Consider the following 57,671-nt stretch of genomic DNA (forward strand, 5'->3'; position numbering starts at 1 on the left):
CATCAATCCACCGTCCCATGGTGCGCTCCCAAAAATCAAAAGCGCAGCATGCCTGAATTAAAACGACAATTGAGGTGGAACGGCTGAGCCCTTACATGTTAACCGCCAAAGCGACGACCGAAGAACTCGCCCCGCTACTCACCGCGGGGGCCAACTTTGTCGCCAGCAAACCATTTGATCCGATGCTATTGCCTGAACTACTCAACCATTTCTGGAACGAGTTTCATGCCGGAGTTTAATCAAGACGCTTTTGCGGCAGGTCTGACTCAATTACGACAACGCTTTCAAATTGAACTCCCACAGCGCCTCGCCTTAATTGATGCCGCTTGGAAAAACTGCCATCAACACACCGCCAACGCCGAACTACTCGACGAATTGCATCGTCTCGCAGGCGCCGCCGGCTCACTGGGCTTTGCTCAAATCAGTCATCTCACTCGTGAATTAGAACAAACACTCAAGCACGAACTGGTCCCCATTGACAGCTACCTTCAGCAATGCTTGCAGCACAATACTTGGTAACGACCTGATTCGGCGTACCAGCCCCATTGGCAACGCCGCTCAACTAAATACACGCATGACTTAAGTAATTTTACAGTTAGTTCACATTCTGCCCGCCTAAGTAAACTTTAATAGAGTTAATAACCACTACGGTTCAATTCTAAAGGAGCAGATTATGGAACTCATTACTCGCCACGAGCACAGCACACAAACTGTGATTACGTTTAACACCACCAGCCTCGATGCCAGCAATGCGGACGCCTTCCGGAAACAAATCCGGCCTGCTCTAGAGTCTTCGGGAAGAATTGCACTCGATATGTCCGCGCTCTGTTTTGTCGATAGCTCTGGATTAGGCGCCCTCTTATCTTGTTTACGTTTTTGCACTGAGCAAGGCGGTCGTTTTGCGCTGTATGGCCTGCAACGTCCCGTTTCAGCACTGTTTGAACTGATGCGGATGCATCGCGTCTTTCAAGTATTTAACTCGCTCAATGAAATTGAAGGAGTTCAATCATGAAAGCGCTCATTTTAGCGGCAGGTAAAGGCACACGTTTGATGCCGCTAAGCCGAGACCGCCCAAAGCCAATGCTGCCGATTCTTGATCGCCCCGTGTTGGAATGCCTGATCGAACAGTTAGCAAAACATGGCATCGATCAAATCGTGATTAACACCAGCTATTTAGCAACCGAAATTGAAAGCTATTTTATGAGTGGGCGACGTTTTGGGGTCGAGCTTGCATTTAGCTATGAAGGGTTTGAAGCCGACGGGCAACTACACGATGCTCCGCTAGGATCGGCAGGAACAATTCGCCAAATTCAGCAACATTCTGGCTTTTTTGACGATACGTTTTTAGTGCTCTGTGGCGATGCCTTGATTGATTTAGATTTAACGGCGCTGGTTGCCGCACACCACCAAGCTGGTGCACTCGCCACGTTGGCACTGACGCGTGTTGCACCAGAGAAATGCTCGCAATATGGTGTCGCGCTATTAGATGATACTGGCCGTATTATGGCCTTCCAAGAAAAACCACCGCTCGGTGAGGCCCAAAGCGACTTAGTCAATACAGGGGTGTATGTGTTTGAACCCGATATTTTAAAATACATACCGAGCAATACCCCATATGATTTAGGAAGTGATGTCTTCCCGTTTCTGGCTCGTGAAGGTCTCGCTTTGTACGGTGTTGAAATACCATTTAACTGGGTCGATATTGGTCGAGTCTCAGACTATTACGCCGTACAAATGGAGGCCATTCGTGGCCACATTCCCGTGGTTTCTCGTCCTGGCCAAGAGATTGCACCCAATATATTTGTCGGTGCCAATACCCGCTTTGATCCAAGACGTTGTCATGTAAAAGGTCCGATTGTAATTGCAGATAGCGTCACAATTGAAGATGGCGTCACACTGATTGGTCCACTTTGGATTGGCCGCGGCGCTTATATTGAACGCGGCGCTCATATCGAACGCAGCTTAGTCTTTGACTACACCCGCGTAGGCAGTCAAGCCTCACTGATTGAAATGTTGGCCAGTGGTCGATGGTGCGCCTGCAAAGATGGTCTAACAATCGACCCGATTGCCAGCGATATCCCTTGGGTTCTGGCCGATAGTCGCACTAAGTTAGCGCCGATTTACCATCGAGAGCAGCATTTCTTGGTACGGCTCGAGCAGTTTGAGCCGCTTTCCATCGGCAATCCAACACCATGACGCAAAACGTAGCCAGTGCAGGCATTGGCATCAAACCGCTCGTGAGTTTGCGTCAGCACCCTCGAATTGCGGTTTGGGCGGTGATCATAACCTTGCTGGCTGCACTACCCATGGTGTGGATAAAAGGGGAATCTTATTACGAAGCCGAATCGGTCATTCAAATCGCTCCCCGTTACATGAAAACACTCAAAGACGACAATGAGCTCGACTTCCAATCCAACTCGCAATATCGGCAATTTGTTCAACAACAAAGCACCACCATCCAGCGCTATGACATTCTGCGTGATGGTTTACGCCTCGCGAATCAAGCGCACTTAGCGAGTAGCCCCAAGGCCAACCAACTGCAATTAGATTACGCCATCGGTGGCGCAAAGACCGCAGCAAAACCAGCACCAAATCCAGTGACCAGCATCTGGCAGCGACCCAATGAGAGCGAGCGTCAAGCCGTAGAACGGCTGCGTAATCTATTACAAGTCTCCGCAGTTTCAGATACCTATATGGTACGAATTGGCCTATCGGGCAAAAACAAAGCCGAGCTCGCTCCCATCATTAATGCCGTAGTGAGTATTTATTTAGAGCGGGTTCGAGATGAACAAGTCTTCGGCAAAGACGAGCGAATTGCACAATTACAAAAACGCCAAGATCATCTACTCAAACAGATTGATGAAAAAGCGGAGCGACGCAACACGATTGCGGGCGATTTAGGCATTGCGACCTTCTCCGAAGAGGCAGGCAACCCCTACGATAAAGCCATCGAGCGATTGCGCGAAGCCCTCGCCGACGCCAAAATCAAACGCTTTACTGCTGCGGCAAATGAAAAAGCCTTTCTAGCCCATGGCGATACCGATCCAGGCGTTCGATCCATTTTAGAGAGTGTCTCCGTCGACCCCGGCCTTAACAGTCTCAAAGCCAGTTTGAACAATCGGCGAGCGACCTTAGTGTCGGGCATGGCGGGATTAACTCCGCAGCATCCAGGCTATCAACAAAATAAAATAGAACTTGCTGAAATTGATGCTGAAATTCGTCAGCAAACAGAAAAAATAACAACCGAAGTACGTCGTAATCTTCAAAGTCGATTTAGCACTGCAGCCACCCAAACCGCACAATTAGAGACGGATTTACAGCGCGAGCTCACCGAGCAAGAAAAATCCCGTGGTCACTTCGCAACGCTATTTAAAGAAGCGCAAAATTTATCCGCCGATGTGACACAAATTCGCAAAGAACTCGATGCCATCCAAGAACGCTTAAATTTCTTTGCCGCAGAAACCAGCGCCTTGGGCTTTGTGCGTTTAGTCAGCGCAGCAATGACGCCAGAAACGCCGTTGGGGGTAGGTAAAACGAAATTACTGCTCATGGCAATCATCGCTGCGATTGCGGCGGGTCTGTTATTGCCGATTGTTTACGATTTAATGGATCGACGCATTCATACCCCGAATGATGTGGTGAATAGCTTTGGATTTCCCCCTATGGGCTGGCTGATTCACGCTAAAGATAATGACAGTCGTTTGTTCCGCGCCGATCAACTGCGCCGTTTGGCCAGCGCCTTGATTCGTGAACAAGATCGCACCCAATTACGCATCTTTGGATTTACCGCTTTGCAACCTCAAGGGGGAACTTCAACGACCGTATTCGATTTACAGCAAGCCTTTGCAGAGATGGGATTACCAGCGATCGCTGTTGAAGCCAATGCATTTAGTCGTGACCCTCGCTTCGCGACGGCGCCGCAACATGATCTGGCCGATGGCCTACCGACGAAACTCAATCTAAATACGCCACAATTGTATTTGTGCGGCAACGATAGGCATATTCACGCCATTGACCGCCTAGAGGAAACCCTCGCGTATTTAGCCCAAGAATATCGATTTGTATTGGTGGATTTGCCACCGCTTCTGGTCAGTGGCGATGCCGAACTCGCGCTCAGATCAACGCCAGCAGTGATTGCGATTGTCGAAGCCGAGGCGCAAAGCCGTGGCGAAGTCGCCCGTGCGGCACGTGTATTACAAAGTATTGATCCAGCATCGATTGGCGTCATAGTGAATCAAGTCCGGCCACTTGATGGTGGTGGTTACGTCAATGACTTGATGGAAGAATTCATCAGCGGGCAAAAGAAACAACCGGCCGGATTTGTGATTCAAATCGCGAGCACGATGAAAATTTTGCTGAAATCGGCACTACACCTGCCACGCGACCTTCAACAACAGATCAAAGCCTTATTGCGGAGCAAATCATGATATTGACTGACATTGTGAGCCGAATTTATGTGCTCAATCTTCCCGAACGAAAAGATCGAAAAAAAGAAATTGAACACGCGCTAAAACAAATAGGTATCCACTGGCAAGCCAATCAAGTCATATGCTGGCCAGCTATACGTCCAAGTAGTAACAATAACTTCCCTAGTGTGGGGGCTTATGGTTGTTTTTTAAGCCACGTTGCCGCACTGCAAGATGCTTGTCATGCGGAACATGGCTGGGCACTGATTCTGGAGGATGACGCAGTCTTTGCAAGTGATTTCAACACGCAGTTGCCAGAGCTTGCCAAAGTTCTATCCAGTGAACAGGCCGACTTGATTTACCTAGGGCACTGCCATGTGGCCAGTGAAACAGCCGCTCCAGCAGGACTCAACATCAGTACGGCCGCAGTGATCGGCGCACAGGGTTATCTGGTTCGGATCGCTTATTTAGCCACGCTCCTACCTTATCTTGAAGCATGCATCAGCCGCCCTGCAGGGCATCCACTGGGTGGGCGGTTACATTACGATGGCGCGCTAAGTTTATTTCGGCAGTTCAATCCCAGTTGTCGCACTTGGATCGCCCAGCCAAGCTGGATTGAACAACGCTTTTCGCGCAGCGACATTCAAGCCCACTGGTGGTATGACCGCTGGCCCTTACTTCGCCAATGTGCCGCATGGGCGCGTAAATTCAAACAGGCACGGCGGCATGCTGCGACTCTGAATTAGGCAATGTACACCCTCGCAAACTCCGACAGACCGGACCGTGCGATGAAATCGCCGGCGTTTTTTTATATCACCCACCATCGCACGACGACGGCCGTGCTCTGCAAAAAAACCTAGCCTAAGATTGTTTACACTCCTGCCATCATTAGACTGCACCATCAGGTTTTAATCAGTTTATCAACCTCACTTGGCAACCCACCATGTCAACTGCATTTCATCGCGTGGCACTCGAAAGCATGATCGCTCGCGCACTGTATCTCATCAGTCGCCTGGCTTTGCCACCGTTAGTGCTCAGTTACGTCGGTTTAGCTGAGTATGGCTTGTGGTCGATTGCGTTTGTTTTAGTGGGTTATTTAGGGATCTCCGTTTCCGGACTAGCAACAGTCTATGTCCGAGAAATCGCCTTGGCGCATGATCGCGACGATGCGCTGTATGCCAGCAAAATGCTCAGCACGGGCGTTGCTCTGGCGATGCTCGTAGGGGGAATATTTTGTACTTTAGTGGCTATTTTTATGCCAATGCTATTGAGCTGGTTCAAAATTACGCCGCAGTTGCATGCCCTCGCGGCAAACCTACTGCTGCTGACCTGTCTCATCTTTTTAGCTGACTTGACCTTGGGGGCATGGGGCTACGTTTTAAATGGTCTGAAACTCATCCATGAGCAACAACGCATCTGGGTGGCCAGTTTTATATTGGAGTGGTGCGTTGCGGCCGCCCTATTGGTTTTGGGGCAAGGAATTAATGCTTTACTTTGGGCTTTCTCATTACGCTATGCTTTGTCGATTTCACTCTCTTGGTGGCGCGTCAAAAAGGCCTGGCCGGCACTTTCTTTACGCCCCAAGTACATCTCAAAACAGCATTTGCAACCATTTTTAAATTTAGGTCTGCGTGCTCAACTTAGCGATTCATGGGCGCTTTTATTGCATTCAGCAGACCGAGTCATTGTCGGCTTAAATTTTGGCGCCGCCTATGCCGGTTTAATGGATCTAGGCAGCAAATTACCCGCCACAGCAACCTCAATCACCTCCGGTATAAGTCAAGCACTCATGCCACATGCGGCAAGTTTGGATGACGCAGCTTTAAGCCGCTTATATCAACAAGCGCAACGTTTAGCGGTATTTTCTCTGCTAGGTTTAATGCCACTCTTAGTCGCAATGGCCCCTGCGCTCAACTTGGCCTGGCTAGGACCTCGTCCTGAACTGGCGCAGATTGTCACGGTTTTGTTGTGGGTCACTCCCGCATGGCACCTACATATTCAAACAGGGCCAGCCTCAAGCGCACTGCGTGGAAAAGATCAAATCGGCCTTGAGTTCTTCTACCATGGCTTACGAACCTTGGTATTTTTAGTCTGTTTACAGGCGAGCAATTTAATTGAGTTCCTGCGCATCCTCTGCATCGGGCAAAGTCTGGCGGCATTGATTTACTTAACACTGGCCAGCAAAACATTACAGTTTGCACCAAGGCAATTATTCAGCGAGATTATCAAGCCTTTAGCTCTGAACTATATATTGGCCTACAGCTTTGTCTGGCTATGGCCATGGCAACTAAGTAGTCGGAGTAGCGCATTCGCAGAGATGCTCGTGGCGAGCTGCCTATTTATCGGTTTACAGCTAGGGCTCTTGTGGTGGTTTATTTTGCATCCAGATGAACAAAAATGGCTTAAACGTAAACTACGCTTCACTCGCCCCCACGAGACTTATCATGCTTAGATTTGCATGTATTGCCATAGTCGCTTTATTTATCAATGGCTGCAGCAGCATACCTGAAGCTATATCAATGAATAGCCAAGTATTTCAACCGGCACAAAAATCAGAGCAGATCGATTACGCCAGCCCAGAATTATTGGCAGAACTGGACGCACCACGTGAAAACATTTATCGGCTCGCAGAAGGCGATCAATTACAAATCACCGTGTGGAATCATCCTGAATTATCGGGCAAACAACTATTAGGTCCCGATGGACAACTGAGTTTACCGCTTGCAGGCACGCTACGCTTAGCAGGAGAAACACGAGAGTCAGCAGCTGGACGGATTGATAGCGCCTTACAAGCTTACCTAAAAAAACCGGCGGTTTTTGTGGGTATCGAACAGTACGCAGGGAATCGAGTGACCGTTTTAGGGCGAGTACAAAATCCGGGAGTGCAGCAGTTTGATCGTCCACCTTCGTTACTTGAAACCTTGGCGCGCGCTGGCTCACTACCGGTGATTGATAAACAGGCTACATTAACCCGAGTTGCAATCTTTCGAGGACGTGACCGAATTATCTGGGTCGATCTAAAAAAACTACTCAATCGAGGCCAGCTTGCTTATAACGTCACACTGCAAGCGAACGACTTAGTTTATATCCCCGACTCATCCGACACGATGGTGTATGTGCTTGGCGCAGTCCATAAACCAGGAGCCTACCGACTGACACCAGACATGTCTTTGATGGATGCTTTATCCCAAGCAGGCGGCCCCAACGATGATGCCGCGCCGGAAAAAATTGCGATCTATCGCCCGAGCAAACAGGCGGCAGAAAAAACACCACTACTCACCTTAATGACGCGCGAAAAAATGGTGAATTTTGCAATCGAAGAAGGCGATGTCATTTTTATTCCCAAGAGCGGGGTCGCAGAAGCTGGTTATGTAATACGGCAATTATTCCCAGGATTGTCGATACTGACTTTAGGCTTGAGTGCCTTATAAAAAATGAGGATTTCACCATGTACGGTATTGTGAATAAGGCACTTGAAGAAATGGTTTGCACCCGATTTGGCAAACCAACATGGGACAAAATTCTGCGCCAAGCGGGACTAGTCGATGAGTTCTTCTTATCCAATGAGGGCTACCCCGATGATATAACCTACCGTCTGGTTGCTGCCAGCTGTGAAGTCACTCAGTTAGAAGCGGCGCCTTTATTACAAGATTTTGGTCGTCACTGGGTACTTGAAACAGGTCGTCGAAGCTATGGCGGTTTATTAGAGGCCGGCGGTAGTAATCTCACTGAATTTCTATTAAATCTGCCTAATTTTCATGCACGAGTTAGTTTAATTTATCCACAACTCAAGCCACCTGAATTTGTAAGCGAAGCGCTAGCGCCCAAAAAAATACAACTAAAATATTATTCACATCGTCCTGGTTTGGCGAACTTTGTAATCGGTCTACTCGATGGCTTGGGTATTTTATTTTCAACCCCTGTTCAAGTTGAGCAAACTAAAACCAGACAATCCCAAGAAGACTACGATGAATTCATCGTTTGCTGGTGAGACACTATGCCTTATGAAACGAAGCTACCAAATGGTGCGATCAATACCATTTTTCCATTTCATTTTGTGCTCAATGCCGAGCTATGCATCGTCGGACTGGGTCCGTCAGTTCCGCTTATTTTACCGCAAATTGATATTGGTTTACCTATTGAGCACTGTCTACAACTGAAGCGACCTCATCCTCCTTTTACAGGAGAATTAATACGCAACAATCAGCATTCCTTATTTGTTTTTCGCTGTAATGACTCTGGTCTACTGCTACGAGGGCAATTTATTTGTGCCAATGAAGTCGCAGAGCAATTTATTTTTGTAGGCTCACCGTGGCTATCTGATGTAGCCCAACTCCAACAACATCGATTGTCACTCAGTAATTTTGCAGTCCATGACGCCACGGCTGATTTATTACAAGCCATTCAAGATGAAAAGACCGCACTTGAAGAGACTCGTTACCTTGCTCAAAAACTCAAAAAACAACGTGCAGTACTGCAAAGTATTTTAAACACCGCCGCCGACGCCATCATTACGATTAATCAGCAAGGCCTCATTGAAAGCTTTAATCCAGCAGCAGAACAAATGTTTGCTTGGCAAAGTGACGCCATCATCGGCCAAAGTGTACTAAATTTAGCGCAAGAGCCTCACGCGAGCTTCTCCGCAGAGTTAATTAGCGACTTCCTCAAAGAGGCTGAACTCAGCGTCATGGGCAAACGCCGTGAAGTCAGTGCAAAACGCAGTGATGGCAGCGAATTCCCAGCGGAACTCTCCCTCAGCGTCACCCGCTACGATGACGAACTCCACTTTACGGGGATTGTTCGTGACGTTACCTTGCGCAACTCACAACAAGCAGCGCTCGCGGCGGCCCGAGAACGTGAATTAAAAATGGGCCATGACATTCAGCAATCTTTGCTCTTTGGCGCCCCCATCAAAGTGCCTGGCATGGAAATTTCTGCATTTACTCAACCATCACAAGGCGTTGATGGTGATTTTTTTGATTTTTTCCCCATTGAACCAGGTTGCTTTGATGTATTAACTGGCGATGTGATGGGCAAAGGCATCGCCGCCGCAATGATCGGCGCAGCACTAAAAAATCAATACACTCGAATCATGGCCGAAACGCTCTGGCCTTCATTGCAAAAAGGCCTTTACCCTACTTGTGAAACGATCATCAACCAACTACACACCCGAATTACACCCGAATTGCGGCGACTAGAATCATTTGTCACTCTTATCTATGCGCGGATTGATGTGCATAAAAATACCTTACACTTCATCAATGCAGGGCATCCAGAAGGCTTGTTATTTCATGATGATGGACGTGTAGAAATGCTCTCTGGCGACAATCTACCAATAGGGATCGATCCCAACGAACACTACGACACCGTCGTTTATGAGTTTAAACCTGGCGACTTACTGCTGCTATTTTCCGACGGCGTCACTGAAGCTAGGAATATCAACTCTGAACTGATAGGTACCGACCCCATTATTGAACTAGTTCGGCCACTTTTTCAGGCTCAACTTCCTGCCGCAATCGTCTTGCAACGACTAAGACAAATTGTCGATTTATTTGAAAACTCACACCAGCGCTCGGATGATTTCACCGCAATTAGCTTATATCGACACCCAATCAGCGCACTGCATAGCCAAGAATTTCCACGAAATATGCAAGTATTGGCTGAAATTCGCCACTGGCTCAGCAAGCGTGTTCATCTCACCCCAACTCAGCACGACAAACTCAACTTGGCGGCAATTGAAGTGGCGACGAATATTATTCGTCATGTCAGCTCGCCCTTAGCTGACACCTCTTTTGTGCTGCACTTATTACAATTACCCACCACACTCACACTTGAATTTTACTATGTTGGTGCACCATTTGACCCCACTCAAGCTGAAGCGCCCGACTTTAGCGGCCAGAAAGAAGGTGGCTTTGGCTTATTTATTATTCAAAACTGCGTCGATCAAGTCGATTATTTAATTCCTGCCGAACAAGTCAACCTGATTCGCTTACAACTAAAAGATCTCAGCAATCAAACTCTTCCATTACTATACTCGTAAAATAAAACCCGCTTAATGGGAGTATTTATGCTGATTGCGATTGTGGAAGACGATGTGATTCAAGCCGATTTATTAGCACTCAGCCTGCAAAGCGGGGGGCACCAGACACAAATTTTCCATACCAGCTTGGGGTTTTTTGAGGCGATTAAAACCATTCAGTTTGATCTATTTTTACTCGATTGGAATTTATCGGACTACTCGGGCGGGATGATCATCAAATGGGTGAGAGAAAATATAGGTTGGCAAACACCCATCATGGTCGCCACAGCCATCGAAGATGAGAGCAACATCGTTATGGCGTTAAAAACTGGTGCTGATGATTACCTGATCAAACCCATCAAACCTTTGGAATTATTAGCCCGAATTGACGTATTGTTGCGTCGCTTTAAATCAATCGCCCCTCAAGTTTTACATCTTGGTAATTATGAGATTGATACTAGTCAACGCCTTATCCGTAATACTGGCCTAGAAATTGAATTGACTCAAAAAGAATATGATTTGGCTTTATTCTTATTTCAACACCCCGGCAAATTATTTTCCAGAATGAATTTACTCGAGCAAATTTGGGGACTGAAAGTTGAAATTGACACTCGCACCGTAGATACACATATCAGCCGTTTGCGCCGAAAGCTAGCCTTAGATGGCACACATCAATGGCAGCTAACGTCAGTATATGGTTACGGGTACCGCTTAGAAAGCGCCACTTTAAGCGCCCCAACCAGCCACGTATGTTAATCATATTGCCACTCCATCAAGCTACGACGCATACAAACCAAGTCTTTGTTGGACACACCTTTAAAAGAAATACCCAGCCGAGTGTAAGCACTTTGGTTCGAACAAACCACACTGCAAATATTCATTAACGCAACATCAAATTGCAACTGTCCAATACGAATTTTAACATTCACCAATTTCTCAGTATTGAGCAACAATTGAGCATCCATTGTAGACAGGTGGCATGCCATGCCACCCTCACTCAAGTCGACCAAACGGCCGACCATATTCAAATCAGCAAATTCAATTGAAAGTGGTACTTCAAAATGCGGATGCACTCTGTACGTATCTCGACCAATACTTTTAACCATGGCCAAAGGCCATGAAACAGTGAATTCACGCGCCGAATGCGACTGAACAATAAACGCACTAAATGCGACTAGTTTTCCTTCCCAGCCGGAGATAAAAGTCAGCTCTTCAGTGGGCTCAAAGCGATGCTCATCCGCAATTTGGCAGCGAATTAGCGCCTCATTTTCATCGAATTTGAAAAAGGTAACTAATTCAGCATAATCGGCACCACGGATCATCAGCCGCAACGGCATTGGGCTATCAGGCAGATGCTGACTGATGTATTGTAAGATCGCAGCTATTTGTTGAGGTTTTTGAATTAAATCGTCATGTTCGCGCCATAATTTGGACGTTTCGAGCGGTTTTTTTTCGGTTTTGCGACCTAATTTAAACATATCAAACATGCTCACCCCTCTTCACGGAAGGCAGTATTCTCGCCGGAATACCCACCGCCACCGCACCGCACGGAACATCTTGCAATACCACCGCATTGGCACCAATTTTGGCGTCGTTACCAATCTTTATGGCGCCTAAAATCTTTGCACCGGCTCCCACTTCAACACGGTCACCCAAAGTCGGCGCACCGCTTTGTCCTTCATGGCGCAAACCCAAAGTGACACCATGCCGCAAAATCACATCATTCCCAATAATCGTATCACCACTGATAATCACGCCGCCAAAATGATCAATCCTCAGCCGCCGCCCGATTCGGGTCTCGCAAGGTAGATCAATGCCAGTTAATATTTGGCCACCAACTTTTAGAAATTTGTAGATCAAAGAAAGTAGCTTTCTTAATATTGCAAAACGCACGGTATAACGCCAATTTCCAAAACGATAAATCACCATTACCCATAACCCTTGTCGCCATGGATCGCGCTGATACGTTTGCCAATCTTCCCGAATGAGTTCAAACATACGACTCCCGTTTTACCATGGCAATGGGGGTGATACTCGCCCTCCCGCGGTATCCCTCCACGCCTGCGCTAACAATCCGCGTAAAGCACGTGACTCCTCACACTTGTCGTATGCACAAGGAACTGACCTCGCTTGATTTCGCAGTATTCGCATGCCATGCCAAACTCGCTCTAACTGACAAGCCCCCCAAGCGACTAAGCCGCCGTGATGCTTGCGGTAATACAACATCGCACTACGCATCCGCCATAAAGACAATTGACTACCATGAGAATTAAAATGTTTACCTTCAACGCGCGCCGATGAAACACCACCAATGTGTACAGCACAGCATTCCGGCTGATACCAAACTTCAAACCCTGCCGCCTTAATTCGCCGACATAAGTCTACTTCTTCAAAATACAAAAAAAATCGCTCATCAAACACGCCGACCTGCGCCAAGACCTTCGCACTCAGTACAACAAAAGCACCGGGCACCCAATCAACAACACTCGCAAGATTCGGATCGGCCCAGGTCCGATCTACTCGACCAAAAAACCGTGATCGTGGAAAGCGATTTGATAAACCACTAATGACTAAAAAATCATTTAACACAGAAGGAAAACATCGTGCAGATGGTTGATCTTGACCATTTTCAGCCAACAGACGACCGCCAAGCATGCCAATACGTGGCTGATCTTGTAAACAGGTAAGAGCACGAGCCAGTGAGCCAACTTCAGGCCGTGCATCGGGATTGACCAAAGCCAGATATTGCCCTTTGGCATGTTTAAACGCTAAATTATTCCCCGCTGCAAATCCCAAATTCACTTCACTGCGCAAAAGCTGAATTTGCTCATCAAACTGCCGGACTTGTACCGCACTGCCATCTCGACTGGCGTTATCCACCACGATAATTTCGTAAGAAATACCGGTACATGCTTGCTGAATACTCGCTAAGCACGCTGATATTTCAGGCTCGTTGTTATACGCCACGACAATCACACTCAAAACAGGCTTTAGTCTTATGCTCATCATGTTTTCTCCTGCTCAATATGGCGCACCGAGCGCTGCCACAACGCTCCAGAACGACTGCCACGGAAGATGTTTGGCAACTGCATGATTTTCCAAACTATATACATGGGCGCAGCGGACAATGCAGCGCGTCGCATTGCACGTGGCAATTCAAGTAGTGCCATTCCAATATGAGCCATTAAGACAAACAGCCCGATCAAGCCGCAGTACAGCGGCCAACCTCCAGCAATACAAGCAAGTAATAGCAGCAGCATATGTTGAATTAAAGGGAGTAGCGTCAACTCTTGCAAAATAGGCCATAAATGGGTTTCCCCTCGGCAAATTCTTAGCATCAAAGGTAAGACATTGCGTCGTATCATCGCCAATCGCCCCCCTTCCCAGCGCTGCCGCTGCAGTTTGGCGTGATCTCCCTGCGGCATTTCGCCATACACGGCAACATCCTCTAGCCACGCTAATTTGCAATGTGCCGCCGCCAAGGACAATTGATACTCCAAATCCTCCACAATCGACCCAGCCTGATACGGCACACGCTGCAAGGTGGTATTTGCCAAGGCAAATCCATTTCCCAACAAGCCAACACCTTCGCCCAATGCCGCCCGCCCCCGAGGGCGAATCACATTAAACGCATGCAAGGCCCAATGTCGTAAAGGTGCATTAGCATCATCACTTGCACAGTCAGGCTCATATCTCGTTTGAATCCCATCAGGATTTTCTGCCATTTTGCAACGTAATACCGCCAAAAAATTGGCATCCAACCTGCTGTCGGCATCAACAATTAGATACCAAGGAACATCCGGCAAGAAAGCAAAAGCGGCAGCTAAGGCACAACCCTTACCCCGACCGCCTTCATCTCGCTCGAAAACCATTGCACCGCAAGCGCGAGCGACTTCTGCCGTGTTATCCGTACAATGATCCGCAATCACTAGCACATTACAATTCCCATCGCTCTGTGCTTGTTCAACCAGGCGAGGCAGTGTCTGCGGTAAATTCGCCGCCTCATTATGAGCCGGCACCAGCAACAAAATTTGCACATTCAAAGGCGCAAGTCGTGGCGAAGCACTCCGCCGGCGAGCAGCCCAAGTCCAACGCGCGAGTGACCAGCTGCCAGGTAGCGTGACTAAAGCGGCTACCGCCGCAACGCCTTGCATCAACTCAAACCACATGATGATGCTCCTCGCCATAAAAAAACTGTACTCGAGCGGCGCGCAAAGCTGAACTTTCAGGCGCCAATACATGCTCGCGAAGACGCATCTCATCGATCCATGGTAATTGGCTATTTTCTTGTTTTATACGCTCAATCCAATCATCCAAACTACAAATCACTTTGGCCGGAGCACCACCGACGACGCTATTGGCGGGCACATCTCGGGCCACCACCGAATTGGCGGCGACAATTGCATTCGGACCAATCGAAACACCGGGTAAGATAATTGCCTGATGACCGATAAACACATTGTCATGAATATCGATTTTGCCAACGTGATCCAAATTTAAGTCAAATGCTTGATTCACCATATTGACGGAACCGTCATGTCCAAACAGGGTACAACCTGATAAATGAACGTTATTGCCCAAGCGCACATAGGCAGGATCAGTCATCGTGACATTCATATTGATGACACAACTATGCCCCATACCATGCAGGCCACCCCATCGCCTTAAAAACACAGCCCATTCTTGACCAAATGGCTTACAAATACGACGGTATAGCCCTACAAACCTTCTATGCTGGTGGGCCTGATTAAATACCCACGAAGAGATTGTTTTTTTGATGAAGTTACGCATGATGCCCTCCACAATGCTCAGCAAAACACTGCGCTAACAAATCTAAGTTTTTCTCCAAACAAAAGTGTTTGGCCAGCGTGATCCGTGCTTGTTGTTTAAAGCGATCACATAAATGAGCGTCGTTTGCTAAGCTCCGAATGGCGTCACTTAATGCGTAAGCATCGCCGGGGGCGACCAAATAACCATTGACACCGTGTTCAATCAACTCGGGAATGCCTGCAATCCGCGTACTAATACATGGCAAACCAGAAGCCATTGCCTCCATCAATACCACTGGAATACCTTCAGCAAAACTAGGTAACACAAAGAGATCGGCTTGGCCGTACAGTTGGCACACCGCCTCTTTACTCATGGCACCAGTCAGCTCAACCTGTAAACCTAAATTCAATTGAGTAAGCTGCTGCTGAAGCTGTGCCTCACTGGGGCCTGCGCCACATAGCACCACGCGAAATGACTGCCCCTCACTGCGTAAGATATCAATCGCATTGAGCAGCACCATTTGCCCTTTAGCAGGACTTAATCGCCCCACGCACAAGATGGTAAATACACTCGTTGGCGTCCTTTGCGACGGGGCATAATCGGCATTAATACCCAGACGCACCACCTGAATTTTTGACCAGAATTCTGGAGCACTAAATTGCATTAACTGACTGCGCGCAAATTGACTAATGCACACAATCCAATCCGCAGCGGCAACTTTAGCGGCCAATTGCTGGCCTGCGGCATCATGAAACTCATCAGGACCATGAATGGTGTAAGACAAAGAGCAAGCGCTAATACGTTTGCAAAGCAGGCCCACCATAGAGGCTTCATTGCCAAAATGGACATGCAAATGTGTAATCGATTGCCGTCGCATCCAGCACGCCAATAGCATCGCCTCTAGCCAATAAGCCAAACCTAAAGCACGACCGCGTAAACCGGGTCGCGCCAACTGCCAAGCTAAACGCAATGAAGCAAAAACTGCAAACAAGCCAAACCGCCACACCACTTGCCACAAGTCAAATAACATGGTCAAACGTGACCATTTTTTGAGCACCAACGTATTTAATTGCTCCTGTTGCTCCAACAAATCTAGCTTTTCAGGATCGCGGCAATCCGCGTTCACGCTAACCGTAGCAACCCGCCAACCACGAGCACGTAAACCCAAAACTTCCCGTAAAATAAATGTATGCGATGCTGCTGGATAGGCGCTAACCAAATAAGCCAAAGCAGTAGGATGATGCATCATGCTGCGCTCTCCGCGAGAAAACCTCGCTGTGACTCTATTAAAAGTCAGAACGCCACGATGCTTGTGTCAAGAATGCAAAATCTCTTACCTGAGTTGGTTCAGAGAAAACAATCCACGTTGAAAAAGGCATTCAAAGGTATTGATGCCGACCCCGAATTGACTCCAATTCGGGGCATAAAAGGTGATCGCCATGAAATAATTGGCAAGATTCGTAGGATGTATTTTCGCGATCAGCTATCGCAGCACGCATCATCCAGCGCCAGCTCTGGCACGACATCCGAGCTTGGATTCGTAAGCCCGCTTCGAAACCTGAACGGCAAGAAACTGAGCAGCACAGTCTGGCAAACTTACTCGGTCATCAAACCGGCACTAACCCGTGCGAACAGTGCGGCGTGGCCGCCTTTCCAATTGAGTGCGCTGATTTAATGCATACACTCATGGGTTGATTCTGACAGCAGTAAAGCTTGGCCGATATTGTGTCGCCGTTGCGAGCTAAAGCTTGCTAGACAATACCGCCGTACATACCCAGATATCTCAATCCATCAGTCAAATGGCGAGTGTGCGCAACTTAATATTGCGCACACTCTTAAGCACAGCAATCATAGGCGCATCAAGCGATGTCGCCCTAGTAAAGGCCGAACTCAAATGCAAATTGACAACTCAGTAGCCGTAGCAAGTTTTCAGTGCAGCAAAATCATAAAATTTACTCGTTGGGCTGATTTTGGCGCTGTCACATGCCGCTTTAAAGTCGGTTTCTTTTTCGTTGTACAGCATTTTAACCAGTACTTTTCCTGCGCCATTTTGGTAAACATCCCATTGCATATTGGCGGCCATCGGCGAGATGGCTTCACCGCGCCATGGATTGTTTGCATAGCTAAAGGTCTGCGCTAGAGGGGTTTGCTGTACCGCATTTTTTAGCCCGATTCGAGTGGCCAATGGAATGATGATTTCAGCGTGAGCAAAGCGGATTTTTGCTGCATTATTCGAGCGATGGCTAACCACCTCATCGACTTCTTTAAACACATCATCGACTAAAATTTGCGCCATTTTGCTGGTGATATCGCCTTTTTCGGTAATGCTTGGGCCTTTGTCGTAAAAATCCGATGCGTCATTTAAAGCCGCAAAATACCGCGCCTGCGCTGCGGGTAGATAAGGAATAAAATCAACCCCAGCTTCGGCTCTCATTGCTGGCGCAATCACATACAACTCATACATCAGGCTACCGGCATCAGCGAGCGATGCAATTTTAGCTTTACCATCGCCCGTCAAGGTTGAGCTCAACTTGCCATCGTCACTCACGTAACTCAAGGTGCCTGTATTGGCAAAGCTATAATTGCCGGCATCAATTTTGTCGACAAATGCCTTAGTAAATAAACGCTCTAAGATCGCACGCCCTGCCGCTTTCGCCTCCACAGTACCAAACAACGCTTTTTGTTTGGCCAGCAAATCGCCATCATCTTTAAATGCTTGATACGCTTGGCTGTCCAAATAAGTGCGATACAAAGGGTTTTTTACATCGCTCACTAAGTCAGTGGTTTTTTGTAATTTATGGAAATACAACAAAAAGTGATTAGTACCCGCAGCTTGCGAGACCGCAGTGCCGTTATCTGGATACGGTCCAGGTGCTGCAGGTTTGTCGATCAAGCCCGCCAAAGCGGCATTTTGCTGCGCCAATGCTTGCACAAAGTAATTGCCGCTATCGACGGCGCGGTCGACGCCAGAAGTAACAAAAATAATTTTGCGCGGCGTGCTATTGGCGGTGTTGATAACTTGCTGCCAAAAGTCGGGCTGACGTTGCAGCATCCGCACGGCCAGTTGCTGATGCTCCTCAATCCCAACTTGGGTTTCATTGCCATAGCCGGGCTTACTAATGCCGGCCACGTTGTAGCCCAATAAGAAATTGGCCTTCATGATTTTCAGCACATCCGCGCCAAGCTTTTCACCCAAAGGTGTTAAAGCGCCCTCTTCTTTGGCCTTGCTCCACATATTGTAAACCGCCAAATCGTATTTCAAGCTCGACAGTCCGCGCGATCCGTGACGGGCAATCAATTGTGTATTGACCACATTAAAGCCCGCTGGCGCGGCTTCATAACTGGCACGATCTTGTTGGGGGCGATACGGTGTTTTGGTTTGATAGTAGCGATCAGTTTGCGTACTTTCGGCGAGTAGTTTTTTTAAGTCGCTATCGGCGCTCTTACTGGCTATTGCCGCTTGAATCCGCCGAATGCCATCATCAGACGCCGCTTTCAGCGCCGCCTTATTGCCAGCATCGGTTTCAAGATTAAAGTCAGCAAGTAACTTATTGGCTGGCACGGCCACCGCATTGGCTACTTTTTTAACTGCATCATCAAAACTCAAGCCTTGATTTTCCATCTCACTGACCACCGAAGTGGTATGCAAGCTAATCGTGGTCGGCCATTCTTTAGGCGCACGCAAAATCAGCGGCTGAGTCAGCGCGGTTTCGGTCTTGGTATCAGGATCATAGCGTTTGGCATCGAGCCCGATCTCAGCCACTAGCGCTGAACGGCTGCCACTGAGCTTAAATTGGCCATTATTATCCGTTCGGGTGCTGACTTCATTGCCATCGCACTGGCCATTATTATTTTCGTCAAAACAAACCTTTGCATTGCGAAAATAACTGCCAAGCACCACACCCGCGCTTACCACTGGTGCCTCCGTTGGCTTGGGGCTTGCTGTTGGCGCAAGCGATGGCAAGGGGCTAGTGCTATCCCCACTTCCCCCGGCACTACCGCCACCACACGCAGCCAAGGCCGCACTCACCAGTAGCGCCATCGCGGTACGCTTAAATTGAACCACTAAAAACAATGCAGGCATCGATGTCATTTTGTAAGAAGAAAAGCCCGCTACAGTAGCTTTTCCCTATGACAACGATATTAACGAGGTCAAATCAAGCACCGCGCACAACAAATACCTTACTTCACCAGCACATTCGCCCAAGCTTGCCTACCAAATGGATTCACCACGTAGCCACTGACTTTATCGGTGGTGATGACCGACGTGAGTGGATGCGCGAGTGGAATCCATAACGCTTGTTGGCGGATGATTTTTTGCGCGGCTTGGTAATGCTGCGTGCGCTCGGCGAGTTTGGCGGTGGTTTTGCCTGAGCGAATCAAGCCATCGAGTTGCGGCTGGCAAAAGCGCGCAAAATTAAGCCCAGATTCAACCGAGGCACAGGCAAACTGCGGGGTTAAAAAATTATCTGGGTCGCCATTGTCCCCACTCCAACCCATAAACAGCAGGTCGTGCTCACCGGCTTTGGCGCGCTTAATGAGTTCGGCCCATTCGATGGTTTTAATTTCGGCCCGTACGCCGATTTTAGCCAAATCTGCCTGCAGCATTTCAGCGCCCATGCGCGGATTAGGATTTAAGGTGCTACCGCTCGGGCGCACCCAAATGGTGGTTTCAAAGCCATTGGGCAGGCCTGCTTTGCTTAATAACGCTTTGGCTTTAGTTAGATTTTGCGGTTCATTATTGCCTGCCAAATAGCTCCACGTTGCTGGCGGAAAAGGCCCTTGCGCTGCGCTGGCAGTGCCTTCAAATACTGCTGCCAAATAGGCTTTTTGATCAAAAGCCAATTGCAGCGCTTGGCGCACTTCAACCTTATCTAATGGCTTGTGCTGGGTATTGATCGCCACAAACGCCGTGGCAAACATCGGCGTACTCAAGACCTTGAGCTTTTTATCGTTACGCGCGGCAGTGATGTCTTGCGGTTTCACCCCCAGCGCAATCTGGCATTCGCCCGCTTTGACTTTTTGTACTCGCACCACCGGATCGGCAGTGATGGCGTAAATCAGCTTGTCAGACTTGGGCTGGCCAGCAAAATAATTGGGATGCGCGTCGTAGCGAATCACCGCGTCTTTTTGAAAGCTTTTTAGCGCAAAAGGCCCAGTACCAATCGGTTTAGTATTTAACTGCCCCTGCTGATTGGCCGCCAGCAATTGATCGGCGTATTGCGCCGAATAAATCGACATAAACCCCATACTCAGCAGCGGTAAAAAAGTCGCATCGGCTTGCTTGAGCTGGATCACCACCGTGTCATCGGCGGTTTTTTTAATACTCGCAATCAATTTAGCCAAGCCAAAGGATTGCGCGTGCGGGTAGCCATTCGGGGCGCTGGCATACCAAGGATGGTTTGGATCGAGCATGCGCTGAAAACTAAACACCACATCATCGGCATTCAAAGCACGGCTGGGCTGAAAATAATCGGTTTTTTGAAACGCGACGTTTTTGCGTAATTTAAACGTGTATTGCAACTGATCGTCGCTCACCTGCCACGATTGCGCCAAGCTCGGCACCAGCTTGCCTGTCGCCGCATCGTATTCGAGCAAACGATTAAAAATCGGATCAGCTGCCGCGTTGGTATTGGTGAGTGAATTGTATTGCACCACATCAAAGCCATCTGGGCTGGCCTCAGTACAAACGGTAAGCGGCTTGGCACTCACAGCACCAGCAAGCAGTATTGCCATCAAAGCGGCGATTTGATTCGTCTTCATTAAGATACCCCAATGGCGCTTAGGCGCTACACTCAGTCGTTAAGCAAAATTTTTCTTGCATTGTTACCACGAAAATCGAATCGGTATATTGACCGCTTTGGTCTTGCTTACGCCCAATATTTGAGCGGTCAACGCGGTAGAAAACCCAACATCAACCGACGCTAGCAATCACTTCAAACCTTTCATCATGATTGCGTCTGCGGATAGATTATTAACGCAGTTGCCGTCCAATGACGAGTTATTTTTAAACACTGCAGCACACTCACAGTCGGTGCCATACAAAAAAAAACCGCCAAACCATCCGTTGATGGCTTGGCGGTGATTGGATACACGCCGAGCGGGTTAAATTAACGCTTACACGCGATATGCAATCGCTTCGACTTCAACCAAGACATTTTTTGGCAAGGTTTTCACCGCCACGCAAGAGCGCGCCGGAACGCCAGCACCAAAATACTCGGTGTAAATCACGTTAAACGCGGCAAAATCAGCCATGTCGGCCAAAAAGCAGGTGGTTTTCAACACATTGTCGAGCGAGCTATTACCTTGCTGCAACACCGCTTTCAGGTTTTCCAACGCTTGACGCGCTTGCACCGACACATCACCGGCAATCACTTCACCCGTTGCTGGTACTAATGGAATTTGGCCCGAAGTAAAAATCAGGTTTCCAAACGCAGTCGCTTGTGAGTACGGACCAATAGCGGCTGGTGCGGCGTCAGTAAAAATAATTTCCTTCATCTTCATTCCTTTAAAATATTAAAACTGCAATCAAACTCAGTACGAACCCATATTCACTCGCTCATTCAGGCTCTGAGCGTTATTTGGCTTGTTTATGCAGCATAATTTGCAAAATTTGAACGTCAGTTTGTATCATGCCCTGACTGGCCAGCTGGCCTAGATTATTGATCGATTGATCAACGTCATGCGCCACAATCCCTTCATTGCCAGTCACACCCACGCCATCCAATGCCATCAACACCGATTTATACAACGATTGGGCCGAGGTCGAGACTTTCATCGCGCAGCTATTGGATGCGCCATCGCATACCATGCCAGATAAATCGCCAATCATGCTCGAAATCGCCATACTCACTGTTTTAAAGTCGCCCTTTAGCAGCAACGCCACGCCCGCAGCGGCGCCCATCGATGCTGTTGTGACCGCGCATAAAGCCGATAGTTTCGGTAATTTACTGTGAATATAAATCGCCATTAAATGCGACAGCATTAAAGCGCGAGTTAATTGCGCTTTACTCGCCTGTATATGCTCAGCCACCACCAGTACCGGCATCGTCGCGGCAATACCCTGATTACCCGAGCCTGAATTACTCATCGCTGGCAATGTGGAACCGCCCATTCTGGCGTCTGACGCAGCCGTAGTGCGAATCAAAATATCACTTAACAAGCCTTCCGACATCAGGCCCGTTGCGATTTGCCGCTGCAATGTCGCACCAATATGTAAACCAAATGTGCCCTTCATACCTTCTTGCGACAAAGCGTCGTTGAGCACGCCGGCAGCGTCGATAAAATCAATCATTGCTAAAGGCGCTAGCGTGGCAAAATCATACACATCTTGCGCTTTGGCACTGGCAATATCGTAAGCTGCAGCAGCGTTGGCCGCATCGATATCAGCCAATTCAAAAATAACTTGGCCATTGTGCTCAATATAAATCACTTGCGTATGGCTATCGGCAATACGCACCTTGGCCCACTCCGCACCGTGATATACGCACGCTTCTGAATACAAAATATGTGGCACATCGGCAATCGACAACGACACGCGTTGCTCAGCAATCATCGCTTTGCCCGCATCGACTTGCGCCTGAGTTAAGCCTTTTAAGACTTCCAGTTTGCCCGCAGGATTACCAGCCAGCGCACCCACGGCAGCGGCAATTTTAAGCCCCACGGTGCCCGTACCCGGCACGGTCACCCCCATGCCGTTTTTCATTAAATTGGCCGAGACCTTAGCATCAATTCGCTCGGGGGTTTTTGCCAAATACTGCGCCGCAATCGCTGATGCCAAAGCCAAAGAAATCGGCTCAGTACAGCCCAATGCCGGCGCCACTTCGTGCTGCACGGCTTTAATAAATTCAGGCCAAAGGGCGTGTGAAGAAGACATATTCATGAGTGTTTACACCTTTTTGATGTCAAATATCTCAACATGCTGCTGCGCTGGTGGCGTGCCGCACTGGGTTTAATGGGTATTGGTTTTTAAATAGCGATACAGCGTAGGCTCAGAAATCTCAAGAATCGCCGCCGTTTTGGCGACAAAGCCACGAATTGAAAACAAACCGCGTTGCTCCAAATCTTTAACGACCTGAGATTTTTCATCTGCCGACATGCGCGACGGCGTAATCGGATATTGCTCTAGCACACTGTGTAAAATTTCTTGCCCGACATCGTCCACCGATGCGGATAAAAACTCCTGATGCTGCTGCTCGGCCATATCCACCGGTAGTAGCTTTCTGACCGACTCTTGTAATTCAAGCAAGCGCTTGTCATCGGTATTGACGCACAACATAGCCGCAGGTTGCCCGTGATCTCCTTTAATAATCAACGTCGAAGAACGCAATAAAACACCGCCACGGGTTTTACTACGGTAATTCAATTTGTAGCTGGCATCGCTAGCCTGCATACATTCTTGCAGCATACGCAAGGCCAAATCGGTCGCCGGAGCGCCTATGGCACGGCCAGATAAATGACCATTGCTGATCGCCACAAGCGATGCACTCACATCGGATAAATCATGTACGACCACTTCAGAATCTTCACCCAACACGGCGGCAATAAAACTGACCAGTAATTGCGCCTCTATTTGTATTTTCATCTGACTGAACACAATAAAATTTATCTTGTCGAGAGTATAGCAATCTTAACGATAAAAAATCAATCACAGCATAAGCGTAAATTTTATCACTTTGATGCCAAAATCCTGACAAAAACCCGTATTTTCACGACAAAATAATAAGTGCAGCTTTTAAACGACACCCCATCACGCTCAAAACCAGCAAAACAATAAATAATTATTCTCATGAAATTATATTTATCAATCTTGCGTTGAAATTTGATCCACATCAAATCTAGCCCTCTGCAATAGCACTATCTTGGCCTGAGCAAACTCGTTTCGGCATATTTAATGCCATCTAGCCAGCAAGGATGAGCACCCTGTCATCCACGGTCGTCACACAATATCGAGAGAAGGAATTCATCATGGGACAGCCCTTAAGCAGCGCTGCAGAACAAGACATCAAGCTCAGTCGAAGTCAGATGAGTGCTCAACAATGGAAAGAAGCGACCCGCTTCGATAGTACGGACTGGGGCTGGGTGATTATGAGTATCGGCATGGCCATCGGCGCGGGGATTGTATTTTTGCCCGTTCAGGTGGGCTTGATGGGCTTATGGGTTTTTTTACTCTCGTCGATTATCGGCTACCCCGCCATGTATATGTTTCAAAAACTCTTTATCAATACCTTGGCCACTTCGCCAAAGTGTGATGATTACGCGGGGGTCATTTCAGGCTATCTGGGTAAAAACTGGGGTATTTTGCTTGGCGTGCTGTATTTCATCATGCTGGTCATCTGGGTCTTTGTGTATTCAACCGCGATTACCAACGATAGTGCATCGTTTTTACAAAGTTTTGGTGCTACTGAAAGCTTGCTTTCAAGCAATCCTTTCTATGGCCTTGGACTGATCTGCCTGCTTGTTGCGCTGGCCTCTCGGGGTGAAAAATTACTGTTTAAAATTTCATCGGGCATGGTCATTACCAAGCTCGGCGTTGTGGCAATTCTTGGCTTGATGATGGTTCGCCAATGGGACTTTAACAATATCGGTGCCATTCCTGCGCTGAGTCAGTTAATTCCCGATGCCATCATTATGTTGCCGTTTACATTAACGTCGATTCTGTTTATTCAAAGCTTAAGCCCAATGGTGATCTCATACCGCGCCCGAGAAAAATCACGCGATGTCGCGCAGTTTAAAGCCATGCGTGCGATGAATATTGCCTTTGGTATCTTGTTTGTGACTGTTTTCTTTTACGCCGTATCGTTCACCTTGGCCATGGGTCATGAACAAGCGGTCCACGCGTCAGAACAAAACATTTCGGCATTGGCCATGGTTGCCAAAACCGTACCGGGCGATACCGTTAAAGTTTTTAGTTTGATACTAAATATTTTTGCCGTGATGACCGCCTATTTTGGCGTTTACCTTGGTTTTCGTGAAGCCTGCCAAGGGATTGTGCTCAATGTATTGCGACGTTTTTATAAAGACGAACAAATCAATAAAGGATTGGTGGCCAAAGGCATTATCGTCTTCACGATCTTGCTCTCATGGAGCGCGATTGCACTCAATGCTCCCGTGCTCAGCTTTACCTCCATTTGCAGCCCAATCTTTGGTTTAATCGGCTGCTTAATTCCCGCGTATTTAGTTTACAAAGTACCGGCATTGCATCAATACAAAGGCTGGTCACTCAAAGTGATTATTGCAACTGGCATCTTGCTGTGTATCTCACCGTTACTGGCATTTCTCTAAATCCGCTCTCAACCATCAATAACCAAAACCCCGCATTTTGATCATGCGGGGTTTTTCTTGGGCGGCCTTTCAAACTCAATCATTGAGCAAGCAACCAGCTTACGGCGCGAATGCGAAGTGTCTAAATTACTGCCGCAATATTCGCAAACCATTGGCCACCACCAATAAACTTGCCCCCACATCGGCAAAAACCGCCATCCACATGGTGCCGTAGCCCAGCAAGGTGAGTAGCAAAAACACCAATTTAATCCCCAACGCCAAGGCGATGTTTTGCAACAAAATACGGTGGGTTTGCTGTGATAAGCGGATAAAACGTGGCAATTTGCGTAAATCATCATCCATTAACGCTACATCAGCGGTTTCAATCGCCGTGCCGCTACCGGCCGCGCCCATCGCAAAACCAATATCGGCGCGCGCCAATGCGGGCGCGTCATTAATCCCGTCGCCAACCATGCCGATTTTTTGGCTTGATGTGAGCTGGGCTTGCTGCGCCACAATCAGGTCTAATTTATCCGTTGGCAATAAATCGCCTCGGGCTTCATCAATACCGACTTGCTCGGCAATACTGCGCGCGGTGTGGACATTGTCGCCAGTGAGCATGATGGTTTTGACCCCCAGCGCATGCAGCTCGGCAATCGCTTGGCGGCTACTGTCTTTGACCGTATCGGCCACAGCAAATAAAGCCAAAACGCCGTGTTCAGTCGCCAATAAAATCACACTTTTGCCTTGCGCCTCCAGCGGAAACAATCGCGCCTCCAGCTCAGCCGAGCACCAGCCTTGTTGGTGAATCAAACGATGATTACCTAAATAATACGTCTGCCCCGCCATTTGCCCCTTCACGCCCAAACCGGGCAAGGCAGTAAAATCCTGCACGTCGATCAGGCTTAAACCTTGGCCAGCCAGCGCCAAAGCGCGCGATACCGGATGATCGGAGCGCTGCGCCAAACTCACGGCCAACTGTTCAACCGCGATGCCCTGCGCCGCACTGGCCGTTTGCTGCGCCGGCGTTTGCAAATCAATAAAATCGGTTTGCACTGGCTTGCCATGCGTCAGCGTGCCGGTTTTATCCAGTGCAATACACGCCAGCTTGCGGCCTTCTTCTAAATACACCCCGCCCTTAATCAAAATCCCGTGCCGCGCGGCAGCGGCCAAACCACTAACAATCGTCACCGGCGTTGAAATCACCAAAGCGCAGGGGCAAGCAATCACCAATAACACCAAAGCTTTATAAATCCACGCTAGCCAATCACCGGCAAAAAACAAGGGAGGGAGTATCGCCACCAAGATCGCAATGGCAAACACGATAGGGGTATATACCCTAGCAAATTGATCAATAAAGCGTTGCATTGGTGCGCGCGCACCTTGCGCCGCCTCCACCGCATGAATAATCCGCGCCAAAGTGCTATCACTGGCCAGCGCTGTAACGGTCAATTCAAAAGAACCGGCTTCATTAATACTGCCAGCAAATACCGGATCACCCACGCCCTTATCCACCGCCAAACTCTCGCCGGTAATCGGCGCTTGATTAATCGTTGATTGCCCAGTGCAAATCACCCCATCCAAAGCAATCCGCTCGCCCGGTTTAACGCGAACTCGCTCTCCCACCTGCACCGACTTGGCCGGTCTATCCACCACCACACCATCGTCTTGCACCACCGTCGCCAATTCGGGCGTCAATTGCAACAAGCCCCCAATGGCATTGCGGGCCCGATCCAGCGATTTGGCCTCGATTAATTCAGCCACGGTAAACAGCACCATCACCATCGCCGCCTCGGGCCATTGGCCAATCGCCATCGCTCCCGTCACGGCAATACTCATCAACGCATTGATATTTAAATTGCCATTGCGTAGCGCAATCCAGCCTTTTTTATACGTCGTTAAGCCGCAAGCCAAGACCGCCAGCAGCGCCAACCCAGCTACCAATAGCGTTGGCCCGTCGAGCCAATGCGTCACCTCGGCGGCCAACGCCGCCACCCCTGCCAGCGCCAAAGGCCACCTAGGTTTTGCCGGCGCGTCAGTCGCCATCGCCTCACCTAACTCTGGCGTAAAGCCCAAGCTGCGAATCGCCGCCAAGATCGCCTCAAGCGCGTCGGGCTGATGCTGCACCGTCAACACCCGCTGCATGAGGTTAAATTCCAAACCCGAAACCGCCGTCATCGCGCCGAGTTTTTTACGCAATAACGCCTCTTCGGTCGGGCAATCCATTTGCATAATGCGAATCGGCGTTTGCGCCCAACCATCGGCGCTTAGCTCAGCCGCAGCCAAGGTGGTCAATGCCGCGCCCTCGCTGTGCCCCGCACAACAAGCTGCATGCCCCGCAGCCGAATGCGCGGCATGCGCGGAAGAATGTTGACGATATTGCGACATCAGGCAGCTCCAACGATTAAACTTAAACGCATTACACACCCTGAAGCTACTATAGAGTCAACCGCTAAAATCAGCGACGTGCAATATTGCAAAACTTGAATCGATAGATCGTAAAAATATGCTCGTAGAACGTACAAATCGTAGGACTTGCACATGCCGCCTCATCGCAACCGCGTGCGCAAAAGCGCACAAAACCATGCGCATCATCGTAGGGTGTGCAAATCCCTAGGGTTTGCGCACGCGGATACCAAGCCACTTGATTGACGAATGCGACAACACGGATAAAGGAATCGAGAAATGAAAATCGGCGAACTGGCCAAGCTGGCGCAATGCTCGGTAGAAACCATTCGGTTTTATGAAAAAGAAGGGCTACTGCCAATCACCGAAAGAACCCTCGGTAATTTTCGCGTCTATGGCCCAGCGCATATTGAACGGCTGCGCTTTATCCGCAACTGCCGCGCACTCGATATGAGCCACGAAGAAATCCACACCCTACTCGGTTTAGCCGATCAAGGCGGCGATGGTTGTAGCGCGATTAACAACGTATTTGACGAGCACATCGCCCACGTCGACACCCGCATCAAAGAACTCGAACAACTCAAATACCAACTCGCCGAACTACGCCAACACTGCCAAAGCAATCACAATCCCTGCGGGATTTTGCAAGGCTTAGCCGAAATGGAAATCCCCAACAAACCCGATAAAAAACGCACTCACCTTGGGTAAGACAAGCCCTCCATTCACCGCGCCACGAGTAAAGCTCCGGAGTTAACCCAAACTAAAACAGAACCATCGTAGCGTGGAATAAACAAAGTGCACTCCACCCTACAATGATGCGGTTCAAATACACATAGAAATACCTGCGACACGATGGAATGCGCGTGGCTTACTCTTCCTACTTGCTACTGCACTAAAAACGCAAAAAAGTATCAAAATGCTTGACCCGCAAGAGCGGAATCTACCGTGCAATAAAATAAGTAGACCATGATGTAGAACATTTTTTCTTTAATCATTAAGACTTTACAATGCCAAACAAAAACACAAACCGCCCACCTTAAATCATTGATTTAATTGAAATACCCTCTCTTTCAAAGCGCCATATTTAATTTCAACAAAGAATTGAAATCACATTATCTACCAACATTTTCTGATTAAAAAAACACTCGTATTACTTCTTATATCAATCAAGGCCCTCAAACAAATTTGAGCGATATCCAGTAAACTTAAAATAAATATAATTACGAAGTGAACTAATCCTAAAGCAGTGTTAAAATTTACGGACGATCACGCTCGATTCAACGTTCGTACCGCTTTAATTAGTACAGACTTTAATTTAATTACCGTTTCTAGCAAATATTTGTATTTTTAAATTGCTATTCAACAGCTCACAAAAAGTTAATACATCTCAATGACAAAACGCGTTGCCATCCTCGGTTATTCTCACAGACTGCCTAATTCAACCGGTAATAGCTACTGGGATAATCTTCTCAATGAAGAAGATCTAATTACCGAAGTCGAGGCTGGCCGCTGGTCTAAAGAAGCATTTCTTCACGCCAATAAAAATCACGCTGGCACCAGCTACACCTTTAAAGCCGGTTCAATTGGCGATATTTCTGGTTTTGACGCAGGCTTTTTTGGCATTGCCCCGCGCGAAGCGGCGCAAATGGATCCGCAACAACGCATTTTGCTTGAGCTCAGTTGGGAAGCATTAGAAAACGCCGGCATCAAGCCATCAACGATTCGCGGCAGCCAGTGCGGCGTGTATATTGGTATTGCCAGCGCCGATTATTCCTATCGTTTAGCCGACGATTTGGCCGCGATTGATTCAGCCGTTGCCACAGGGAACACTGCGAGTATCGCCGCCAATCGACTCTCCTATGCGCTCGATTTGCGTGGCCCGAGCATGGCGATTGATACCGCGTGTTCATCCTCAATGGTGGCTTTTCATCAAGCCTGCCAATCGATTCTCTCTGGCGAAAACAGCCAAGCCTTAGCGGGCGGCATTAGCCTGCATTTACACCCTTATGGCTTTATTATTTTCTCCAAAGCCTCAATGCTGTCCAAAAAAGGCCATTGCAATGTCTTTGATGAAGCAGGCGATGGCTATGTGCGCTCAGAAGGCGGCGGGATTTTTGTCTTAAAAGATTATGATTTAGCCCTTGCCGATGGCGATCCGATTATTGCCGTGGTCGCGCATTCGGGCGTGAATACCGATGGCAAAAAAAATGGCCTCACCGTACCCAGCTGCAGCGCGCAGGCCGAGCTACTCAAGCAAACCTACGCCAAAGCCGGCATCGCGGCCAGCGAGATTGATTACCTCGAAGCGCATGGCACCGGCACCGCTGTCGGCGATCCCATCGAAACCCGCGCCATTGGCCTTGCGCTTGGCCAGCACCGCAGCAGCGAATCGCCCTTATTAATTGGCTCGGTCAAAAGTAATCTTGGCCATTTAGAAGCCGCCTCGGGCGTAGCGGGTTTAGTGAAAGCCTTGCATTGCATTCAATACCGCTTGGTGCCAGCAACGATTGGCATTAAAAAACTTAATCCAAAAATTAAATTTGCTGAGCTCAACCTTAAAGTTGTCACCCAAGCGCAGCCATTAAAAACCTCTGGCCGCTTAGTCATTGGTGTGAATTCCTTTGGTTTTGGTGGTGCCAATGCCCATGTGATTTTAGAAAGCGCCCCACAACACGCGGTCAGCGCGTCAGCAACGCCAGCGCAAGCATTACCAATTATTTTAAGCGCCCGCTCAGTCGCGGCTTTGCCCGCTGCAGCCAGCAATCTGAATGACTACCTCGCCAAAACCCCCGATTTCAACGTTTATGATCTGGCTTATCAGCTCGCTCTACGCCGCGAGCAACACCCGCATCAAGTGATGGCGTTTTGCCAAACGCCAAGCGAGGTGAGCGCATTTTTAAGCCAAGTGATTGAGCAATCCGAGCAAGTCCTCAGTGGCAAAGCCATCGCCAAGGCGCAAGGGCCGGTGTTTGTTTTCTCGGGCAATGGCTCGCAATGGGCCGGCATGGGCCGATCATTACTCGCCAGCAACGCCGTATTTCAACAAGCGATTGCCGAAGTCGACGCGCACTTTATGCCGCTCAGCGGCTATGGATTACAAGACGAAATCGCTGGCCGTAATGGTCAAGACGATGAAAATCGTTACGCACAAACCGAAATCGCCCAACCAGCACTGTTTGCAATTCAGGTTGGCCTAGTGCAAATGCTGCGCAGCCAAGGCATTACACCGTCGGCCGTAACAGGGCATAGCGTCGGTGAAGTTGCGGCCGCATGGGCCGCTGGCGCGCTAACGCTTAAAGACGCCACCGCAGTGATTTATCATCGCAGCCGCATGCAAGGCCAAACCAAAGGCAGCGGGCAAATGACCGCCGTCGCCATGGGCGAATGCGAAATGAATGCGCTATTAGCCGAATGCGGCCTCAATATTGCGATTGCGGGTGTCAATAGTGCGCGGGGGATTACATTGGCTGGTGAAGTCAATGCCTTAAGCCAAATCGAAGCGCAACTTGCCGCGCGAAATATTCGCTTTAAACGCTTGGATTTGGATTACGCATTTCACAGCGCAAAAATGGACCCAATTGAAAACGATTTAATTGCCGCACTGAGCGACATTAAACCGCAATTAAATAGCATTGCATTTTATTCCACCGTAACTGGCGAATTACTCAGCGGTGAGCAACTCAATGCCCAATATTGGTGGCATAACATCCGCCAACCGGTGCTATTTGAAAATGCCATTAACGCGATCAATCAATCCGGCGCTAATGTCTTTTTAGAAGTCGGCCCACACAGCGTATTGCGCTCATATATTTTAGAAACACTAAAAAATAATGCTTGCGAAGGTTTAGTGCTTGGCACATTAAGCAAAACCGAACACGGCGAAAATAAAGTCTTTAGCGCCATGGCCAGCATTATCGCCAGTGGTTGCGAAATTGACTGGGCCACGCAATTTCCAACGCCCGGGCAATTTATGCAATTGCCCAATTACCCGTGGCAACGCGAACGCTTATGGATCAATAGCAGCACCGAATCGCTAGGGCAACTGAGCCGCGACATGCTGCACCCGCTATTGGGCTACGCGCTCAAGCAACACGCTAGCAGCTGGGAAAACCAGCTCGACACCATTAAAAATCCGGTGCTAGCCGATCATATTGTCGGCGACGCGGTGGTTTTCCCAGGCACTGGTTATGTTGAGCTGGCGTTGGCAGCGGCAATACAACAAAACGATGGCGCGTTAATCGAAATCGAAGAGCTAGAGATTCTCGCGCCGCTGGTTTTAAGCGAATCACCGGCCAAACTGGTTCGTACCCAAGTGAGCAACCATCAAGTACAAATCAGCGCGCGCGACTATACCGGCGAAGATCGCTGGACCATCCATGCCAAGGCCAAAATTAAGCCTGAGCCCAACGCTATCTTGCTGGCCAATAGCCAAATTGTCTTACCGCAAACCGCGATCGATTTTAACGGCGCCAGCCATCAAGCGCTGACTCAAGCGGCGGGCTTAGATTACGGCGCGGCGTTTTTGTGTATTGAGCACGGCTGGATTAAGGGCAATCAAGTGATTGCCAAACTGCAATATCCAAGCGAGATACAAGCCGAGCTGGCCGATTATCACTTGCACCCTGCGCTACTCGATTGCACATTCCAGCTGATTATTCAGCTATTGCAAGACGAAATGGCCGCGCTCTCTGGCGTAGCGTTTGTGCCCACCAAAATTGGCCGAATTGCTTTTGCCAGCAACCCCAATCCACCGGCGTTGGCCCAGCTCACGCTGATTCAACGTGCGCCGCATTCCTTAACCGCAGATTTCATCATTTGCGACGCAGCGGGTGAAGTGATTGTCACGATTAAAGAAGCGCGCTTTCGCAGCGTTCGGCTGCGTAAAACCCAGCACGATGCCCTGCACCTGCTGCATTATCGCCAACAAGCCGCGCCTTTAGCAGCGCAGCAATTGCCGCAACTGCCCGCCAATGCACTGGCTGCCAGCCTGCAGCAGCACGTTGCCAGCTTAAGCGAGCAAGCCGAGTTTAATCGCTATTTAAACGAAGTCGAGCCACTGCTCGACAGCCTTGCTAGCCATAGCAATATTGAGCTGCTGGGCGAGCTGGATGCGGCCAACAATTCTGAGCGCTATCTCAACTGCTTGGCGATTGCCGCCAAAGATCAGCTGATTGAGCGCCATGGTGATCAATGGCAACGCAGCGCCAATAGCGACGATGGCATTAGCGCCAATGCCATTTGGCAAGTCTTGGTCAGCGAATACAGCGCGTATTTCCACAGCATTCATGCCATTGGTTTGGCCAAAATTCGCCATCAAGCCGACTTTGATCCAAGCGCCGCGCAGCCGCAACTTGCCGCTAGTGATTACCCAAGCCTGTGGCGCGCCGCTTTAGGTGGCCAACGCCAACAAGCGCTGGCTAAACACATCGCCGATTTACTCGCCAAGCACGCCGCGATGCTCGATATTGGCCAACGCCTGAGTATTTTAGAAGTCGCCGCAGGCGCACCGATTTTTGCTCAAGAAGCCGCCAGCCAACTTGATTTAACGCTGTGCGACTATGGGTTTGCCACGCCATCGGATGACACCTTGGCCGAGCTGGCGCAATGGCGTCAGCAGCTCCCCGATTTACGCATCGAGAAGATCCCAGCCATCGAGCAAATCGAGCGCAGCGTGCCACACGGCGTTGATCTAGCGATAGTGAGTCTGGACTTTAGTGATGTCAGCAGCGCCAAAGCCGCCATCGCTTATGCCAGCGCGCAATTGGCGCCACAAGGCAAACTCTTACTGATCGGTCGTCATCGTTCGCAATGGCTGGATTTTATTTGCGCCGATCTCGCTCAGCCACTTGAAAACCCAAGCGAATATTGGGCCAGCCACCTCAGCCAGCAAGGGTATTGCTGTGCAGAGCTGATTGAAGCTGCGCCTGATCGCTATACCGACTTGTTTTTCCAAATCGCGACTCTGGATCAGCCCGCGCCGATGTTGGCCACGGCCGGCGACATCACGCCTTGCCTCATCCTCATCGATCCATCGCAAATCGACGATGCAGCGCACAAACTATGGCGAGCTCAATTGCAGCAACAACTAAGCGCGCAAGGCATCAATGCCGAGCTGCATCAGGCCAACAGCGATCAACCGCTCAATGCCGTTCTCAGCCAGTTATTTAGCGCGCAACGTGGGCATATTATTTTGCACCCGGGGTATCGCCCTGCCAGCGACAGCTTAAGCGTGCTAGCGCAACAAACCCAACGTTGCGGGCAATTAGCGCAATTACTCAACGCCGTAGAACAAAGCCAATGCGCCGCTGATTGCTGGATTATCACCCACGGTGCCAGCGATCACGCCGACGCCACGCAGCAACGCGCCGACAGCGCACTTTGGGGTTTTGCCCGCACTTTGCTCAACGAAGCCAGCGATGCGGCTTTTCACTTAATCGACTTTGCCAACAACAATTCGGCGATTCAGACCGCGGCATTAGCGCGAGAAATCGCCGCTAAGAGTCCCGAGCAAGAAGTCATGATCGACGCCAATGGCGCGCGCTTTGTGCCGCGCCTGCAGTTAGTTCAAGCGGCGCATAGCGAAAAATCCGCCGCCAACGACGGCGAAATCATCCAGCTTGGTTTTGAGTTCCCCGGTCAATTACGCAATCTGCGCTGGGCCGCCACCACGCCTGCGCCGCTGGCTGCCGATCAAATCGACATCGACGTTGTGGCCACTGGGCTTAATTTCCGCGATGTGATGTATGCGCTGGGTTTACTCTCGGATGAAGCGGTCGAAAACGGCTTTGCTGGCCCAACCTTAGGGCTTGAATTTGCTGGCGTGGTGCGCCAAGTGGGCGCCGACGTGGTCGGTTATCAAGTTGGCGATGAAGTGGTTGGTTTTGGCCCGTCCAGCTTTGCTAATCGGGTACGCACCCAAAGCAGCGCCATTGCTAAAATCCCCGCTGGCATTTCATTTGCTGCCGCAGCGACGATTCCAAGCGTGTTTTTCACCGTGTACTACGCGCTGCAGCATCTGGCGCGCTTGGAGCCGGGTGAAAAAATCTTGATTCATGGCGCCGCCGGTGGCGTAGGCATTGCCGCGATTCAATTGGCCAAGCACTTAGGCGCAGAAATTTACGCCACGGCGGGTTCGGATGAAAAACGCGCCTTCTTGCAGCAAATGGGCGTACAGCATATTTATGATTCGCGCTCGCTCAGCTACGCCGATGAAATCTTGCGCGACACCGCTGATTTAGGCGTCGATGTGGTGCTCAATTCGCTGGCTGGTGAAGCAATTAATCGCAATTTCTCGGTACTTAAACCGTTTGGCCGCTTCTTGGAATTGGGCAAACGCGATTTTTACGAAAACAGCAAAATTGGCCTACGGCCGTTCCGCAACAACATCAGCTATTTCGGCATTGATGCTGACCAAATGATGCAAGTGCGCCCAGCACTCACCCAGCGTTTGTTTACTGAAGTGATGGCGCTATTTAGTGAGGGCGTATTGTCGCCATTGCCGTATCAAGTGTTTGATGCCGAGCAGATTGTCGACGCCTTCCGCCATATGCAGCAGGCCAAACAAATCGGCAAAATTGTCGTCACTTATTCGCACGGCCTGATGGCACAACATGCCGCGCCACAACCAGCCGCGTTGCAATTGTCGGCTGAGGGCAGCTATTTGGTCACTGGTGGTTTAGCTGGATTTGGCCTTAAAACCGCGCAATGGCTAGCTGATAAAGGCGCTAAAAACCTGGTGTTAATCAGCCGCAGCGGCCCAAGCGCACCCGAAGCGCAAGCGGCGATTGCCGCGCTGCGTTTGCGCGGCGTTAAGGTGTTGCCACTGGCTTGCGACGTCACCCAATTGGCCGAGCTGGCCCAAGTGTTTGCCCACTTTGGCCAAACCATGCCGCCACTCAAGGGCATTGTGCATGCCGCGGTGGTGATTGATGACGCGCTGATTCGCAATACCGAACCGGCGCAAATCAATAAAGTGCTGGCACCCAAAATGCTCGGTGCCGATTACTTGCATCAACTGAGCGCGCCGCTCGATTTGGATTTCTTGGTGCTGTATTCATCGGCAACAACGATTTTTGGTAATCCCGGCCAAGCGAGCTATGTCGCCGCCAATCATTATATGGAAGCACTCGCAGAGCAACGCCGCGCCCAAGGTCTACCGGCCACCAGCGTGTGTTGGGGCGCGATTGACGACGTAGGCTTTTTGGCGCGCAATGAAAAAATCAAAGATGCGCTACAAAATCGCATGGGCGGCAAGGCACTGAGCTCTGATCAAGCACTCAATTATCTAGAGCAAATGCTGATCGAGCAAAGCTCGGGCTTGAGCGTGTTAGAGCTTGATTGGCCGGCTTTGGCGCGCTTTTTACCCAGCGCCAAAACGCCAAAATTTAGCGCTATCGCCCGCCGCATGCAAAGCAATGACCAAGGCACAGACCAAGCCAGCGATATTCAAAGCTTGATCGACACGCTCAGCGATACTGAGCTGCACGCCACTTTTGTCAGCATGCTCAAGCAAGAAGTTGCGCAGATTTTGCGCGTGAACGCCGACAAAATCGATGCCAGCGGCTCTTTATACGACATCGGTTTAGATTCGTTAATGGGCGTTGAGCTGGTGGTGGCGCTGGAAGAGCGTTTTGGTACCCGCCTGCCGGTGATGGCATTAAGCGAAAGCCCAACGATTAACAAGCTAGCCGATCGCTTGATTTTGCAGCTCAAACACCACGAAACCGTCAGCGACGACGCCACGCTGGCGCAAGTACAGCATTTGTCGGCCGTACACGGCGCAAGTAGCGAAACCGACTCACACGCTTTAGCCAGCCAAATCAGCCAGCAAAGCACTACGCGGATTATTCAATGAGTATCACCAGCAAATTGAAAGACCAGCTGATTCAGCAAGCGCTCGAGCGCAAGCTTAAAAACGCCGAAGCGCCGATCGCTCGCCCCGCTGCGCGCGACGATATCCCCGAAGCGTTTTATCGTTTTCATCTGCATCCGGGCTATTTACAGCTGCGTATCATCAATGAAGGTGCAAAAAAAATGGGCATTGCCAGCCCATTTTTTAAGCAACACGACGGCATCGCTGGCGCGATCAGCCAAATCGACGGCCAGCCGTATATCAACTTTGCCAGCTACAACTACCTCGATTTAAATCAGCACCCCGCAGTGCACCAAGCGGCCAAAGACGCGATTGATCAATATGGCGTTTCAGTCTCGGCCAGCCGCGTCGTCTCTGGTGAGCGGCCGATTCATCGTGAACTCGAGCGCGCCATTGCCGATGCGTATGGCGTCGATGACGCAGTGACTTTTGTTAGTGGCCACGCCACCAATGTCAGCACCATCGGCCATTTATTTGGCCCTAAAGATTTGGTGCTGCATGATGAGCTGATTCATAACAGCGCCTTGCAAGGCATTTTGCTGTCGGGCGCCAAACGCCTACCGTTTGCCCACAATAATTACGCCGCGCTGGATGAAATCCTCAGCACGCAGCGCCGCCAATTTGAACGCGTTTTGATTGTGGTTGAAGGCATTTACAGCATGGACGGCGATTTTCCCGATCTGCCGCAGCTCATCGAAATCAAAAACCGCCACCGCGCCTTGCTGATGGTCGATGAAGCGCATTCGTTTGGCGTGATGGGGCCAACCGGCATGGGCATCCGCGAGCATTTTGGCGTGGCAGGGCAAGACGTTGATATCTGGATGGGCACCCTGAGCAAAACGCTATCGGCGTGCGGCGGCTATATCGCTGGCGAATCAGCGTTGATTGAGCATTTAAAATTCTTGGCCCCCGGATTTTTATACAGCGTCGGCATGCCAGCGCCTGTTGCCGCTGCGGCTTTGGCGGCACTCAACTGTATGCAGCAAGAAAGCCAGCGGGTGCAAACGCTACAAGCTCGCGGGCAATACTTTTTGGCGCAAGCCAAACAGCGCGGCATCGATACCGGCCACAGCGCAGGCTTGGCGATTATCCCGGCGATTGTTGGCAGCTCGCTGAAAGCCGCGCGCTTGTCAGCAGCACTGTTTGCACAAGGGATGAATGTGCAGCCGATTTTGTACCCCGCCGTGCCAGAAAAAGCCGCGCGACTGCGATTTTTTATTAGCTGCGAGCACAGCGAACAACAAATCGACGCCACGCTCGACGCACTGCAAGCGGCATTACGCGCATAAATGGCCAAGTATTCGCTGATTGTTCAGCAACTCATCACCGAGCTATTTGCGGCCAAAGCGCCCGCCATCGAGCAAAAAATCCCGGTCGAGCGCCACCTGATCGAGGATATTTTGCGCGAAGGTCGGCGCAAAAATAATATCCATCTGGTCAGCGAATTTTGCAGCGACACCGCGCAGCAATACCGCAAAGAGCACGGCATCTCGCTCACCAGCTGGATTGCCAAAGGTTTGGCCTGTGCGGTTCATGAAGATTTGGCGATTCAATCGAGTTTGCGCGGTAAAACACGGCGGGTGATTTTTCAAGAAGTCGATATCGCCGTGATGATCGAGCGCCAACTCGCCGACCAATCTTACCAACCTTTGCATTACATCATTCGCAACGCCGCCAGCAAAAATCTAACGCAAATCCAAGCCGAATTAAGCCAAGCCAAAACCGGCGAAATCGGCAACGGCGGGCCACTTACCGCCTTGGAATTGGCATTTTTTAAGCTGCCTAGCTGGCTTAGAAAACCCGTGTGGTGGTGGCTGCGCTACGACCCCTATTCGCGCAAGCAAATGCTCGGAACTGTGGGTATTACCTCGAATGGCATGTTTGCCAAAGGCGCGGCGGTGATACTCCCCATATCGCCACTAAGCCTAACGCTATCCATCGGCGGCGCCAGCCAGCGCATCGTCGCCAGCGGCGAGCAACTCAAAACCAGCGAATATATACAACTCAACCTCAGCGCCGACCACGACGTCACCGACGGCGCCCCCCTCATGCGCTTCACCAACCGCCTAGTCACGATCCTAGAACAAGGCCACTCGGAACTGCGGTAATTCAAACCAAGCTTTAGCGACCAAAAGCCTGTAACACCTCACCAGCCAATTGATGGGCGGCGAGGGGGTGGTGATGGGGTTTTATTGTTTCGCTGCCCTGCCGCGGGGTTTGCCAAATGAAATAATCGGTGTTGCCGCTGGGTTCGCCGTGGGCGGCGTAGACCTTGGGCAAGATCGGCACATGGTCGCCGTACCAACACAAGGTGGCGGGTCTGCTTAAGGCGGTGAGTTGCGCTCGTAGTTGCGCCAGCATCCGGTTGGCGTTGGCTTGGTGGCGCAAATAAATGGTTAATTCTTCGCCATCTGTGGGCGCTGCGCCGTGATACACCTGCTCGGCGTCGCCCTCTGCCAATTGCTCTAAATGCAAAGGGCCGTGGTTTTCCATCGTGATAACAAAAATAAACGTCGGCTGCGTCGCTTGCGCCAACACCTCACCCATTTTGGCCGCCACTTGCAAATCACTCACATACGGCATGCCGGCGGGCGGTGGCGCAAAGGCGCTGATGTCGATAAATTCATCAAAACCCAATTGCGGATACAAGGCATCGCGGTGGTAAAAACTAGCCGCATACGGGTGAATACACACGGTGCGATAACCCTGCTGGCGCAACTGCGCCGCCAATGAGGCCGAATACTGGCGGGCAAAACGGCGGTAAGGATTAAATTGATGCACGCCCAATTGCTGCGGCGCTAAACCCGACAAAAAAGCAAATTCGCTACGCACAGTATTGGCGCCCCAAGCCGGTACTGCCAGCTGGCCGTACTGCAAAGACTCGGCGCAAAACCGATCATATTCGCTCAAAATATCCGGGCGAATTTGCGGATAATCGCGCCGAAAATCAACAAAAGACTCGCTTTGCACCACCAATAAATGCGGCAACACGCCGCTGCTCGGCTGCGGCAGCGGCCACGCCGGTGGCGTTAACTCGGGGTGGCGTTGCTCGGCCCAATAGTAAGCAAATAAAGTCGCAAAAAAACCAAACTGCTGCTGATCCTGCGTTGGGCAAAACTGCATCGCTGGCACCGCGCGGCGCAATAACTGCACCGCCAAGCAAACCGCCAACACCAAGCCTGCCCACGCCGACCAATACACGGCGTAGCTGACAGAATTGAGCACCGAATCTTCTAACGCCACGCCCAAATACAGCAGCGCAAAAAATAGCGCAGTGCAAAATAGCGCTTTCGCCACGCCAAAAAAAGGCAGATACAAACGCGGATGGCGAATCGCATCGGCGATGTATTCAAAATCTTGCACAATAAACGGCTCGCGCAGGCTATGAAACTTGCTATTGCTAATCAGCACCAGCAGCAGCAACAAACCCGTTGCCAACACCGCCGCAAACGCTGGGCGCTGAAACAAAGCCAGCTCAAAACAAAATAAGCCCGCCCAAGCGCACACCAGCAAAGCATTCATCGCCCAAGGTCGCTGCCAAATCGCCTGTGGCCGAGGCTGGGCCAAGCGCTCAATCAGCACCGTGGCGGTCACCCCCAGCGCTACTGGCCAAGCACAAGCCGACGCCAGCAACCCCCAACCCGCAAGCAATCCATCAAACACGATAACCGATCCAACGCAAAACTCGCTGCGACAACGCCGCTGGCAACACCGCCAACCACCAACTGCCCCAATTGAGCGGAAAAGGAAAACTAATCCGCGCCCGATTACTCTGCAAACCACGCTGAATATACGCCGCCGCGCGCTCAGGCGACCACTGCCAAGGCTTAGGCCCAGGCATCGCCTCGCACATTGGCGAGGTCACATAGCCCGGCATAATCACACTCACCGCAATGCCCTCATCAGCCAATAAAGCGCGCAAGCCCTCGCCATACGCCTTAATCGCCGCCTTACTGGCACTATAACTTGGCGTCATCGGCAGGCCAAAATACGCCGCCAACGAGCTAACCAAAGCAATCTGCCCCGACCCGCGCTGGCGCATCGCCGGTAAAAACGCATTCACCAAGGCCAAGGTGGCCAATACATTCACCTCGAATAGGCGCTGCATATCAGCCCACAACTCGCCCTCGGCGGTATCAGACACATTAATATTGACCCCGGCATTGGCAATCAATAAATCCGGCACGTCGTTCACCAAGCAGCGCGCCGCCCATGCTTGCAAAGCGCCAATATCGCGGCAATCGAGCACCACCGGCAACACGCTAGCGCCTTGCTCGCGGCAAGCTTGCGCCACGACCGCCAAGCGATCTGCGCGCTGGCCGAGCAAAATCAAACGCACCCCGCTCGCGGCATACGCCAGCGCCAAAGCGCCACCAATCGCGCCCGTAGCGCCGGTAATTAAAATGGATTGAGGAATAAAATCCGGTTGATGCATGCAATAAAAATCCAATTAAATCGATATCGAGACCCAGCGGCGGCTCGTCACTGCGGGCTAGCCCGCAAGCATTCGCCAGAGAGGGCTATACCCAGCCAGCAAAATTCGGCGTTGGTTTAAGACCAGTCGCATCGGGAATAGACAGCGGAAACTGACGTAATAATTCGTCAAGCGGAGACACAGCGCTCACTAGGCGCTGCGCGCACGGGCCAATTGCTAAACGATTGCCCGCTTTGCAATAAAATCCACCATTCAGTTGCGAGGTATGAATCACGGTATTGCGAAAGCGCGACAGCAAGGCCATTGACGGCGGCTCGCTGGCATACCAAAAGTCATCCAAATCACCCTGAAAAGTCAGCCCCGGTAAATTGTAAATCGGGTCGCTTAAAGTGATCGTTGGGCAGCCCAAGCTCACCGCCAAACCACCCGCCGTACTGTTCACCGTCACCAAACCACGCGCATGCTCGAGCAGACTATTTAAATCACCCGACTCCAGATAATCAACTCGACCTTGCAAATCCAATGTCTGACTTAGCTGCTGGATATAACTAGGGTAATCTTCAAGCCCCATATCTAATGGATGATTTTTAATAATCAGCTTGGTATTACTCGACGCATGCAAAGCAAATGAATGCATCACATACGAAATCACCTGCTGCATATTATCAAAGTGCGAATGATCACGAATTTGCGCGTCACTATTGAGCTGCAAAGGCAGCACATAATAGCTCTGCCCAAATTCATACAGCTCATTAATACAGGCTGCATCGCGTTTTTTTTGCCAATGCAGCTGGGCAAAGCGCCGCAAATAACCGGCATATTCAACCGGCGCAGTGACTGGCGCATGCGTTTTATAACCGGGATAAAACAATGGATTCCAAAACCCCGCCACGTGATACGCCACATCGTGCACAGTGCGAATACTAAATTGCGAGCGAAATGGCTGGCCATCACCATACTCGGGCAAAGCCCCCCCTACCTCCCAATACCAATCAGGATCTTTAGGCAGGGGCGAATGCATATTGACACCACCGCGCTCCAGCGTAATCCAATAAGGGCGAAAATAGCCCTCTTCAAACACATGCGTTTGCACCCCATAAGCCTTGGCCGCAGCAACAGCAGGCAAATGCACCGGCCGCCGATCACCAAACAACACTTGATCGGTAATCCCAAACTCAAGGTATTTATCGGCAATAAAATTGGCCAGATCGGCAGGCTCTCCACGGTAATGCCAAGCACTCTGCCCCCCCCAATACAAATGATCACCCGCGTTAAAATTGATTTTATAAACGGTATGACCATTGGCACGCAGCTGCTGCGCCAAACGGGCAAAAAAGGGCGAACACACACCCTGCAAAAATAAAAAAACTCGACTCGTCATCGTACGCCAACCACATTCCGTAAAATAAAACGCCAACCCTGCCGCAGCCACTGAGGTCCAGCGCGCTGCTGTTGCCAATGCTGCAAGGTATCTAGCGCCTGTTCTGGCGTAGCACTATGCCGAGAATCTCTAGAAAAATATCTAGGGTATAAGATCAGGCAGCATGCAATTAGCTGCTCTAAGCTCAATACCCTAGTACGCCGTACATTAAACATTTGATCCTGCGTTAAACCCCAGCCCGAATAAAAAGGCTGGCCGTAACACACCACACGCTTACCGCGTAACAAGGCCTCAAACCCCGTTAGCGACGTTAAAACATGCACCTCGTCCACTTGCGGCAAAATCGACCCCATCGGTACATCGTGCAAAATTTCATCACACCACTGCCCCGCCAGCGATTCATCCTGCCCCACAGCACGCAGCCCCGCCACCACATCAGGGTGTGGTTTATACACCAGCCATGCCTGCGGATGAGCCGCCCGCACCGCCTGCAGTAGCGCCATATTGTGCCGAATACCGCTCGCACCAAATACTAACGAAGCATCTGATTCAACCTGCCCCGGCACTAAAATCACCTGCTCAACATCCGCCGGTCGCGACCAAACGCCAGCCCCTACATTGTATTTAGTCAGCCCCGCCGCCAAAATTCGCCGATGTAAATCACCAGCACGCGCCAGTAAATCAGCACTGATCTCTGCCTGATTTAACAAGGTCTCTAAATCAGACACCTGCTGCGCGTTGTAATACATCCCCTTGGTATCCAGCACCCACGACAAAGGCCGAATCAAATCGGCCCCCAAGCCCACTGAGCGCAAAAAACCATCCTCAACCCGAATCACTTGCTGCAAACGAATCGGGCAAGCACGCACATCGCGCATGCCCCACACCACCAAGACCGCCCCATCGGGCAGCGCCGACCAATCATCCACAAAGCGCACCGTTTGCCCAGGAAAGCAGCTTTTTAAAGTACGGCGCTTCCAATTTGAAAACCCTAGCGCAAAGACCGTAGCGCTCATGCTGGCACCGGATCAAGGCTAGCCAACAATTGATCCACCACCACAAAATGGTCGGCCCAAGTTGGCGCAACAAACCCCGCCATTCTAGCCAACTGCGCCAGCCGCAAAGGATGCTGGCTATCGCAATAATCACCAATCAACGCCAACCAACGCGCGCCATCTAAAGGATCGACATACTCGGGAATATCCCCCGCAATCTCATGAAACGCAGGCAAATCACTACACAGCACCGGCAATTTCTGGGCAAAAGCCTCAACAATCGGCATCCCAAAACCTTCGGCAAACGAAGGAAACAACAAAGCCTGCCCATGCTGCAAATACGCCGCCAATTCAATATCAGTACAACGCCCAACCTCTAAAACATGCCCCTGCAAAGCTGGGCAGCGCTCAAGCAAATCCAATGCGTTTTCGCATTCCCAGCCCCGCTGACCAATAATCACCAACTTCGGCGCAGCAGCGCCCAAGCGCAATACCAATTGCCGCCATAACTGCAAAATAAATGCATGATTCTTACGCGCCTCGATCGTACCCAGCATCACAAAATACGGCCCCGGCACAGGGCGCGGTAAAGCCTGCAACGGCAAATCCGCCGCCGCCAGCCAAGCCACTGCCGCCGCCGGCATGGGTAAATCCTGCGCCAACGCAAAAGCGCGCAACTCATCCAAAGTCGCTTGAGAATTCACCACCACCGCGTGGGCATACGTCAACACCGTTTGCATACGCAATTGATGGCGCTGCAATTCACCGGGGCGACAATATTCGGGATGAGAAATCGGAATTAAATCATGAACAAAAAATAATGGCCTAGCCTGAATCGACGCTAGCTTTTTAATATAATTTTTATTCTCAAGCCCAGAATGACCCGCATTAATTAAAAACACATTCGCTTGATGTAGATCATCATTCGAATTAAAAAAAGACTTTGCCACACAGCGCTGCACCCAAGATTTAAAGCCGGTATTAACTTGCAGCAATGCAGCAAAAAATTGTTTTGAATCAGCATTCCCCAATAATACCCACCGAGAATGCAATCGAACTAATGCACGAGAATCAGCAGAAAAATGGCGTATATACTCCAAAACAACCCGATCAACCCCAGTAGGTAAACGACCTTGCATCGTTCTATCGATTGAACGCGTGGCATCAATTATAAATTGCTTCATTAAATATGGCTTTGCCTTTTATTATTAATTTCTTGCAAAAATTTCTCCCAAACCGGCAAAATAACATTTGAATCATATCGCTTGGCAACCAATAGCCCGCGATGATGCAATTGATTTTTTAATTCATCCGAATGAGTCGAGTAGCGTACTTTTTTTATCGATTCAATCAAGCTATCTGTTGAATGTGGATCAAAATATTCAGCAGCATCATCATAAATTTCACGATGAACCGCAATATCAGATGCAATCACCACTGAACCACAACTCATTGCCTCAACTCCAGAAAAATCAAATCCTTCTGCAATACTTGGGCACACAGTAGCTTGAGCATGGCGGTATAAAACACGCAAATCTGCCGATGGCACATTATTTAAAACAAATAACTTGCCTTGATCAATCCAAGTTCGCATCTCTCGCATAATTGGCTCAACATCCCAACCCAAACCACCCACAATCACTAATTTTAATGATGGATCAATCTCTGCGCGGATGTTTTCCCACGCTGCAATCAAACGAGTATGATTTTTTCTTGGTTCAATTGTGGAAACCATAAGCAGGTAATTAACATTACCGGCACCTAAATGCTGCTGATAAAAGAGTTCTTTTTCATTTAGGCTTCTAAAATCAGGGCAAGTACTCGCCGTAGAAAAATTTAATCTTGCACGAATAATTTGTGAGACTCGCTCTACAGAAGAATCTTCATAAAAATAATCTGGGGCCACCATATTATGGATCGTGACGGCCCTATCTTTAACTTCAGGAAAAACCTTTAATAAATCTTGTCGAGTCGCCTCTGAAACACAGGCAAAATACGCACCAGACTGCACATTACTCAGCAAGGCATTAAAATGAACCGCCTGATGCCTTGATTTATTCGCAAACGCATGCGACATAAAAATAGGCAGCGCATCATGATAGCGAACCACCAAAGTGGTTTTTTTATTTACACGGGCAGGATAAGGCGTCTGTGAAATAAAAATATCACTGTCTGCAGTATCTAATTGCGGATATATCGGACTAGAAAACAAAAGTCGTGAGTTTAAACCAACTGTCTGAAAAATATTCCATGGTGTTGCACATATTTTATAATTTTTTTTAGTCACTAAAGAATAATCAATCGCAGGCAATGTTTTTGCAAACAAAGTTTGCCAAATAAAATCTTCAAAATAGCGAGATTCAAAAGTAGTCAATGCGACCTTATGCCCGCGAAAGCGCAGCATAGTAGATAAAGTAAGCCCTAGCACCGCGCGCCGGCGTTTTAAATATAAGGCCCAAGCGTCAAATTTATTTTTAATTGGTTTAATATCAATCGACAAAATAACTTTTGAATGGCGATTCAAGCGCTCACTATTTGCCAGACCATCATCACTCAGTTGGTTTGTTTTGATCCCCGCCGTCAAAAATCGAAGAGAAGTTTGCAATAACCCTTCTACTTCGAGTGATTGACTAAGACATAAACCCCTAAACAATAAACGTGTTTCTTGAGGAATACCCGCATAGCCTTCCAATGCTGGACGCATCTCTAGCAGGATTTTAATTTTATCTTTTTTCATTCTGAAAATATTATCCAATCGCTTGTATGAATCTCAAAAAATAAATTAAGTGGTCACGAATAACGGATTGGAACAGGTAGGAGCTGGCTTGCCAGCGAATGCAATGCTTCGCTAACTGAGCCAATTCTACGAAGAATCAAAAGTGTTTCTCTTACCACTTAAATGCCAACTAAAAACAGATTGAAGCTTATAACATCGGGCAAAAAAAGAAGCCCCGTTGCGAGCTGGCTCTATTTTACGAAAATCAACCGATTTTTTAATGACTTAAAGATGCTGATCATCCAATCTCGGTGGCCAAGCCAAATTAAAGCCCTCAGAATCCAAACTTAAATTTGGGCTATACGCAGGATCGGTCACTAAAGCAGTGCCCCAGCGTTGCTGCATATAGGCAATTTCTTTATGCGCCCGAGCTATTTTTTCTGGGGTATCGTCAAATCCACGGCTAGCAGATTCATGGTGATAAAGCTCGGCATAAGGTGTCCAAAGATTACGCAAGCCCGCCTCGCGCAGCCGCAAGCAAAAATCAACGTCATTACAAGCCACTTGTAATTCAGTCTCATTAAGGCCATCCACTAATTCATACAATGATTTGCGAACCACCAAACACGCCGCAGTCACCGCCGAAAAAGACTGAATCAAACTGGCACGCCCACAATATCCAACATGATTTTTGGGCAAAAATCGATGCACATGCCCGGCAATACCATCCACCCCCAAAATCACGCCAGCATGCTGAATCGTATCGTCGGCATACCAAAGCCTAGCCCCTACCGCACCAATCTCTGGCCGCAATGCATGGCTAACCATCTCTGCCAACCAATCAGCATTAATCACCTCGATATCATTATTAATGAGCCCGATAATTTCGCCATTCGCCTGTTTAACCGCCGCATTATTCAATGCCGAATAATTAAATGGCCGATCATCTCGTATTACTCGCACGCATGGCATATCCGCCAATTCACGCAAATAGTGCAATGTGGCTTTATCATCAGAGCCATTATCGACGATCAAAATTTCGTAATTGCTATACGTGGTTTTATTCAAAATCGAATCAATACATTGCCTAAGTAGCTTTAAGCCATTGCGGGTAGGAATAATCAGGCTAACCAAAGGTAAAACTTCTGGCAAACCATAACGTACCCGATAGCCATAGCCCATCGATTCAGCGCTAGCATTGACACCCAAACGCTGAAAATGCGCATTCAGCGCACGCTCACCCGCAATAGCGGCGTAAGGCTTGGCCTCTGAAGAATGAGCCGTACTATCGGCATGCACTCGCCAATGGTAAAGAACCCGAGGAATATGATAAATCTGCTTTGCATCAATCTGCTCAATACAGCGCAAAGCTAAATCATAATCTTGCGATCCCTCCAGCCCAACACGAAACCCACCCACAGCCCGCATCAAGGCAGTGCGATACACCCCCAGATGCGAAAACATATTTTGTGAATAAAATAAATCCGGATTCCAATCGCATTTAAAATACGCATCCGAGCGCCGCCCTTCCTCATCCACCTTATCTTCATCCGAATAAATAAGCTGGCAATCTGGCTGCTGATTAATCGCATCCACCACCCAAAATAATGCGTGAGCAGGTAATAAATCATCATGATCCAGCAAGGCCACCCACTCACCGCTGGCTAATGCCAAAGCACTATTAGATGCCGCAGAGATATGCCCATTTTGCGAGCGAAACACCAGCTTAATCCGCGAATCAAGCTGTGCAAAACGCGCTAAAAGCGGACGAATTGCCGGATCAGGCGAAGCATCATCTGCAATACAAAGCTGCCAATTGGGGTAAATTTGCGCACGAACTGATTCTATCGCCTGCACTAACCAAGTTGGATTTGGGTTATACACCGGCATCACAATAGAAATCAGTGGCTGATTTTTTAACTCAGCTAATTGCATTTTCATTGCAAGCTGATGTATCTCAGAGAGAGAGTCAAATGAATCAATCCAATTCATATATGTGACTACTTTATTCTTATTATCCGGTTCAAAAAGAGAGCAATAATCACTCCAGAGAGCAGCTACATTACTAAATGAGTCATGCTTATCCAATCGCCTAGTTTGAGGTTTACTCAAATTCCATATATACCGGGGATGAAGCGAATTCAGCTTTTTAAGCATTCTTGATTTTGCGAAGCGTTTACTCACTTTTACTAAACGAAAGTACTGCAAATCAAAGTTATCACTAGATATGAGAAAATTAAAACTTAACACTCCACTATTATCAAAATATACAAGACGTTTATGCAGCCTTTCAGACACAAGAGGCAGCATCAATGAAAGCGATACTTCGTCACTTTTTGTATTATTTAATAAAATTTGACAGTTAATACGTTTTACATCGGCCTTTACTTTCATTTCAAGCATATACCAACTTGAAGAAATACTATTTTTCATAGAAAAAACAGCGCAACAGTAATTATTTTCACCTCCTAAAATTTGATCCTTCAGCGGCACATGACTAGATGTCAGAGAATCAGCCTTCCAATTAAAATTGAATTGGCTGAAGTACTTAATAATAAAATTCACTTACTTCAGCCCTTTAAATACAATCTATAAATGAATATAGAAAAAAAGAATACTTATTATTCACCACTCTTGTTAAAAAATCGTTCATAACGAAAAACTCATCAAAAGAAATATTTAATTTAACCTTATTCACACAAGAAAACCAAAATCAATTGCTAAACTATAAATTCATTTAATTCAAATAAATTTATTTCTTCTGGCGCGTATATCTTTGTTGATATTCTTAATTCTTCAACGAATTTAATAAACTCAGGGACATTATCAATACACGCTCCTTTCAGTTGCCATGGAGCATACTCCCACCACTTTAATTTAAGTAACGGCTCTATATAACGTTCATCAACCTTATACTTAATGAATCTTGCAGGTGAACCTGCAACAACAGCATATGGAGGAACATCTTTTGTAACAACAGCCATTGCAGCAACAACAGCCCCATCACCAATAGTTACACCAGGCAGAATAAACGCACCATGACCAATCCAGACATCATTTCCAATCACTGTTTTCTGCGCAACAACAGGAGGTGAGCTTCGGTTAAAATCATGATCAAAATTTAACCCTATATTGAAAGGCAGATCATTGTCCATGATATCTTCATATTTTTGATAAAAAAATGGAGATGTACTTACATAATGCAATGGATGGGAATGTCTTCCTATCTGAACATTTTCACCAAATGAACAATAACGTCCAATCTTGCAAGCAAAATAAAATCCACTTACAGCATAACTAAATGCTCCCATATACAAAGAATAGTGAATATCCATCCACTTAAAACTACATGGGGCTTCAAAAACAACATCATCTGGCAAACTGATATTAGGCTGATGATGTGTTGTAACGCCTAGTTTTTTAAGCGTATTTATTAAATTCTGACTCAAGATGATTGACATTACATAACCTTTAATTAAATTTTTTCTAAATTTGACGCTCAATACTTTAAAGTCTTTTATTGGTTATAATGCCAATTCTCTTTGCAAAATCATCAATTGTTTTGTTCAGTTGATTGATGCCTACAACCTCCCCAAGCTCATACTGGCAAACCCTTTCCGCTGGTGCCCCATAGTTAAAAACAATCAGCGGGTACCCCATTTGCATGATCTCATCAGTCGTATATGAATACGTTTCAGGCCAAATTGAGGGAATCAAAAATACATCAATTTCTTTATCTAGAACAATTTTTTCTAGCTCATTTTTATTATACCGCCCAGTCTTCTCAAATGACGAAGACATAATCGGGATAGAAATCTCACCAATTAAAATTAATTTTGCAGGAATATCACTCTCATCAAAATAATTAACCAGCTTGAGTATAATATTTGCGCCCTTTGCTTCATTAATTCCACCCAAAACACCAATTCTCAACTCACTTGGATTTTTTCTTGGCACAAAAATAACTGGGTGTCTCCCAGAAATATCATGCGGAGTAACGATTACTTTTTCATATTGCTCAGGGTATGCCTTGAGCAAAATTTCTTTCGACGATTCTGAAAAACAAAGAATTTCATCTGCTATATTTAATAATTTACCCCAATTAGCCCGCCAATTATATATATCTGTTGGCGCCTCAAAAATTTTAAACTCACCCGTATTTTTTTTAAGGCAATTTACACACTTATCTAAATCAGTAGGTACGTCACAAAAAGTTCCAGTTTCATCAAGTAGTGTGTAATTACTGCAAACTGGAAAAAAATCATGTATTGGAACGACTAGTTTTGTAGCTGTACCTAAACGTACCTTTAACGAAATAATTTCATCTAAATGATGAGGAATATTTTCAAAAGATACAAATGAATTTATAAAAACATTATGAAAATTAAATGCAGAAATAAATTTATAAAGATCTTCGACCTCCTCTGCTTTAAAGATTACAACAACATCATCATAATTAAATTCGATCAAATATTGCTTAGTTTGAGAAAAATCGAACTTTACTGTGCAAATAAGATATCCAGCTTGAAGATATTCAGCCTTTTTTTCATCAGCATAGTGATTGGCTCCTCCACCTAAATTATGATCAATAATTAGATACGAGCTTCTTGTGTTACTGACTACCCTTAACTCAAGCAACTTCCGGACTAATTCAAGCTTATTCTCTTGTATCGTCAACTGAACTTGTTTTTCATAGTCGGAATGCTTTTTTGTTAGTATTTTGTAATTATTTTCAATCAACTTCTTCTTTGTTTCACTATCAAATGAACCACCGTGCTTATGAAAAACAAATAAGTTTGGAATATGCAAATTCTTATACCCATGTGCTACAGCTCTCTGACACCAATCATTCTCTTCACCGTAGCCTTTTCCAAAAACCTCATCAAACATACCAATTTCATCGACTAAATATTTATTCACTCCCATACAAAAACCAACACCAGTCGGAATTTCAATCATAGAATTGTTCACATTAATACTTTTAAAGTAAGAGTCGAGTTCTTCAACATCAAGTCCTTCAAAAATACTGTTATCTTCCAAATATCTAGGAAAGCTACAAATTGTTCCTGCATTTGTAAAAGGTGTTGTACTTGCAATATTGTCCATCGTAAATATTGGATACATAAGTCTCTCCAACCATTGTGAAGGAACCTCAGTATCAGTATTAAGTAATACAAAATGATTTTTTACATAACCCACAGCTTTATTGACACTTTTAACAAAACCAAGATTGACTTCATTAGTTATAAGTACAAAATCAATCAATGGATTTTTGACTAAAAATCCTTCAATGAATTCAGCTACTCGTTGGTCAGGGCTTGAATCATTGATGACAATCAAACGATATCGCATGCTACTATTTTTTATGATGCTGCTAAATAATGCATCAAGATAATCATAGCCATTGTATACAGGGATAACGATATCAATTGGGTAATCTAACTGAAATTTATTTATGTTCTTTTCTTGAGAAAATAGTGGCAATACGCTTCGTACACTTAATGTAGCACTAATTTCAGATGGCATCCGACCTTCATCACGGCCATATTTTATATAATGTAGTAATGGGTTACTTCCACTTTCAGCAACATCGTGATTTGTTAATAAATAATATTTTGTATCAAAATCGGCAGAAGGGTTCCTTCCCTCCTGCCAACCGTCCGATAAATAATGACTAAGCGCATTAACATTTTCTTGAGCAACATCTGTATATGTACTCAAATAGTAATTTACATCAAATAATCCACTTTTTTGTAGTACATCATATTCAGATTCATCTGAGATCAATTCCTCATTTATATCAAGCATCATGATGTCTTTATTCAATTCTTCTTTAGCGTTGTCATCTTCTATAGTGGAATTAAAAACCTTAGTATTTTCAAAACTCACTGAAGACAATTTACTAATCTCAGTCTTTATTTCGTGCAAGGCACTATTTAAAAGCAAATTATGCTTTTCTAATTTCTCATCTAAAATTCTGAGTTTGCTATCAATTAATTTAATCTCAATATCATTTTCTTTTATATTATCTTTGAAAAGTCGCCCGATTACAGGCCAACGCTGTCGGCGAATTCGACTAATTGCAGCATCAAGCCCTATCAATTTCTCAGAGTGTACCTGCCCTTCTTTACTACAACGTAACTGACCAAGAATCTCAAGTTTTCCGACTCCTGACTGTATTCTAGATAAATAATAATTTGCGCCACCAGGATCAGGTATTCTTCCCAATAAAATTTTATATGCGTGAAATATGAAATACTCATCTTGGAGCAACAAAAGATCATCTAAAGATGATATTGACTTATCAATTTCTTTTAATGACATACCATGAATTCCCATGTTAATTTAATCCGCCAAATTCTTATGTAACATTCAAATGATTATTCTTATTTAAATCCAAAGCATGCCTATGGACTAAATAATTATTTATTTAAAATTACTTTTAAAAAAATGCTACTTTTCGAAAAATATAGGTCCAGCGCCAATAATAGCTAGAGTAGATACTATTCAATTCACTATTTTTGGTATCAATAGTAAGGCTTAGCGATTTTATACGTTCAATGTTAATATTTTCTTTCTCTATCAACATCAGCAATTGTTGCTCTTTCATTTTATTAGCTTGTTCTAATTGAGCAACAAGCTCTTGTTCTCGTAATGTATGTGCTTCACTTTGTTTTACTATATCTTCCTCATGTTTTTTTTGAATCTCTTGCATTTTTTTAGAATAAATCTGCTCACGATTTACTTGATCAATCATTTGAGCTTCTATTTGGCTATGAGCACTTAATAATTCAGCTACAGACACTTTCTCACGTTCATTTGATGCAAAAATATAGTCATTTTTTTGTTTTTCAAAATCTGCAGATAAGCACCGTAGGGTTTCTGCATGCAATCTCTCTTTCTCAGACTGCTCATGTGTAAGGACCTTAATTTGCTCTCGTGCTTGCTCCAATAGATCTTGCAAATTTTGCACATTCAGTGCGTATGTATTATTTAATCCTTCAATTTGAAATTCATTTTTTTGTTGTAATTCATTTAATTTAACTGAAAAAACTCTTTCCTGCTCTAACATCTCACGTAGATAATTCTGGATTTGAAGCTGCGAATTTTCCCATTGCCGTGAAACCATTTGCTCTTTGTTTTCGTGCTTAATAATTAATTCTTTTTTTTGATTTTCATATATTTTTTGCTGTTCAATTATTTTTTCATGAAATATTTTTTCCTGCTCAGCCGATTTAACTAAACTGCTTTCAATTTCCTGTTGCAATTGTTCTAATTGCCGTGCAATATTTTCTTCACTATTTGAATATCTAATGCTCTGCTCATTATTTTGCTGTTCATGTACTTGTTGTATAGCTACTACTTGTTCTGCAAATTCTTTTTCACGTTCTGCCAACCTCAGTAGAAAACTATCTATCTGTTGGCAATTTTTATCTATTTGAGAGTGTTGGCTTTTAATCTGTTCTACCAGCTCTTGCTGTAACTTATTTTCAAATTGATGGTATGCCTCTTGAGTCTCAAGCACAGTTAGTGAACATGCAGCTTCTACTTCAATTAATTTATTGAGTTGCTCATCTAAATTCCGATTGGAATCAATTAATTTTAAATTAAGTTCTTGTAAATGATTTGACAAACCATCTTTAATAAATAAATATAAATCTTTTGCTGGAGCACGCTTTTCAACGACACCAGAATTAACAAAGTGTTGATATGCATCAACCCCAGCAGTTGCAACATCAGTATTAATCCTAAGATAGGCATCATAATCAAATGCACTCTTAAATGCAGCTGGATCTCTATCTACTAATTCTTTAATCAATTCATATAATTTATCATCTTGCTCCAAAGTTATTTTTTTTAGTGAATTAATCCGACCTAAATATTGATCTAGCAAACGGAAATTAACTTTTAGCTTATCAAATTCATGCATCCAAAAAATTAAATTTTGATTAAAAATAGGTATATCTATTTCGTTTGATGTACGAGCCACATTTAACAACTCAAGATATAGATCTTGTACAACAGGTGGGCATTGCTCATCGGCCATCAAATCATCAACTGAATTTTTATTATGCCTTAAGCCTTCTTCAATAAAATCTTGCTGATACTCACGCAATTCATGTTTATTAACTTGCAAGCCAAAAAAATCGGCAATTTTATCAATATTTGATTTTGATTCACTCAAAAAATAATCATAATCAATAATTAAACTTGGTTTTTTTTGCGTATACTCTAAACTATTAATTACATGTACAAGCCATAATAAATAGCTTTTTTCAAAACTAAATCCATCACGCTTTGCTAATGACTGAGCAACACTTAGTGGATTCCTAATTGCTATAATATAACTAACATCTAAACCACATCTCTCAAAGGCTTCATTCCAAAAACGTAATAGCACTGCAACTCGAGGATCTTTAAAACCAAACACTTCAGCATTAATTGTTTTTTGACATAACAAATTTTCTGCTCGTACAATATATCCTAAATCATCCAAACGATTCATTTCATGAAGATCAATTAAGGACAAACTATCCCAATCACGTCCTAATACTTTTAATATTTCAATGTTTAACTCGTTAATATCTATATCTTCAAAAAAACCTTTCGAATTTACGCCCTCCATTGGTGCCAATAAACGATCGCCAAGTTCAACACCAAGTATATTTAGCGCACGTGTAATTGCACTTGTACCACTGCGATGCATACCTAATACTATAATTAAGCGTTTTCCTTTGCTTTTCATGCAAAGATCTCAGCATCTAGCAAACAATGACCCACTGAATCTTTAGCCGAGACAAGTGGCTTAACTTTAATTGTCCAATCAATTTTTATTTCTGGGTCATCCCAACGAATACAGCGCTCAAATGTGGGGGCCCAATAATCAGTAGTTTTGTATAAAAATTCAGCCGTTTCCGATAGCGTTACAAAGCCATGCGCAAAGCCTTCTGGTATCCATAGCTGCTTTTTATTTTCTGCGGATAATACTTCGCCTACCCATTGCCCAAAGGTGGGTGAGTTTTTACGGATATCCACGGCGACATCAAATACCTCGCCCTGCACTACTCGCACCAATTTGCCTTGCGGTTGTTGAGTTTGGTAATGCAAACCACGCAATACATTTTTTGCAGAGCGTGAGTGATTATCTTGTACAAATTCTATTTTTTTACCAACGGCGGCTTCAAAAACTTTATGATTAAAGCTTTCATAAAAAAATCCTCTTTCATCGCCAAATACTTTTGGTTCAAAGAGGATTACATCGGATATTGCGAGTGGGGTTGCTTTCATTTTATTTATTCACAATTTTTTAAATACAGCATTCAACTAATTTAATACAACTAGTAAATACCTTGCTCATCAATAGGCCGCGTTATTGAACTCATTCCTAATAAATTCTAGGCTTATCTAAAGATACTCTTATTTAATTAATATCGTCATTCCCGCGCAGGCGGGAATCCAGCATAGGCAGTGGATCCCCGATAAATACATTCGGGGATGACGGAGTTAATTTAATCAGAAGCCCAAAATTAGTTACTTTCTTTTAGGATGCGCTGCAAATACTGGCCATAGCCATTCTTGGCTAATGGCTGGGCTAATTTTTCTAGCTGCTCAGATGTAATCCAATTTTTACGCCAAGATATTTCCTCTGGGCAGGCTACTTTTAGCCCTTGGCGATGCTCTAGCGTGGCAATAAACGAGCTCGCTTCTAACAAGCTTTCGTGGGTGCCGGTGTCCAGCCATGCATAACCGCGCTGCATGATTTGCACATTAAGGCTGCCCTGCTCTAGATATGCTTGATTGACTGCCGTGATTTCTAATTCACCACGCGGGCTAGGCTTAATTGATTTGGCAATCTCGACCACTTGATTGTCATAAAAATACAAGCCGGTAACCGCGTAATTGCTTTGCGGCAGCAATGGTTTTTCTTCTAAGCTGCTGGCCTTACCTTGCGCATCAAATGCCACCACCCCATAGCGCTCTGGATCGCGCACATGGTAGGCAAATACCGTAGCGCCACTGGTTTGCGCATCGGCATCGGCCATTAATTGCTGTAAGTCATGGCCATGAAAAATATTATCGCCCAGCACTAATGCGCTGGGGGCATCGCCCACAAACTGCTCGCCAATAATAAAGGCTTGCGCCAAGCCATCTGGGCTAGCCTGTACTGCATATTGCAGATCCATACCCCATTGCGAACCATCACCGAGTAACTGCTTAAAGCGCGGCGTATCTTGTGGGGTACTAATAATCAATACCTCCCGAATACCCGCCAACATTAGCGTGCTCAATGGGTAATAAATCATCGGCTTGTCGTAAACCGGTAATAATTGTTTGCTAATCGCTAGCGTAGCTGGATGTAAACGGGTGCCAGAGCCGCCGGCCAAAATAATGCCTTTACGTTGCGTCATTTTTTTCTTCTTTTTAAATTGTTTCAGTCAGCATACGGGCTACGCCCTGCTGCCAATTAGGTAGGCTTAATGCAAATGCACTTTGTAGCTTGCTGGTATCCAGCCGCGAATTAAGCGGGCGCTTTGCCGCGGTCGGGTATGCCGATGTCGGCACCGGCGCGGCCATTGTGGTTTTAAGCATTAGCCCAGCTTGCTGCGCTTGCTCAAAAACAAACTGGGCATAGCGATGCCACGAAGCTTCACCACCGGCGACTAAATGATAAAGGCCGGCTTTTTCTGGCTGCTGTAATACACCGCGAATCGCATGTGCAGTTACATCGGCCAGTAGCTCTGCCCCTGTTGGAGCGCCAATTTGATCATCAATCACTGTTAGGCTATCGCGCTCTTTAGCCAGCTTGAGCATGGTCTTGGCAAAATTGCCGCCACGCGCGGCATAAACCCAACTCGTACGCAAAATCAAATGCTTGGCGCAATGCGCTGCAATCAGCTGCTCACCTTCTAGCTTGGTTTGGCCATACACACTTAATGGCGCCGGTGTATCTGATTCTTTCCATGGCTGATCGCCACTGCCATCAAACACATAATCAGTAGAGTAATGCACTAGCCATGCGCCAATCCGCTGCGCTTCTTCGGCCAATATCGCCGGAGCCAAAGCATTAATCGTGCGGGCCAGCTCTGGCTCGCTCTCTGCCTTATCAACAGCGGTATGTGCAGCGGCATTCACAATGATATCGGGCTGCACATTGCGTACTGTGGCAGCTAGGCCTGGCAGATTCGTAAAATCACCGCAGTGCTCCGTGCTATCAAAATCCAGTGCAATTAATTCACCCAAGGGGGCCAAGCTACGCTGCAGCTCCCAGCCCACTTGGCCACCCTTACCGAGTAATAGAATTTTTAGCGGGCGCTTCATTGTGCTGCGCCTACATAATGGCTCTGCACCCAATCCCGGTATGCGCCACTTTGTACTTGGCTTACCCATTCTGGGTTATCTAAATACCA

43 protein-coding genes (1 of these 43 running past the window's edge) are annotated in these 57,671 nt (G+C 47.4%); 17 read left to right on the top strand and 26 right to left on the bottom strand.

Annotated features, from left to right (window positions below):
- Nucleotides 1-95: 95 nt before the first annotated feature.
- From LG219_RS13810 to LG219_RS13860, 11 genes are all read left to right on the top strand, one after another.
- The gene (locus LG219_RS13810) at nucleotides 96-239 is read left to right on the top strand and encodes a response regulator (protein ID WP_226765038.1); all 144 of its coding nucleotides are present in this window, start codon (nucleotides 96-98) and stop codon (nucleotides 237-239) included.
- Entirely contained in the window at nucleotides 226-519 is a 294-nt protein-coding gene (locus LG219_RS13815; protein ID WP_226765039.1) for an Hpt domain-containing protein, read from the top strand. Before LG219_RS13810 ends, LG219_RS13815 begins: the two co-directional genes overlap by 14 nt.
- 154 nt (nucleotides 520-673) lie before the next feature.
- Nucleotides 674-1,012: an STAS domain-containing protein gene (locus LG219_RS13820; RefSeq protein WP_226765040.1), complete on the top strand. Its 339-nt coding sequence runs from the start codon at nucleotides 674-676 to the stop codon at nucleotides 1,010-1,012.
- On the top strand, nucleotides 1,009-2,196 hold the full coding sequence (locus LG219_RS13825) for a nucleotidyltransferase family protein (RefSeq protein WP_226765041.1): 1,188 nt from the start codon (nucleotides 1,009-1,011) through the stop codon (nucleotides 2,194-2,196). The genes LG219_RS13820 and LG219_RS13825 overlap by 4 nt, the downstream gene beginning before the upstream one ends.
- The gene (locus tag LG219_RS13830; RefSeq protein ID WP_226765042.1) at nucleotides 2,193-4,427 is read left to right on the top strand and encodes a GumC domain-containing protein; all 2,235 of its coding nucleotides are present in this window, start codon (nucleotides 2,193-2,195) and stop codon (nucleotides 4,425-4,427) included. The genes LG219_RS13825 and LG219_RS13830 overlap by 4 nt, the downstream gene beginning before the upstream one ends.
- Entirely contained in the window at nucleotides 4,424-5,152 is a 729-nt protein-coding gene (locus LG219_RS13835; RefSeq protein ID WP_226765043.1) for a glycosyltransferase family 25 protein, read from the top strand. The genes LG219_RS13830 and LG219_RS13835 overlap by 4 nt, the downstream gene beginning before the upstream one ends.
- A 197-nt stretch (nucleotides 5,153-5,349) precedes the next feature.
- A complete protein-coding gene (locus LG219_RS13840) occupies nucleotides 5,350-6,858 on the top strand; it encodes a lipopolysaccharide biosynthesis protein (RefSeq protein WP_226765044.1) in 1,509 nt (502 codons plus the stop codon).
- Nucleotides 6,851-7,837 carry an SLBB domain-containing protein gene (locus LG219_RS13845; RefSeq protein WP_226765045.1) on the top strand — a complete coding sequence of 329 codons (987 nt, stop codon included), beginning with the start codon at nucleotides 6,851-6,853 and terminating at the stop codon, nucleotides 7,835-7,837. The genes LG219_RS13840 and LG219_RS13845 overlap by 8 nt, the downstream gene beginning before the upstream one ends.
- Nucleotides 7,838-7,854: 17 nt before the next feature.
- Nucleotides 7,855-8,397 (top strand): heme NO-binding domain-containing protein, encoded by a 543-nt coding sequence (locus tag LG219_RS13850; RefSeq protein ID WP_226765046.1) that lies wholly within the window; start codon nucleotides 7,855-7,857, stop codon nucleotides 8,395-8,397.
- A gap of 6 nt (nucleotides 8,398-8,403) precedes the next feature.
- Entirely contained in the window at nucleotides 8,404-10,446 is a 2,043-nt protein-coding gene (locus LG219_RS13855; protein WP_226765047.1) for a SpoIIE family protein phosphatase, read from the top strand.
- A 27-nt stretch (nucleotides 10,447-10,473) separates the two neighbouring features.
- Nucleotides 10,474-11,181, top strand: a complete 708-nt coding sequence (locus tag LG219_RS13860) for a response regulator transcription factor (protein WP_226765048.1) — start codon at nucleotides 10,474-10,476, stop codon at nucleotides 11,179-11,181.
- Here LG219_RS13860 and LG219_RS13865 read toward each other — a convergent pair.
- From LG219_RS13865 to LG219_RS13890, 6 genes are all read right to left on the bottom strand, one after another.
- A complete protein-coding gene (locus tag LG219_RS13865; RefSeq protein WP_226765049.1) occupies nucleotides 11,178-11,912 on the bottom strand; it encodes a PilZ domain-containing protein in 735 nt (244 codons plus the stop codon). The genes LG219_RS13860 and LG219_RS13865 overlap by 4 nt on opposite strands.
- The gene (locus LG219_RS13870) at nucleotides 11,905-12,423 is read right to left on the bottom strand and encodes a serine O-acetyltransferase (protein WP_226765050.1); all 519 of its coding nucleotides are present in this window, start codon (nucleotides 12,421-12,423) and stop codon (nucleotides 11,905-11,907) included. The genes LG219_RS13865 and LG219_RS13870 overlap by 8 nt, the downstream gene beginning before the upstream one ends.
- A 12-nt stretch (nucleotides 12,424-12,435) precedes the next feature.
- Nucleotides 12,436-13,434: a glycosyltransferase family 2 protein gene (locus tag LG219_RS13875; protein WP_226765051.1), complete on the bottom strand. Its 999-nt coding sequence runs from the start codon at nucleotides 13,432-13,434 to the stop codon at nucleotides 12,436-12,438.
- Nucleotides 13,431-14,594, bottom strand: coding sequence for a glycosyltransferase family 2 protein (locus tag LG219_RS13880; protein WP_226765052.1), 1,164 nt, complete (start codon nucleotides 14,592-14,594; stop codon nucleotides 13,431-13,433). Before LG219_RS13880 ends, LG219_RS13875 begins: the two co-directional genes overlap by 4 nt.
- Nucleotides 14,584-15,030: an acyltransferase gene (locus LG219_RS15460; RefSeq protein WP_284691696.1), complete on the bottom strand. Its 447-nt coding sequence runs from the start codon at nucleotides 15,028-15,030 to the stop codon at nucleotides 14,584-14,586. Before LG219_RS15460 ends, LG219_RS13880 begins: the two co-directional genes overlap by 11 nt.
- Before the next feature lie 178 nt (nucleotides 15,031-15,208).
- Nucleotides 15,209-16,444 (bottom strand): glycosyltransferase family 4 protein, encoded by a 1,236-nt coding sequence (locus LG219_RS13890; protein WP_226765053.1) that lies wholly within the window; start codon nucleotides 16,442-16,444, stop codon nucleotides 15,209-15,211.
- A gap of 72 nt (nucleotides 16,445-16,516) precedes the next feature.
- Between LG219_RS13890 and LG219_RS13895 the strand changes: the two genes are divergently transcribed.
- On the top strand, nucleotides 16,517-16,870 hold the full coding sequence (locus tag LG219_RS13895; RefSeq protein WP_226765054.1) for a hypothetical protein: 354 nt from the start codon (nucleotides 16,517-16,519) through the stop codon (nucleotides 16,868-16,870).
- Between the two features lie 234 nt (nucleotides 16,871-17,104).
- Here LG219_RS13895 and LG219_RS13900 read toward each other — a convergent pair whose 3' ends face one another.
- From LG219_RS13900 to LG219_RS13920, 5 genes are all read right to left on the bottom strand, one after another.
- Complete coding sequence (locus LG219_RS13900) at nucleotides 17,105-19,279, bottom strand: histidine-type phosphatase (protein WP_226765055.1); 2,175 nt, start codon at nucleotides 19,277-19,279, stop codon at nucleotides 17,105-17,107.
- 98 nt (nucleotides 19,280-19,377) lie between these two features.
- Nucleotides 19,378-20,958 (bottom strand): ABC transporter substrate-binding protein, encoded by a 1,581-nt coding sequence (locus LG219_RS13905; RefSeq protein ID WP_226765056.1) that lies wholly within the window; start codon nucleotides 20,956-20,958, stop codon nucleotides 19,378-19,380.
- A 354-nt stretch (nucleotides 20,959-21,312) separates the two neighbouring features.
- A complete protein-coding gene (locus tag LG219_RS13910; RefSeq protein ID WP_221021594.1) occupies nucleotides 21,313-21,693 on the bottom strand; it encodes a RidA family protein in 381 nt (126 codons plus the stop codon).
- A gap of 79 nt (nucleotides 21,694-21,772) precedes the next feature.
- The gene (locus LG219_RS13915; protein WP_226765057.1) at nucleotides 21,773-23,077 is read right to left on the bottom strand and encodes an L-cysteine desulfidase family protein; all 1,305 of its coding nucleotides are present in this window, start codon (nucleotides 23,075-23,077) and stop codon (nucleotides 21,773-21,775) included.
- 69 nt (nucleotides 23,078-23,146) lie between these two features.
- Nucleotides 23,147-23,779: a helix-turn-helix transcriptional regulator gene (locus tag LG219_RS13920; RefSeq protein ID WP_226765058.1), complete on the bottom strand. Its 633-nt coding sequence runs from the start codon at nucleotides 23,777-23,779 to the stop codon at nucleotides 23,147-23,149.
- A 383-nt stretch (nucleotides 23,780-24,162) separates the two neighbouring features.
- Here LG219_RS13920 and LG219_RS13925 point away from each other — a divergent pair, with 383 nt between their 5' ends.
- Nucleotides 24,163-25,479: an SLC5/6 family protein gene (locus LG219_RS13925; RefSeq protein WP_226765059.1), complete on the top strand. Its 1,317-nt coding sequence runs from the start codon at nucleotides 24,163-24,165 to the stop codon at nucleotides 25,477-25,479.
- Nucleotides 25,480-25,605: 126 nt separating this feature from the next.
- Here LG219_RS13925 and LG219_RS13930 read toward each other — a convergent pair whose 3' ends face one another.
- Entirely contained in the window at nucleotides 25,606-27,846 is a 2,241-nt protein-coding gene (locus LG219_RS13930; protein ID WP_226765060.1) for a heavy metal translocating P-type ATPase, read from the bottom strand.
- Nucleotides 27,847-28,143: 297 nt separating this feature from the next.
- Between LG219_RS13930 and cadR the strand changes: the two genes are divergently transcribed.
- From cadR to LG219_RS13950, 4 genes are all read left to right on the top strand, one after another.
- Nucleotides 28,144-28,572: a Cd(II)/Pb(II)-responsive transcriptional regulator gene (cadR, locus tag LG219_RS13935; RefSeq protein WP_226765061.1), complete on the top strand. Its 429-nt coding sequence runs from the start codon at nucleotides 28,144-28,146 to the stop codon at nucleotides 28,570-28,572.
- Nucleotides 28,573-29,254: 682 nt separating this feature from the next.
- Nucleotides 29,255-36,718, top strand: coding sequence for a type I polyketide synthase (locus LG219_RS13940; RefSeq protein ID WP_226765062.1), 7,464 nt, complete (start codon nucleotides 29,255-29,257; stop codon nucleotides 36,716-36,718).
- Nucleotides 36,715-38,025: an aminotransferase class I/II-fold pyridoxal phosphate-dependent enzyme gene (locus LG219_RS13945; RefSeq protein ID WP_226765063.1), complete on the top strand. Its 1,311-nt coding sequence runs from the start codon at nucleotides 36,715-36,717 to the stop codon at nucleotides 38,023-38,025. Before LG219_RS13940 ends, LG219_RS13945 begins: the two co-directional genes overlap by 4 nt.
- The gene (locus tag LG219_RS13950) at nucleotides 38,026-38,844 is read left to right on the top strand and encodes a 2-oxo acid dehydrogenase subunit E2 (RefSeq protein WP_226765064.1); all 819 of its coding nucleotides are present in this window, start codon (nucleotides 38,026-38,028) and stop codon (nucleotides 38,842-38,844) included. It begins immediately after the preceding gene.
- A gap of 13 nt (nucleotides 38,845-38,857) precedes the next feature.
- On the opposite strand, the gene LG219_RS15525 is transcribed toward LG219_RS13950, so the two are convergent.
- From LG219_RS15525 to rfbB, 14 genes are all read right to left on the bottom strand, one after another.
- A complete protein-coding gene (locus LG219_RS15525) occupies nucleotides 38,858-40,399 on the bottom strand; it encodes an LTA synthase family protein (RefSeq protein WP_226765065.1) in 1,542 nt (513 codons plus the stop codon).
- Nucleotides 40,392-41,171, bottom strand: a complete 780-nt coding sequence (locus LG219_RS13960; protein WP_226765066.1) for an SDR family NAD(P)-dependent oxidoreductase — start codon at nucleotides 41,169-41,171, stop codon at nucleotides 40,392-40,394. The genes LG219_RS15525 and LG219_RS13960 overlap by 8 nt, the downstream gene beginning before the upstream one ends.
- Nucleotides 41,172-41,256: 85 nt before the next feature.
- Nucleotides 41,257-42,552, bottom strand: coding sequence for a capsule polysaccharide biogenesis protein (locus LG219_RS13965; RefSeq protein WP_226765067.1), 1,296 nt, complete (start codon nucleotides 42,550-42,552; stop codon nucleotides 41,257-41,259).
- Nucleotides 42,549-43,568: a capsular polysaccharide export protein, LipB/KpsS family gene (locus LG219_RS13970; protein WP_226765068.1), complete on the bottom strand. Its 1,020-nt coding sequence runs from the start codon at nucleotides 43,566-43,568 to the stop codon at nucleotides 42,549-42,551. Before LG219_RS13970 ends, LG219_RS13965 begins: the two co-directional genes overlap by 4 nt.
- Nucleotides 43,565-44,731 (bottom strand): glycosyltransferase family 4 protein, encoded by a 1,167-nt coding sequence (locus LG219_RS13975; protein ID WP_226765069.1) that lies wholly within the window; start codon nucleotides 44,729-44,731, stop codon nucleotides 43,565-43,567. Before LG219_RS13975 ends, LG219_RS13970 begins: the two co-directional genes overlap by 4 nt.
- On the bottom strand, nucleotides 44,731-46,284 hold the full coding sequence (locus LG219_RS13980; RefSeq protein WP_226765070.1) for a glycosyltransferase family 4 protein: 1,554 nt from the start codon (nucleotides 46,282-46,284) through the stop codon (nucleotides 44,731-44,733). The genes LG219_RS13975 and LG219_RS13980 overlap by 1 nt, the downstream gene beginning before the upstream one ends.
- 264 nt (nucleotides 46,285-46,548) lie before the next feature.
- Nucleotides 46,549-48,204 carry a glycosyltransferase family 2 protein gene (locus tag LG219_RS13985; RefSeq protein ID WP_226765071.1) on the bottom strand — a complete coding sequence of 552 codons (1,656 nt, stop codon included), beginning with the start codon at nucleotides 48,202-48,204 and terminating at the stop codon, nucleotides 46,549-46,551.
- A gap of 779 nt (nucleotides 48,205-48,983) precedes the next feature.
- Complete coding sequence (locus LG219_RS15465) at nucleotides 48,984-49,724, bottom strand: CatB-related O-acetyltransferase (RefSeq protein WP_284691697.1); 741 nt, start codon at nucleotides 49,722-49,724, stop codon at nucleotides 48,984-48,986.
- A 46-nt stretch (nucleotides 49,725-49,770) separates the two neighbouring features.
- Nucleotides 49,771-52,587: a glycosyltransferase gene (locus LG219_RS13995; protein WP_226765072.1), complete on the bottom strand. Its 2,817-nt coding sequence runs from the start codon at nucleotides 52,585-52,587 to the stop codon at nucleotides 49,771-49,773.
- 118 nt (nucleotides 52,588-52,705) lie between these two features.
- Nucleotides 52,706-55,009: a hypothetical protein gene (locus LG219_RS14000; RefSeq protein ID WP_226765073.1), complete on the bottom strand. Its 2,304-nt coding sequence runs from the start codon at nucleotides 55,007-55,009 to the stop codon at nucleotides 52,706-52,708.
- A complete protein-coding gene (gene rfbC / locus LG219_RS14005; RefSeq protein WP_226765074.1) occupies nucleotides 55,006-55,551 on the bottom strand; it encodes a dTDP-4-dehydrorhamnose 3,5-epimerase in 546 nt (181 codons plus the stop codon). The genes LG219_RS14000 and rfbC overlap by 4 nt, the downstream gene beginning before the upstream one ends.
- Before the next feature lie 239 nt (nucleotides 55,552-55,790).
- Complete coding sequence (rfbA, locus tag LG219_RS14010) at nucleotides 55,791-56,672, bottom strand: glucose-1-phosphate thymidylyltransferase RfbA (protein ID WP_226765075.1); 882 nt, start codon at nucleotides 56,670-56,672, stop codon at nucleotides 55,791-55,793.
- A gap of 13 nt (nucleotides 56,673-56,685) precedes the next feature.
- On the bottom strand, nucleotides 56,686-57,582 hold the full coding sequence (rfbD, locus tag LG219_RS14015; protein WP_250647329.1) for a dTDP-4-dehydrorhamnose reductase: 897 nt from the start codon (nucleotides 57,580-57,582) through the stop codon (nucleotides 56,686-56,688).
- Nucleotides 57,579-57,671, bottom strand: partial view of a dTDP-glucose 4,6-dehydratase gene (rfbB, locus tag LG219_RS14020; RefSeq protein ID WP_226765077.1) — the 3' end only. 975 nt of this gene lie beyond the right edge of the window; the window shows 93 of its 1,068 coding nt (coding positions 976-1,068); its start codon lies beyond the right edge, outside the window — the gene reads right to left on this strand; its stop codon occupies nucleotides 57,579-57,581. The genes rfbD and rfbB overlap by 4 nt, the downstream gene beginning before the upstream one ends.

It is taken from the genome of Deefgea salmonis, assembly GCF_020531905.1.
GTDB lineage: Bacteria > Pseudomonadota > Gammaproteobacteria > Burkholderiales > Chitinibacteraceae > Deefgea > Deefgea salmonis.

Coding starts and splice junctions, on each gene's coding strand:
- LG219_RS13810 (WP_226765038.1), top strand. CDS start 96: ATGTTAACCGCCAAAGCGACGACCGAAGAACTCGCCCCGCTACTCACC.
- LG219_RS13815 (WP_226765039.1), top strand. CDS start 226: ATGCCGGAGTTTAATCAAGACGCTTTTGCGGCAGGTCTGACTCAATTA.
- LG219_RS13820 (WP_226765040.1), top strand. CDS start 674: ATGGAACTCATTACTCGCCACGAGCACAGCACACAAACTGTGATTACG.
- LG219_RS13825 (WP_226765041.1), top strand. CDS start 1,009: ATGAAAGCGCTCATTTTAGCGGCAGGTAAAGGCACACGTTTGATGCCG.
- LG219_RS13830 (WP_226765042.1), top strand. CDS start 2,193: ATGACGCAAAACGTAGCCAGTGCAGGCATTGGCATCAAACCGCTCGTG.
- LG219_RS13835 (WP_226765043.1), top strand. CDS start 4,424: ATGATATTGACTGACATTGTGAGCCGAATTTATGTGCTCAATCTTCCC.
- LG219_RS13840 (WP_226765044.1), top strand. CDS start 5,350: ATGTCAACTGCATTTCATCGCGTGGCACTCGAAAGCATGATCGCTCGC.
- LG219_RS13845 (WP_226765045.1), top strand. CDS start 6,851: ATGCTTAGATTTGCATGTATTGCCATAGTCGCTTTATTTATCAATGGC.
- LG219_RS13850 (WP_226765046.1), top strand. CDS start 7,855: ATGTACGGTATTGTGAATAAGGCACTTGAAGAAATGGTTTGCACCCGA.
- LG219_RS13855 (WP_226765047.1), top strand. CDS start 8,404: ATGCCTTATGAAACGAAGCTACCAAATGGTGCGATCAATACCATTTTT.
- LG219_RS13860 (WP_226765048.1), top strand. CDS start 10,474: ATGCTGATTGCGATTGTGGAAGACGATGTGATTCAAGCCGATTTATTA.
- LG219_RS13865 (WP_226765049.1), bottom strand. CDS start 11,912: ATGTTTGATATGTTTAAATTAGGTCGCAAAACCGAAAAAAAACCGCTC.
- LG219_RS13870 (WP_226765050.1), bottom strand. CDS start 12,423: ATGTTTGAACTCATTCGGGAAGATTGGCAAACGTATCAGCGCGATCCA.
- LG219_RS13875 (WP_226765051.1), bottom strand. CDS start 13,434: ATGATGAGCATAAGACTAAAGCCTGTTTTGAGTGTGATTGTCGTGGCG.
- LG219_RS13880 (WP_226765052.1), bottom strand. CDS start 14,594: ATGTGGTTTGAGTTGATGCAAGGCGTTGCGGCGGTAGCCGCTTTAGTC.
- LG219_RS15460 (WP_284691696.1), bottom strand. CDS start 15,030: ATGACTGATCCTGCCTATGTGCGCTTGGGCAATAACGTTCATTTATCA.
- LG219_RS13890 (WP_226765053.1), bottom strand. CDS start 16,444: ATGATGCATCATCCTACTGCTTTGGCTTATTTGGTTAGCGCCTATCCA.
- LG219_RS13895 (WP_226765054.1), top strand. CDS start 16,517: ATGCAAAATCTCTTACCTGAGTTGGTTCAGAGAAAACAATCCACGTTG.
- LG219_RS13900 (WP_226765055.1), bottom strand. CDS start 19,279: ATGCCTGCATTGTTTTTAGTGGTTCAATTTAAGCGTACCGCGATGGCG.
- LG219_RS13905 (WP_226765056.1), bottom strand. CDS start 20,958: ATGAAGACGAATCAAATCGCCGCTTTGATGGCAATACTGCTTGCTGGT.
- LG219_RS13910 (WP_221021594.1), bottom strand. CDS start 21,693: ATGAAGGAAATTATTTTTACTGACGCCGCACCAGCCGCTATTGGTCCG.
- LG219_RS13915 (WP_226765057.1), bottom strand. CDS start 23,077: ATGAATATGTCTTCTTCACACGCCCTTTGGCCTGAATTTATTAAAGCC.
- LG219_RS13920 (WP_226765058.1), bottom strand. CDS start 23,779: ATGAAAATACAAATAGAGGCGCAATTACTGGTCAGTTTTATTGCCGCC.
- LG219_RS13925 (WP_226765059.1), top strand. CDS start 24,163: ATGGGACAGCCCTTAAGCAGCGCTGCAGAACAAGACATCAAGCTCAGT.
- LG219_RS13930 (WP_226765060.1), bottom strand. CDS start 27,846: ATGTCGCAATATCGTCAACATTCTTCCGCGCATGCCGCGCATTCGGCT.
- cadR (WP_226765061.1), top strand. CDS start 28,144: ATGAAAATCGGCGAACTGGCCAAGCTGGCGCAATGCTCGGTAGAAACC.
- LG219_RS13940 (WP_226765062.1), top strand. CDS start 29,255: ATGACAAAACGCGTTGCCATCCTCGGTTATTCTCACAGACTGCCTAAT.
- LG219_RS13945 (WP_226765063.1), top strand. CDS start 36,715: ATGAGTATCACCAGCAAATTGAAAGACCAGCTGATTCAGCAAGCGCTC.
- LG219_RS13950 (WP_226765064.1), top strand. CDS start 38,026: ATGGCCAAGTATTCGCTGATTGTTCAGCAACTCATCACCGAGCTATTT.
- LG219_RS13960 (WP_226765066.1), bottom strand. CDS start 41,171: ATGCATCAACCGGATTTTATTCCTCAATCCATTTTAATTACCGGCGCT.
- LG219_RS13965 (WP_226765067.1), bottom strand. CDS start 42,552: ATGACGAGTCGAGTTTTTTTATTTTTGCAGGGTGTGTGTTCGCCCTTT.
- LG219_RS13970 (WP_226765068.1), bottom strand. CDS start 43,568: ATGAGCGCTACGGTCTTTGCGCTAGGGTTTTCAAATTGGAAGCGCCGT.
- LG219_RS13975 (WP_226765069.1), bottom strand. CDS start 44,731: ATGAAGCAATTTATAATTGATGCCACGCGTTCAATCGATAGAACGATG.
- LG219_RS13980 (WP_226765070.1), bottom strand. CDS start 46,284: ATGAAAAAAGATAAAATTAAAATCCTGCTAGAGATGCGTCCAGCATTG.
- LG219_RS13985 (WP_226765071.1), bottom strand. CDS start 48,204: ATGAAAATGCAATTAGCTGAGTTAAAAAATCAGCCACTGATTTCTATT.
- LG219_RS15465 (WP_284691697.1), bottom strand. CDS start 49,724: ATGTCAATCATCTTGAGTCAGAATTTAATAAATACGCTTAAAAAACTA.
- LG219_RS13995 (WP_226765072.1), bottom strand. CDS start 52,587: ATGTCATTAAAAGAAATTGATAAGTCAATATCATCTTTAGATGATCTT.
- LG219_RS14000 (WP_226765073.1), bottom strand. CDS start 55,009: ATGAAAAGCAAAGGAAAACGCTTAATTATAGTATTAGGTATGCATCGC.
- rfbC (WP_226765074.1), bottom strand. CDS start 55,551: ATGAAAGCAACCCCACTCGCAATATCCGATGTAATCCTCTTTGAACCA.
- rfbA (WP_226765075.1), bottom strand. CDS start 56,672: ATGACGCAACGTAAAGGCATTATTTTGGCCGGCGGCTCTGGCACCCGT.
- rfbD (WP_250647329.1), bottom strand. CDS start 57,582: ATGAAGCGCCCGCTAAAAATTCTATTACTCGGTAAGGGTGGCCAAGTG.